Here is a 53,238-nt window from a genome sequence, read left to right as displayed (position 1 = left end):
TGCAAAAAAGCACTCACGACATTCAAGAATCTGCTGGTCATCTATCTAAAACAAAAGAGATTTTACTAAAAGTTATCAATGAAGTGCAAGGCAATGTAAATGTTGAACGTGATATTGCAGAACGTCTCGCACAAACCGCACAAGAGACTGATAAAATCAAAGATGTTTTAGCTATCATTGCGGATATTGCTGACCATACCAGTCTGCTCGCACTGAATGCGAATATAGAAGCGGCACGTGCAGGAGGGGCAGGAAGAGGGTTCGCTGTCGTGGCTGATGAGGTGCGCAAACTAGCAGAACGCACACAAAAAAGCTTAAGTGAAATTAATGCAGTAGTTAATACAATTATTCAATCTGTTTCTGATGCAAACAATGCGATGGGTGCAAATGTTTTAAATACAGTGCATATTGCAGATACTTCTATAGAAAGCACGGAAGATTTGGATACAAGTGTCCAATCATTAGAAGATGCTGTGGAGGCTTCCTCTCAATCTTTGCAGAAAACAAACGAGCTTTTTGCGGCAGTTAATGATATTTTAAAGCAAGTCAGCGAAGTGCAGAGGCTAACTGATGAAAATAGCAAAGCAGTGCATTTAATTGATGGAATTTCTAAAGAGATTTCTCAAAAAGCAAGTGCATTAAATAGCCAATTAGATTCTTTTAAAGTTTAATAACTGATACGGGAGTTTTGAAGTTTTGCAAGTAATTTTGATTTTGGAATCATTAAAATTTATCAATTATTATTTCAATTTGAGTTATAATAGCTGAAATTTGACAAGGAGAAATAAATAAATGCAGATTATGACAAATTCTTATTTTGGTTTGCAAAATTACTCCAATCATTTTAAAATACAAGATTCTCAAACAACTTCTCGTGATACAATAGAATCACAAAATACACAACCCGTAGGTGATGAGGAGGCATCACAGGTAACAGATGTGATTGCACCAGAATCTCCCACTGGAGAAAAGTTAGATGAGAGTGAGCAACAATATGTGCGTGAGTTAGCTGCAATTGATGCAAATGTGCGTGCGCACGAGGCAGCACACGTTGGAGCAGGAGCAGGTGTAGTTAGTGGGGGTGCCAGTTTTGGTTATACGCGAGGACCAGATGGTAAAATGTATGCTACATCGGGTGAAGTGCCAATTTCAATGAAAGAAGGTAGAACACCAGAAGAAACTATTCAAAATGCGCGTCAAATTATTTCAGCAGCAATGGCTCCCTCTGACCCAAGCCCACAAGATTATAAAGTTGCTGCAAATGCTGCGCAAATGGAAGTACAAGCTAGAAATGAACAGGCAAAAGAGCGAGCAGAAGAGATTGAAGAGAGAGCGAAAGACTCTAATGAGACAGAAAATTCTAAAGAGTTGAATTCCAATTCTCAAAGAACAGATGATTCTACTAATCAAAATTCTACTCCTAAAGAATCTCAAAATATCTCCAGCGAGCAAGAGGAAAAGCCATTTTTTGAAAACGAATTGATTGCGTATGCAATGAAAAGTTATATAGCTAGCGCCACAAGTAATTCTTATATTCCGAGATTAGATATTGCAGGTTAATTTAAAATACAGCATAAACTTTTGAAATTCTTATAAAATTCGTAGCATTATAAATGTTATAATATACATTTAGATTTTATCATTGGGTGGATATGTTTTTTAAAAGTTTTGTGCAGACATTACCGGTATTTATGGGTTATTTACCACTTGGTATTGCCTTTGGGATTTTGTTTTCTAAGTTGCATTTGGCTTGGTATTTTGGTATTTTAAGTGCAATCTTAATTTTTACAGGGGCAGGTCAGTTTTTACTTGTTTCTTTGCTTGCCATTCACGCAGGATTTTTTCAAATCGCAATTGCTTCTTTTTTGCTAAACATTCGTCATATGTTTTATTCTCTAGCTATTATAGATGAAATTAAGAGTTTTGGTATTGGTAAGTATTATATTCTCTTTGGACTGACAGATGAAACATTTGCTGTGTTGAAAACTAATAAGGAAACTTTAAATTTTACTCCAAAAGAAATGGAAAGAAATTATCTCTATATTACTCTTTTTGACCATATTTATTGGGTTTTGGGTTGTGCAATAGGAATCCTTTTGGGTGAGCAATTAGGGTTTCAACCACAAGGAGTAGAGTTTGCCCTTACGGCACTTTTTAGTGTCTTGACTTTAGCTTTATTGAAAAATTCCAAGAATAAAAAACCTTTTTATATTGCTTTAATACTTGGTATATTGGGTCTTTTGCTATTTCCGAGTGAGCAATTTTTAATCATAAGCTTAATTTGTGGAATTACTCTTTTATTGATTTTTAAAAAATGGATTGGAGTTAGCAATAAGGAGGCACAAAATTTTCCAAAGCCTGAACTGTCTAAAGGAAAATAATGGACATACAAGTAAGTGAAGATTTAAGTAATCTTTATGTTATTTGGGCAATTCTTGCTGCATCTATTGGAACTGCCTTAACAAGATTTTTACCTTTTTTTGTCTTTAAAGGAGCGACTAAATCTCCATTATTAAACTATTTACAAGAAACTATGCCTTTACTCATTATGACGCTTTTAGTATTTTTTAGCTTGAAAGATACAAATTGGAGTGAGACTTATGGGTTTTATGAAATTGGAGGGATTGCTTGTGCAATTATATGTTTTGTAGTTTCTAAAAACTCTGTATCAAGTATATTTGCAGGAATTATTTTCTATATTTTTGCATTAAAAATATTTTAAAGGGACATTATGGTAAAAGTTTATGGAATTAAAAATTGTGGAAGTGTTAGGAAGGCGTTAAAATTTTTGGATTCCAAAGGGATTGAATATAAATGGTGTGATTTTAAAATCACACCACCAACGCATAAGAATTTAGAATATTGGCTAGAGTCTGCCAGTTTGGAGGTATTATTAAATAAAAAAGGTACAACTTATAGGAAATTAGGATTAAAAGATTTAAACTTGACAGAGAAAGAGATAAAAGAATGGCTCATTAAAGAGCCAATGTTGATTAAACGACCAATTATTGAATATTCCAATGGCATTATAGTAGGTTTTGATGAGGATTCTTATCAAAATTATATATGGTAGATTGAAAAATAAAAAATGGAAAAATCTATGAAGATAAAAAATGGAAATTTAATATTTGCTATACTATATTTTGGGTTAATTTTTAGCGGTTGCGTGTCAAAACTAGAAAGTCCAAAAGATATTATAATAACCTTACCTATACAAGATTTACAGCCTTTTGTTGAAAAATCTCCAAGTTTAAATTCTGTAAAAAAACTTGCCTTAAAAAAGGAGTATTTAACGCATTTTTTCTCTCCTTTTGATAAACAACCGCAACATAGTGCAGAGGAATTGAAATGGGGCTTAGAAGCAGCCTATAAGAATTTAGGCTTTGGGGAAAATTTATTGCCTTATGGCAAAGAGGAAATTAAGTTGTTGGAGTTTGAAGCAAACTTAGACGCTTATCCAAGTGTAAAAAAACCCGCAATTATCACACGAAATTCTAATTTACGTGTTTTACCTACTAATAAACCAAGATTCTATGACCCAAGTCAAGCAGGAGAAGGATTCCCTTTTGATTATTGGCAAAATTCGTCTATTTACTTGGGAACACCCGTGTTAATTACGCATTATTCGCGTTCAGGTAAATGGGCATTTGTAGAGAGTGGGTTTGTCAGTGGATGGATTCTAACCCTAGATGTTGGAATCTTGAATGATAATCAAGTGGAAGAATTAAAGCAAATGCAAGATTTTTTAGTTGTTACTAAGGATTTAACGCCTATTAAAAATTACCATCAAGAATATTTGGAATCTGCGCGTATCGGAATGCTTCTACCTTTGCTTGGAAGCACAAAAGACAAATACGAAAGTCAAATTTTTTTACGCAATTCGCGTGGATATGCCTATTCACTTCAAGTGATATTAGACCAAGATTCTTTTGCAAAATTTCCAATGAGTTTTTCTAGTCAAAAGGTTGCTCATTTGACTCAAGGAATCGTGGGTGAGAAATATGGTTGGGGTGGAATGTTTGGCAATAGGGATTGTTCTATGTTTTTGCACGATGTTTTAGGCAATTTTGGATTCTATCTTCCTAGAAATTCACAGGCTCAAATGCGTCAGGATAGTGTTAAAGGAGAAAAAGATTCTACTTTGTATTTTGATTTAAGTCTATTAAACACGGAGCAAAAGCTTGAATCTATCCAGCAAAATGCGATTCCATTTGGCACATTACTTGGTATGAAAGGGCATATTATGCTTTATCTTGGGCAATTCAATGGACAAATTTACATTTTGCACGATATTTGGGGATTAAGAACGCTACAAAATGAAACACAAGAAGGTAGAAAAATTATTGGTAAAATTGCTATTACTCCTCTTGAAATTGGTAAAAATATACAAGGTATTAATCAAGAGAAATTACTAATTCATCGCATTTATGGTATGCGAAATTTGTTTTTAAAAAGTGAATTAAGTGATGCAAACCCAAAAAGATAAAAAAATTATTGAATGTAAAAACGTTAAATTTTATTTTACCAAAGAGCGAATTTTGTATAATGTGAATTGGACGATTTGTGAGGGTGATTTTTGGGCAATCATTGGACCAAATGGTGGTGGCAAAAGCACATTGGCGCGTCTTTTGGTTGGATTGTTGAAACCAACAAGTGGTGAAATTATAAAAGACAAAAATTTGCGCATTGGTTATGTGCCACAAAATACTTTTTTGAATCGTCATTTTCCTATTACAACACTTGAAGTTGTGATGATGGGATTTTTAAAACCTAAACTTTTTGGTGGGTTTTTATTTGCAAATGCTAAAGAAATTGCAATGGAGAGATTAAAGCAGTTTCATATGGAATCTTACGCATATAAGAAAATTGGCGAACTCTCTGGTGGGCAGCGTCAAAGAGTACTAATTGCGCGTGCATTGTGTGGAAATCCGAATCTTTTGATTTTAGATGAACCAACAGCAAGCATTGATCAAAAAAACCAAAAAGAGATTTACGATTTGTTAGGGCAAATCAACCAAGAAAAGACTATAATAATGATTAGTCATGATGTATCGGTTTTGCTAGATTGTGCAAAAAAAGTTTTATATGTTAATAAAGAAGTTACAGCACATAATTTACCAAGCAATCTTAATATTCCTTGTGATACAGGGGAAGAGCATTTTTGCGAAGTAGAACTTATGGGTTTGTGGCACTCTATATAGTTAGGAGATAAAAATGAATAATTCTTATGATGTGGCGATTATTGGGGCTGGGATTTCTGGAAGTGCATTATTTTATGCACTAACGCATTATACAGATTTAAAGAGAGTAGTTTTGTTGGAAAAATACGAAGCACCCGCTACACTTAGTTCTAGTGGCAACAATAACTCTCAAACAATTCACGCAGGTGATATTGAAACAAATTATACCTTTGAAAAAGCAAAAAAGGTTTCAAGGTCAGCGAAATTGTTAGTCTCGTATGCTTTGTTTCATCAGTTGCAGAATAAAAGTATTTTTGAATATCAAAAAATGGCGATTGGTGTAGGGGATAAAGAAGTGGAATTCATAGAAAAACGCCATCAAGAATTTAAAGAAATTTATCCAGAATTGGAATTTTTCACCAAAGAAGAGATTAAAGAGATTGAGCCTAATATCATCAAAATGAAAGATGGGAGTGATCGCGTAGAGAATGTTGTCGCTTCTGGAACACGCAAAAGTTTTTGTGCAATGGACTTTTGTTCTGTGGCTCATCATATGGTTGAGCAAAGTGTTTTTGATGAGCATCAAGTCCTCTTTAATTATCAAGTAAAAGATATTATTAAACAAGGAGATGGGAGATACACCATTCGCGCAAATGGTAAAGAGCCAATCACTGCTTCTTTTGTGTTGGTTAATGCAGGTGCGCATTCTTTGCTTTTGGCACAAAATATGGGATTTGGTTTAGAACTTGGTTGCCTTCCTGTAGCAGGGAGCTTTTTCTTTATTCCTGGTGATAAACTAAGAGGAAAAGTTTATACCGTGCAACACCCAAAACTGCCTTTTGCAGCAATTCACGGAGACCCAGATGTCGTAGCAGAAGGTAAAAACCGCTTAGGACCAACTGCACTTTCTCTTCCTAAGTTAGAACGTTTTAAAAGTGGCACTTATTTGGATTTTTTAAAAACTTCTGGCTTTGGAGAAATGGCTACAACTAAGATTATGTGGGATTTGTTTTCAGATAGTGAGATTCGCAATTATATTTTACGAAATTTCTTATATGAAGTGCCAAGTATTGGCAAAAAATTCTTTATCAAAGAAGCACAAAAAATCATTCCTTCTCTTACCTTGGAAGACTTAACTTATGCGAGTGGTTTTGGTGGAATCCGTCCGCAAGTGTTGGATAAAAAAGAAAAAAAACTTGTTTTAGGAGAAAAAAAGATTAAAAGTGGAGAAGGTATTACCTTTAATATGACGCCAAGTCCGGGTGCTACAAGCTGTATGCGTAATGCACTCATTGATATGCTTGAAATTACAGATTATTTAAATGCTACAATCAAAATGGATAGGATTAAGACTGAACTTAACGAAGAAAGTTTGGAGTGGCTTGTTGATTGATATTTTAGAATATACTTTTGTGCAAAATGCACTTTGTGGAGCGTTTTGCACAAGCATTATTTGTGGAATTATCGGCACACTTGTCGTAACAAATCGTATGGTGTTTGTTGCAGGTGGAATCGCACATAGCGTTTATGGGGGAGTTGGAATCGCAGCGTTTTTTGGTTTGCCGATTTTGGTTGGAGCTATGGGATTTAGTATATTTTGTGCAATTCTTCTTGCTTATATGTTGTTGTTTGCAAAAGAACGTTTAGATTCTCTTATTGGTTCATTATGGGCATTTGGTATGGCATTGGGTGTGATTTTAGTTGAATTGACGCCAGGTTATAATAAGGATTTTATGGGATATTTGTTTGGTAGTATTTTAAGTATCACAGAGAATGACCTTTATTTTATGCTATTTTTTGGTCTCTTTTTGATAGTTTTTGTGGGGTTAAATTATCGCATTATTTTAGGAATTTCTTATGATAGCGAATTTACACAACTTCAAGGAATTAATACAAGATTGTTTAGTGTGTTTTTAATGATTTTAATTGCTTTGGGGATTGTTATTTCTATGCGTTCGGTTGGGATTATTCTTATTGTCGCACTTTTAAGTATCCCAGCATATTGTAGCGAGATTTTTACTGCTTCGCTTGCTAAGATGATGTTTGGGGCAAGTTTGATTTCATTTGTCTGTATGTTGTGCGGAATTGTAATGGCTTATTTCTATGATTTGCAAGCAGGAGCTAGCATTGTAATGATTCTAGCTATTTTTTCATTTATTTTGGTTATATTTCATTATTTTTTTAAGCAAAAATATCAAATCATTTAAAGGAGTTCTATGCAAGAAAGTGAAATACAAAATGCACTAAAACTTACTCAAACTATGGCAACTAAAGCAATTAAAATTTCTTTGATTGCTTGTGTGATTATAGTTATCTTTGCTTCACTTAGTCTTTGGGTGTTGTTCAATCAAATCACAGCAACAGCTAATTTAGTTAAAATGCAAAAAGAATATGAAGTGCGTCTTGAAAAATTAGAAAAGAATCTTAAATAAAATATAAATAAATACTACCTTTCACCTTGTGATGAAATTTTTGCTAAGATTTTAAAAAGATTTCAAAAAGAGTAGCAATGAATAAGAACCTGTTGTTTTATCTATTGTTAGTTATAGCAATGGTGTTTTGGGGTGCTTCGTGGCCTAGTAGTAAAGTAATGGTCAGTTACATTGGAGCAGAAGTTATAACCTTTTGGCGTTTTTTCTTTGCCTTGCTTGCTTCTATTCCCATTGTCATTTTACTTAAGATTCCTTTGCGTCTTGATACACACACTTTTAAATTTTTAATCTTAGCTGCTTTGTGTAATTGTTTGTATTCTTTTATGTATTTTATCGGTTTAAACTATGGGAGTGCAGGAAAAGGGGGAGTGCTTGTAACAACACTCATACCAATCTTTGCATATCTTTTAACTTTTAGTCTTTATAAGTTGAAGAAAAATTCTAGTAAGAAAATGAAAAAAAATGAAATTTTAGGTTTATTTTTGGGTGTTGTTGCAGGAATTTGTTTGCTAAATTTGGGAAGTTGGCAAGAACTTTTTGGTAAATTTAATACACTTTTTGTATTTTGTGCGTTAGATTGGGCTATTTTAACGCTTATTTGTCGTAATATCGGAATCCACCCCGTGGCAATTAATCTTTATATTACCTTTTTTAGTCTATTGTTCTTTTCTCCTATTTTCTTCTTTCAACCCGCAATGTTTGAAGTTTTTTATTTTGATGCAAGATTTTGGTGGATGATGTTTATTGTTGCGGTGCTATCTACGGCAGTTGGGACAAGTATTTATTATATGGGTGTTGCCCGTGTAGGTGCAGCACAAGCAAGTTCCTTTAATTTATTAATTCCTGTAACAGCACTTTTGAGTAGCTTTGTAATTTTAGGTGAGATTCCAAGTGTTTTGACGTTCATTGGAGGAAGTATGGCAGTTTTTGCTGCTTACTTAATCAATCTTTATCAACCCAAGCATTTTGGATTTAAGTTGAAAAATAACCTCTCCAAATCATAATTTAGAATCTTAAAATTGTAAGCCCATTTACCCAATCTTTAATCACAACAATTTTCAATTTCTTTTAGGATTCTGTGGAGTTTATCTATCAATCTTGCAGTAATGATGAGTTGTTCGCCAGATTGAATTGCAATATCTTCACTTAAGTTAATGCTATCCTCTATGCTTTTGCGTCTTTCTTTGCTGATTTTTGCGTAGGTAAGCTTATGCAAAATCGCCTCACTAATATTTGTTATTTCTTCATTGATGAGTTCGCTTAAATGAATAACTTGTTTGGAGGTTTCTTTGGTGGATTCTATACGTTGTAAAAAATGCGAGAGATTTTGTGAAGCTTCAGATAACTCACTTTCTCCTTCTAGCTGAATGACTTCGGCAGGATTATTTTTAAGCTTACCGCTAGCAAGAAGTCGTGTTTTATGCAAGAAATGACCTAAATGCGCTCTAATATCCAAAAGATTATAAACAGAGTAGAGCGCAAGTAATATCATAATGAAACCCGCAACATACTGGAATTTTTCTAAATAGGTGCGCAGGTGGATTGAAAGGTCTGAATAAAGATTCACCGTCCAGTCAATTTCGTTTAAAATTGCTGTATTTTGTGATGTAATCTGCTTTAAATCTTCCACAACGCGTTCTTGTAGCTTTAATACATTATGAATATGCTCTGAATAAATTTGCCAAAATTCATAGGCTTCTTGAATAGAGTTTGCAAGTTTTGGAATGTGTTTATAGGTTGCATTTTGATAAAAATCGGTAATAATATTATTGTAGAGATTACAACTTTCTTTAAAGGCGTGATAAGATTTGTCGTCCCAAATGTGAGAATAACGCATCATAAGATATGCCATTTTCTGCGTGAGCATACGTTGGCGTCCAGAATCATCAATTAGCTTAGCAGGCATTTTGGATTCCACCATTGCTTTGACGATATTATCAGAGAGTATAAGCATTTTTGTGTTGTTTTCTTCTAAAAATTTTCTATCCTTATGTAGTTTGCTAGAGGTGTCCTTAAAGTCTTCTACTAATGCCTTAAAAGTTACCCATTGTGCGTAAATGGCTTCTAGTTTTGTTGTGATTGTTTTTTTTGAGGGAGGGTCAATGTTTTTTTGTGTATTACCAAAACGTAGGGTGTATAGGTTCGTTTCAAATTCTTCTAAAGCTAAATTCAATGCGGTGTAGTCTTGACTATTTTGAGAGTTGATAATAAAAATTTCTTTGGTGATTTTTTGTGTTAACATTCGTTCTTTGCCAGCAATATTGATAATATAGCCATCTTGGATTCCAAGTCGATTGATGAAAATTACAGATAAAATCATTGTAGAAATACAAAAGGTTGTGAGAATCCCAAGTATAATTAGGCGTGTTACAATTTTAGTCATTTTTAATCCTGTTTAAAAATATTATGAAGTTTTTGTGGATCTAGTATTTCTATTTTTCCTTGCTTATTAGTGGTTAAAATATTATCACGATGAAGTTTTTTAAGTGTCCTAGAAAGGGTTTCTGGCTGGATATTTAAAAAGCAAGCGTTTTCTTGCTTTTTGTGTGTATTGAAATTATCTAGATGAAAATAGAGAGTATAAGCAATTTTTGCAGTGCTATCAAAGATTAGATTTTTTTGGATTACTTCCTCAAAGAGTGCAATTTTCTTTTGAGTTTCTTTGAAAAATAATGCCAAAAGACGTGGATTGGATTCTAAAATTTGAGTTAATTTAACTCCATCAAAGCAAGCAACAATGGAATCTTGCACACATTCAATATTGGCAAAAGAAATCCATCGGTTCTCTAAATTGAAATCCACTAATAAACCATTGTCTAAAAGTCCTAAAAAAACTTCATTTTCAAAACGATTGACTTTATAAAGTTTTAATAAGCCTTGACATAAAAAATATAAATGGGGAATTTCCGTCTGCTCATAAAGCAATATTTCTTTAGGAGCAAAAGTTTTAAAGGTTGTGATTTGATTTAAGCTAATTAAATCTTCCTTGCAAAGTGCATTAAAAGGCGCAAAGGATTCCAAAGTCTCAAAAACTTGCAAAGAGAACCCCATCAATGCCATATTCTGCAATTTTTTCAATTTCTTCTTCTTTTTGAATGCAGAGCAAGATTTTTGCGTCAAAGAGATAAGTTTCTGCAAGTTTCTGCAAAGATTTGGCTAGGTTAATGTCAGTACAAAGTAAAAATTGCACATTTAAATTGACTAAAAGTAGAGATTCTTTAATGCTTGTAACAAGGCTCGCATAGGTAATTGTGTTACTGCTACAATAACGGGCGAGGGCTAAAGTTTGTATCAAAGAATCACAAGTTAAGACTAAGAAATCAGAGGGCAATGTGTTTGCAATTTCCTCTTTGGAGCGCACACGAGCAATCTTTAAAGATTCAATATAAGGGTGATTTAAAATAAGCATTCTTTTGTCCTTTAATGAAGCTTGGCACATTCTTTAGAGCAATAATATTTTCCATTTTTAATTATGACTTCTTCATTAGAAACATAAGTGCCACATTCTACACATTCTAGCATAATAGAATGTGGCTTTTGTTTTGAATGATTTGCGCTATCTGTCTTTTTACGAAACAACAAGTAATAGATGCCAACAATAAGCAAAATGAATAAGAAAAACTTTAGCATTTTAAATCTTCCCCTGAAATAATAAGATAGTGTAGTAAGCCGTGTTGAAAGTGCTTGTATCGCAAACCTTGTGGAATCTCATTTTTGAAATTTGAACCTTTATAGAGTAAAATAGTTGTGTCTTGCGCAATATGTGCAGAGCATTTTTCTAAAAACTCCTTCACATTAAAAGTTGCCCTAGAAGTAATGAGTTTTGGTTTGTAATCTAATTCCAGCAATTCTATCTTTTTGCGTTGAATTGTAAAGTTTTTTAGATTTAAATTGGCTTTAATATTTTGCAAAAAAGCCGACTTTTTGGTATTAGGTTCGCATAGAATTGTAGGAATGTTTAGAACAATTCCTAGAGGAATACTTGGGAAGCCATTGCCGCTGCCAACATCTAGTAGGCTAGTTTTAACCCATAGATTCAATGATTCTAAGTTCAAAGGATAGAGAGAATCTTGAATGTTTTTTTGAATACTTGGCAAATCTTTTGCTCCACTTAGATTATGAATAGTATTCCAGTGCAAGAGTAGGTTAGCATAGGATTCTAATAGCGTAATTTGTGAGGGTTGTAGAGTTTGTAGAATTTGTTTCATTATAGAATCAACATTCCATCACCATAAGAATAAAAGCGATAGTGTTGTGCAATCGCTTCTTTATAAAGCTGTTTTGTTTTATCTAGCCCGATAAAAGAAGCAACAAGTATTAAAAGGGTAGTTTTTGGCAGATGAAAATTTGTTAAAATGGCATTGGTTTTGCGTGGTTTATTGTGGGGGTGTAGAAATAAATCACATTCGCCTTTTAGCCTACCACTTCTAACAAATTCTTCAATCGTGCGCGTAGCAGTTGTGCCAATAGCAGTAATATGGGAAGCTTGTTTGATTTTATCTGCAGAATCTTGGGAGATACAAAAATATTCTTTGTGCATTTTATGTTCTAAGATATTTTCCGTTTGAACGCCAATAAAAGTTCCAGCACCGATATGAAGTGTTACTTCCGTGTTTTGGAAGTTTTGTCTTAAATCTTTATAAGATTCCTCGCTAAAATGTAAGGAAGCTGTCGGTGCGGCAATTGCGCCTAAATGTTTAGCAAAAACACTTTGGTAGTTGTTTTTATCCTCTTGTGTATCTTGTCGCTTAATGTAAGGAGGCAAGGGAATATGCCCAAAATGCTCTAAAAACTCAAAAAACTCTTCGCGACTTAAAGGAGATTCTAAGGATTGAATGGATTGAGTATGCAAGGCACTTTGTGGAATCTTAAAAAATTCTGCTTCCTTAAACCCCACCCCCAGTGCATTTTCTTGAATATCTTTTAAGATTCTAGCAAAAATCCCTCCTTCAAATTCCACCAAATGCCCGACTTTTAAACGCCCTTTAAATTGCATTAGATAGATATTAGGGGCAATTTCTTTATGAAAGAGTGTTTCAATGTTTGCGCCTTTTGTTTTAGAATCTTTGGAATCTTGTGTAATCTTTGTGCCATAAAGTCTTGCAGGTAGGACTTTCGTATTATTGAAAACCAATAGCGTCTCTTGCGGAAGAAATGTGGCAAAATCCTTAAAAGTCGTATGAGTGATTTTATCGCTTGCACGTTCATAAACGAGCAATTTTGCAGATTCTTTGGGGAAAATAGGGGAAGTGGCAATGCATTCTTTAGGTAACAGATAATCATAGCTACAAAGCTGTAATTCACTCATTTGTTTTTTCTGCCTCATTCTCATTTACTTTTTCTTGGGGCTTGTAAGGGTTGATGATTTTGGCAATCATAATGGATAATCCATAGAGTAAAACAAGTGGAATTGCCATTAAAAATTGCGAAAGCACATCAGGGGGTGTAAGAATTGCTGCAAGAATAAAAATAAACACAATGGCATATTTAAAATATTCTTTCAAGGTTCTATCTGTAATAAGTCCAATTTTGGCTAAAAAGAATGTAATAACAGGCAATTCAAAAGAAATTCCAAATCCAACCATAAGTTTAGCAAAGAAACTCACATATTCCCCAATACTAGGAAGTGCGGTAAAAAGCTGTGAGCCGAAGTTTATTAGATAACCAAAGCCAATAGGAAAAGCAATATAATAAGCAAAAGCACAACCACATAAAAAGAAAAAAGTCCCAAAGATAACAAAAGGAATCACGAGTTTTTTTTCATTATCATATAAACCAGGTGCAACAAAAACCCAAATTTGCCAAAAAATAATTGGTAAAGCAAAAATAAATCCGCTAAAAAACGCTACCTTAATCGCAGTAAAAAATGCCTCTCCAACTTGTGTGAAAATTACGCTTTCACGTCCATTTGGAAGTGCAGTGCTAAGCGGAGCAACCATCCAATCTAGGATAAATTCCCAAAAATAAAAAGAAATAAGAAAAGTAATCAATAGTGAAAGAGTAATACGAATTAGACATTTACGCAAATCTTGAATATGGGGCTTTAAATCTTCAAACATTCTCATTCCTTGTCGTTTGGGATTCTATATTCTCTTGGTTTGGCGATGGTGCTAAATTTGTGCCAAAATTCAAAGCGGTTGGTTTGGATTTGTTGGGTATAATTTCCCTTTTTAGCAAAGGATTGGAATGTGGATTCTGTGATGTAGAATCTTTTAAATCTTGAGTGGTAGGGGTTTGGGGAGTCTTAGGATGGTGTATTGGTGTCGTGGAATCTTGAGAGAGCAAATCGTCCTTATTAAAATCCAAATTGAGTTCTTTTAATTCTAAATCTTTGCTTAGAGTTTGAACATCTTGTGTGAGGCTGTTTTTATAAGCTAGAGCTTCTTCTTTGATTTTATTTAGATTCACTTCGCGTTCAATGCTGTCTTTGGCTTCATCCATTGTTTTTTTGACAGCTTTAAAGAATTTTGCTACATCGACTAATGCTTTAGGCAGTTTCTCTGGTCCTAAAAAAATAATTGCCACAACCGCAATCATTAAAATTTCAAAAAATCCCATTCCAAACATTGTTAAACCTTGCCCTAATTATTAGTTTTTGCTTGAAATTTGCGATTCTATCCAATTTTGGAATAAAGTGTGCTTAGAGAAAATTAGAATTCTATTTACAAAAGGGCAAACAATGGAACAAAAAAATATTACAAAAATGCTAATCTTTGGCTATTTTGCGTGTGTGGCAGTTTTCTTTAGCGGGTGTATTTCACCTAAAACAGACGCATTTTTGTTGGGGGCTGGAATAGGTGCTGGAGTAACGGCATATTTTATGAAAGGTGGTAGTATCGCAGGATATAGTGCGCGTTCTTTTCAAAATATCGGAGAGAGTGGAAACTCGCAAACTTTGTTAGATTCTTCTATTCCAGCAGATCTAGAATGGCATTATTTAGAAAAAGAGATTTTCTCTGATATACAATTATCTAAACAAAGCGAAAATGCTAGTTTGTTTTAATATCAAGTTCTAAGATTGATTTTTTGATTTAATTTTGTTATAATTTTCTCATTGTAATTCATTAGCTTAGCTACTGCAATAGCTAGGCTTTTTTCTACTTTCATTTGGTCCCCTTAGCTTTATTAATTCGTGCAATTAAACTTGTGTTTGTATCTTTTTGGATTCTAATGGCTTCTTTGATTTTATTGTTTGATTGTCTTTTAGATTTTTGTGCTGATATTCTTCTATGGCGGTGTAATAATAGAATCTCACTGAAGATTAAAAGATAATTGTTTTATTATTATAAACAAAAATTTTTTCTTCTAGGGCAAGATTGAGTGCTTTGGCTAACACAATTTTTTCTACATCACGTCCGCTTTTTTGCATATCTTTCCAGCTCATTGCGTGATTGACTTTAGTAGTATCTTGATAAATAATAGGACCTTCATCTAATGCATTGTTTACAAAGTGTGCAGTAGCCCCGATGATTTTCACTCCCCTTTCGTAAGCTTGTTTGTAGGGGTTTGCACCGATGAATGCCGGAAGAAAGCTGTGGTGAATATTGATAATTTTACCTTCAAATTGTTGGACAAATTTTGGGCTTAAAATTCTCATATATTTTGCAAGCACGATATAATCACTTGGGAATTTTTCTAATGTTTCTAAGACTTTGGCTTCGTGTTCCTCGCGGGTAAGATGTTCGCTAGGAATGCAAATAAAAGGCAAATTAAACTTTTGGCATAATGGCTCTAAAAGCGTGTAATTAGATAGAATTGCTAAAATATCTGCATTTAACTCACCGCTATCATAGCGAATCAGTAAATCTCCTAAGCAATGATTTTCTTTCGTGCATAAAATCACGATTTTTTTTCGCTTCGCTTCAAAGATTTCTACACAAGCCTGCGTAGAAAGCAAAGAACAGATTTCATTTCTTAGTGATTCTATCTTACAATCACCTTCCATTTCAGAGCGCATAAAAAAGAGATTGTTTTCTGTATCTACAAATTCATCATTTTTTAAAATATTTAAATTAAAATCAAACATTACACGTGTAATGTTTGCAATTAAGCCCTTTTGGTCGGGTGTTTGGATTTTTAATATCATTTGCATTAGTTGCCTTTTAGCCAAATTTTAAAAAATTGTTCTAATGCTAAAGCGATTCCATTTTGAACACTAAGTGAAAGATTATCCCCAAAGATTTTTTCTAAGTAAATTTCAATTTTATCTTTCTCTTCTTTATACCATTTTGGATTCTTGATATTTGCTTTTTGAAAGAGTAGGTTTTGCGCATCATAAAGGTTTCCAACTTGGTCAATCAATCCAAGTTCTAGCGCACTTTTAGCATTTAGGATCCTACCTTGTGCAAAGTTTGGTTCATTTTGCATTGCAATATTTCTTGCAGTTGCAACTTCTTTGACAAACATTTGATATTGTTCATTAATCAAACTTTTTAACATTGTTTCTTCTTCAGGAGTCCAAGTGCGCATAAAAGTTCCAGCTTCTTTGTAGATTCCAGCCTTGAGTGTTTGTGGTTTGATTCCTAGTTTCTCTACTAATTCGCTAATATCTGCCCCATTAATCACAACACCAATAGAGCCCAAAAGCGCCCCACGATTTGCCACGATAGAATTTGCCCAAACCCCTGCTAAGTAACTCCCACTTGCCATTGCACCTTGTGCATACGCAATGATAGGAATTTTGAGATTAACACGTTTGATAGCTTCAGAAATTTCTATACTTGGAGCAATCGCCCCACCAGGAGAATCAATCACAAGTAAGATTCCTTGAATATTTGGATTTTTTTCTAGTTTTTCTAATTCTTCTAAAAAGTTATCACTTTGCAAAATCGCACCATACAAATTGATTCTAGCAACATTTGCATCTTGCTCAGGCACATTATTCTTAGGTATGAAAATTAATACGACAATTAACAAAAAGATAAGTGTTTTTAAATATTTAGTAATAAAATCTAAAGGTTTTGTAAAGAAATGAAGTATTTTCATAAAACACCTTGCAAGGAAAAATCAAAGTTTAAATTATAGCATAGCCAAAAATATTAAGTGTAAATTTGCTAAGATTTTAGCTTAAAATTGATAAGCAAGGTTTAATTTTTATGGATAGAATGCAAAAGATTCGTAATTTCTCTATCATTGCACATATAGACCACGGCAAATCTACTCTAGCGGATTGCCTCATTCAAGCTTGTGGAGCAATTAGTGCGCGTGAGATGAGCGCACAAGTTATGGATACTATGGAAATAGAAAAAGAAAGAGGAATCACGATAAAAGCTCAAAGTGTGCGGTTAAATTATAATTATAAAGGTGAAAATTATATCTTAAATTTGATTGATACCCCAGGACATGTGGATTTCAGTTATGAAGTTTCTCGTTCCCTTGCTTCAAGTGATGGAGCATTGCTTGTAGTAGATGCAAGTCAAGGCGTGGAAGCACAAACGATTGCAAATGTTTATATCGCCTTAGGGAATAACCTTGAAATAATCCCTGTTTTAAATAAAATTGATTTGCCTGCTGCAAATGTTGAACGTGTAACAAATGAGATTGAGCAGACAATTGGGCTAGATTGTTCTAATGCTTTACAAGTCAGCGCGAAAGCAAAGATTGGAATTACAGAATTATTAAATAGCATTGTAGAAAGAATCCCCGCTCCAAGTGGCAATCCAAATGCTCCAACAAAAGCATTGATTTATGATTCGTGGTTTGATAATTATCTTGGCGCATTAGCACTTGTGCGTGTATTTGATGGAAGTATTAAAGTAGGACAGAATCTCTATATTATGGGGAGTGGTAAAAATCACGAAGTTTTAGAGTTAATGTATCCACATCCTTTGCGTCAAACGAAAACCAATGTGATTCAAAATGGAGAAATTGGAATCGTGGTTTTGGGGCTTAAAAATGTAACAGATATCGCAGTTGGCGATACAATGACAGATTTTAAAGTGCGCACAAAGGAGCCTGTGGCTGGATTTGAACCTGCAAAGCCATTTGTATTTGCAGGGATTTATCCGATTGACACAGATAAATTTGAGGATTTACGTGATGCGCTAGATAAATTAAAATTGAATGATTCTAGCTTGATTTATGAACCTGAAACTTCTGTGGCATTGGGTTTTGGATTCCGCATAGGGTTTTTAGGGTTATTACATATGGAAGTGGTTAAAGAAAGGTTGGAGCGTGAGTTTGGGTTAGATTTAATTGCTACTGCGCCAACGGTTGTTTATGAGGTCAGTAAAACAGATGGAGAGATTGTTTATATCCAAAACCCAAGCGAATTACCGCCAGAGCAGAAAATCGGACAGATTAAAGAACCTTATGTGCGCGCAACTATCATTGTTCCTAGTGAGTTTTTGGGTAATATTATCACACTTTTAAATAAGCGGCGTGGAATTCAAAAGAAAATGGAATATTTACAGGAAACTAGAGTTTTACTAGAATATTACATTCCAACCAATGAAATTGTAATGGATTTTTATGACAAATTAAAATCTTGCACAAAGGGTTATGCAAGCTTTGATTATGAACCATTAGATTATCAAGAGGGTGATTTAGTGAAGCTTGATATTCGTGTAGCAAATGAGGTAATAGATGCGTTAAGCATCATTGTCCCGAAATCTAAAGCTTATGAGCGTGGCAAAGAATTGGTGGAGGCGATGAAAGAAATTATCCCAAGACAACTTTTTGAAGTTGCAATTCAAGCAAGTGTAGGCAATAAAATTATTGCACGCGAAACCATTAAATCAATGGGCAAAAATGTTACGGCTAAATGTTATGGTGGAGATATTACGCGTAAGCGCAAATTGCTTGAAAAACAAAAAGAAGGTAAAAAGCGTATGAAAGCTATTGGTAAAGTTGCGTTACCACAAGAAGCTTTTTTAGCAGTGTTAAAGATTGATTAAAAGGTTTTTTAAACAAATCTTATATTAATCTTTTGGGAGAGGAGATTCTAGTGATTCGGTTTGTGAATATTCTTCAGGCTCTTCTTCTTTTTTAACCGCGACAAAAATCATCACGTAAAGAGAGCGTTTGGTATATTCTGTAAAAGCACTTTGGGTAGGATTACAAACTTCACTACAAATAAGATAATGCTTTTGTCCAATTTGAACAATTTTTTTGAAACTACTTAAGCTTTTTAAATCAAATGTTTCAGTTAAATTATAATCTTCAAAATTGAAATCTTCTTTTGTCGTAGCTAGGATATTTTTTTGACTATCAAATGCAACACTGAAAATTTCACTTTTGTCCGATAGAATTGCAGAATCTTTTGGTAGGGCGTTGCTTAAAAACTCTTGAATTTTCTTTAAATCTAAGACATAAAGTAAGCCACCCAATAAACGATTATTTTCCCCTTTGATTGTATTATAAAAGAGAATAGTTTTTTTATCCTCATAGAATAATGTTGGCTCATAGTTTGAAACAATGAGATTATCAATATTACTACCATTAAAGCGGTCCATCACTCCAAGCTTTTTTGCATTACAATGAATATTGTCTAGAGAATTTTGTAAGGTATAACCTTCTTTATCAAATAAAACGATATTGTAAAAACTTCTAAAATTTTCTTTTAGGCGACTCAAAAGAGATTTAGTATTTGCAAGTGTTTCAGGGGTAAGATTGCCCTCCGTGTGCTCTTTTAAGTAGAGCTTAAATTCCATTGCATTTTTTAGCCAACTAGCATCTTTCACACATTCTCTAAAAAGGCTATCCGTAATAAGTGTGGAGTATTTAGAATAGTAGCCAATTACATTAAAAAGAGCATTATAGATGCCTCTTTGTAATTCTTCTGTGGATTGGACGCAAAGAGTATTCATTTCTTCACTTAATATTCTAATGTTGTTTAAAATCGGATTGAGTGCATAAGAATGGCTTTTGGAGGCAATAATTTCACCATTAATCACAACATCTCCCAATTCTTCATTAATATTTTCACTTTCTGCAATGACAATATCTAGGTCTTTTGTAATTAATAAAGAATTTTCTAGTAAAAAGTGGTCAATCTTATAATCTGTTTGTTTTTTGATATCAAATGCAACATAAAGTGGCACAATCCTACATATACGCCATTGTTCAGCAATACTTGAAAAGCCGTGTATGTTTCCAATTTGCTGTAGTGCTACCATACAGACCTTGGTTCGATATTCTAGAAATGTATAGTCTTTATGCTCACTTAAATTAAGTAATTGTCCATTAGGAAACATTCGTGTATTGTCAGATAGTAGAATGTGATTTTTTGGGTTGATAACAACAAGATTAGATTGTGGCAAACGATATGGAAAACGTTCAAGAATGCTTTTAAATTCTTCTTGAATCTTGATGACAAAAACCATCACAATGCTAGGTGCTTGTTCTTTGCTTTGACGCAGTGGCACTACAAAGAAAAATTCTGTTCTATCTTCTTGCTCTTTTTCTTTGGTATTGTAAAAATCAACTTTTTGATAAAATTCCCCATAAGACTCTATATTATGTGCTTCAAGGATAGATGCTAGTTTAGTCTGATAAGCAATAGCATAATTCTGTCCTAAATCAATTGCTTGCAAGAGTGTGCCATTATTTGTATAGAGTATAATATCTTTATAAACGGCACTACTAGAGCCGAACCTCTTCAGGTAAGCAATAATTTTCTCTAATGCAATTTTGGATTTTTCTTGATTAGTATTTTTATTTGATTCAAAGTCTAAGCATTGTTCCAACAAATATTTGCTTTTTGCAAGTGTTGAGATGTCTTCGTGGCGATTATGGAGATAAAGGTTAAAAATTTCAGAAATAATTTTCACGGAAGTATCTGCTTCTTCATAAGAGTTTAAAAAGTTCTGTTCCAAAATAGTTTCAATGAGTTTATCTTGAAGATTCTCAAACTTTTCTTGTGTCGTTTCCATATAGTCAAAAAGATTTTCTGCAATATCAAGTGAGCTAATTTTACCTGTTAGTGTTGTTTTGCTAAGTAAAGTATTAAATGACGCAAATTGTGATTTATAACGTTGCACCATAGGCATAAAGTTACTTAAAAGATTTGCTGTTGAGGATTCCATATTAAAACCTAATATTTTAGAATAAAAATTTATATATTGTAGCACATATTTGGAAATTTTTAAATAAATTTAGTCTTTTGAATGCAAGAATTATACAAAGTCACAAAAACTATTAGATTTAAGTTCCAAGATTTGTGATTTGTAACATCTATGAGACCTTAACAACTATAAGTTGTAATAAATTCAAACGGGTGTGGGCGAGCCTCCCAAGGCCAAATTTCAGTTTCAAATTTATATTGTTTATAAGTTTGAATGAATTCTTCACTAAAAACCCCACCAACTTTAAAGAATTCTTTATCTAAAAGCATTTCTTCAATTGCGCTTCTTAGTGTATGAGGAAGTTGTTTAATACCCTTTTCACGTATTTCATCTAAGGTGAGTTCAAACAGATTGACTTCCATAGGAGCTCCTGGGTTTGTTTTGTGAATAATGCCATCTAAACCACCCATTAAGAGTGCAGCAAAAGCTAGATAAGGATTGCTTGAGCTATCGGGAAAGCGAAACTCCATTCTTTTTGCTTTTTCCCCACTATTATAAGGAATCCTAATGCTAGCACTGCGATTTTGTGCCGAATAAGTTAAAATACTAGGTGCTTCAAAGCCCGGAATTAGACGCTTATATGAATTTGTAGAAGCATTAGTGAAAGCCGCAATACTTCTAGCGTGTTTAAGTACACCACCTAAGAAGTGCATTGCCATTTCACTTAGACCCTCATAAGCATTTCCTGCAAAAAGATTTCTGTTATTTTTCCAAATGCTAATGTGTGTGTGCATTCCACTTCCATTGTCTCCATAGAGAGGTTTTGGCATAAAAGTTGCAGTTTTTCCATTGAGATGAGCAACCATTTTGACAACATATTTGAGCTTTTGAACATTATCTGCGGCTTCTAGCATATCACCAAACTTGATCCCAACTTCTCCTTGTCCTTGTGCTACTTCGTGATGCACGATAAAAGTTTCTAAACCCACTTGGTTTAGCACTTTAACAATTTCTGCACGCAAATCCACCATAGAATCTACCGGTGCGACAGGGAAATAACCACCCTTTGTGCCGGGGCGATGTCCGAGATTAACTCCTTCGTATTCTTTAGAGCGATTCCATTCGCCTTCTTCCGTGTCAATTTCATAATATTGGCAATTTACAGAATCTTGCATTTTAATAGAATCAAAGATAAAAAATTCATTTTCTGGTCCAAAATACGCAACATCACCTATTCCACTATCATTTAAATATTTCATAGCACGTTTAACAATACTGCGCGGACATTTCTCATAAGGTTCATCATTGTAAATATCCCATACATCGCAAAACACAACCGCAGTTGTATCTGCAGTAAATGGGTCTATAAAGTATCGCACGGGGTCGGGGATTAAAATCATATCCGATTTATTAACAGGTTGCCACGCAGGAAAAGAACTACCATCAAACGGAATCCCTTCAAAACTATCCTCATCAATAGAGCTAGCACTGAAAGAAAAGTGATGCCAAACCCCCTTTATATCCGTAACTCGGAAGTCAATAAACTCTACTTCATTTTCTTTGCAAAAGTTAAAAAATTGCTTAATTGCCTCTTTATTAACCACCGGCTTTTCCATAAAAAATCCTTAAAATTTGATTTGCGCAATTCTACAAAGTTTTTGTTTAATTATGTTTGAAAAACTTTTAAGTTTTCAGGTGAATAAAAGCTTGGAAATCATTTGATATTTTATTGTTTTTTAATAGAGAGAGTGCGCTATTTTTGGATTTTTATATAATTTAGCAGAATTTATCATAAAAACGAGAAGTTTTCGCTAAAGTTCTATTTTTAAATTTAGCAGAATCTTTAAGGGAAAATATGCAAGAAACGATAGATTTAATAGCAAAATATGGCTATGCGATTTTATTTTTATATTCTCTTGGTGGCGGATTTATCGCTCTTGTGGGTGCAAGTATTTTGAGTTTTGCCGGCAAAATGGATTTGAGTCTTAGTATTTTAGTGGCTTGTGTGGCAAATTTTTTGGGCGATTGGTTGCTTTTTTATCTTGCGCGTTATCAAAAGATGATGATGCAACCTTATCTCGCATCGCATCGACGCAAACTTGCTTTGGTGCATTTGCTTATGCGTAAATATGGCTCGGTGATTTTGGTGGTTAAAAAATATATTTATGGATTCAAAACACTTGTGCCACTTGCAATTGCTCTTACGCCTTATTCTTTATTGAAATTTAATCTTTATAATGCGGTTGGTGCAGTGATTTGGAGTGTGAGTATTGGAATGGCTGGATATTTTTCAGGCGGAATTTTGGTAGAAGGTTTTGAACTAATAGGAGATTATCCTGCAATTGCTCCTTTTTTTGTAATTGTTTTGTTGGGTGGAATTTGGTTTTGGTTAAGTCGTGCAACAAAAAGGCATTAAAATGAGCATTCAAGAGTTATTAAGCAAACGCGTATTAATCCTTGATGGCGCAATGGGAACGGAAATCCAAAAGAGAAATATTCCCACTTGGGGAGAAAATTCCAAAGGCGAGAAGCTAGAGGGTTGTTCTGAAGCTTTAAATCTTTTTGCTAAAGATGTGATTAAAAGTATCCATATGAGTTATTTGCAAGCAGGGGCAAATATTTTAAAAACCAATACTTTTGGAGTAATGCCTTGGGTGTTAGCAGAATATGGGTTAGAATCGTATTGCAGGGAAATTGCAAAGCTTGGGGTGCAACTTGCAAAGCAAAGTATAGAATCGCATAACGCGTTAGAGAATCAACACAACGCACTTTTTGTCGCAGCTTCTTTAGGACCTGGCACGAAATTGCCGAGTTTAGGACATATTGATTATCAAAGTATGTTTGAAGGATATTGTGAATGCGTAGAGGGGTTTAAAGAAGCGGGTGCAGATATAATCTTGCTAGAAACAGCACAAGATCCGTTGCAAATTAAAGCTGCATTACACGCTTGTGAAGCAGTTGAACCTACGATTCCTGTAATGGTATCTGTTACGATTGAAACGAATGGAGCAATGCTAATTGGCACAGATATTACAACGCTTTTTCATATTTTAGAACCTTTTTCGCTTTTGTCGCTAGGAATGAATTGTGGGCTTGGACCAGATTTAGCGCATAAACATTTATTGCATTTAAGCGAAGTGTGTAAATTTCCTATTTCCATCCATACTAATGCAGGTTTGCCAAGCAATCGTGGTGGGGTAACCTTTTATCCTATGGGAGCAGAGGAATTTAGCGAAATACAAAAGAGTTTTTTAGAGATTCCTGGAGTCGCTCTACTTGGAGGTTGTTGTGGGACAACACCCAAGCATATTCAATTCCTTGTTCAGAAAACAAAAAATGCGATTCCACTTCCTCCAAAGGGAAATTATCAGCCAAGTATTGCCTCACTCTTTAGCTCACTAGAGCTTAAACAAACCCCAGCACCGCTACTCATTGGAGAACGTTCTAACGCCACAGGTTCTAAAGTGTTTCGTGAATTGTTACTTACAGAGGATTATGAGGGGGCATTAGGAGTAGGAAGTGCGCAAGTGCAAAGTGGAGCGCATTGTTTAGATGTGAGTGTTGCTTTTGCAGGAAGAGAAGAAAGTCGTGATATGCAAGAGCTCATTGCACGCTATGCAACGAAGATTCCACTTCCACTAATGCCGGATTCTACACAAGTGGGTGCATTAGAAATTGCATTAAAGTTAATCGGCGGACGCCCAATTATTAATTCTGCTAATTTAGAAGAGGGCGTAGAAAAGTTTGACAAAGTGGCAAGATTGGCAAAAAAGTTTGGCGCAGTCCTTATATGCTTAACGATTGATGAGAAGGGAATGTGTAAGACATTTGAGCGCAAAATTGAATGTGCTAAAATAATGATGGAACGCGCAAAAAATTTACACCATTTGCGCGAAGAGGATATTATTTTTGACCCTCTTACCTTTACAATTGGAAGTGGAGATGAGGAATATTGGACTGCGGGAATAGAGACATTAAATGCGATTCAAGAGCTAAGGCGACTTTATCCAAAGTCTGGAAGTACGTTAGGGCTTTCTAATATTTCATTTGGTTTAAGTAAAGAGGGGAGGATTTGTCTAAACTCTGTCTTTTTGCATCACGCAATTTTAAAGGGATTAAGCACTGCAATTGTGAATGTTGCTCATCTGATTCCTTATGCACAAATAGAGAAAGAGGATATTAAAGTTTGTGAGGATTTGATTTTTAATAACACAAAAACAAGTGAACCTTTATACGCATTTATTAAGCATTTTGAATCTAAACTGGGAATGTCTTTGAATAATGCCAAAGAAGAAGAGAATCTAAGTGAGGAAAAAAGGATTGAAAAATATCTTATTAATGGGGATTGGAGCGCTATGCAAAAACTTTTGCCTGAAGCGAAAGAAAATATCAACCCAGAGCGCATTATTAACGAGATTCTCATCAATGCAATGAAAATTGTAGGCGAGAAGTTTGGCAATGGAGAAATGCAACTGCCTTTTGTCTTGCAAAGTGCCGAAGTGATGAAAAAAAGCGTGGATTATCTCAATGAGTTTTTACCCAAAAAACAAAGCACACGCAAAACAACAATTGTAATTGGCACAGTAAGAGGAGATGTGCATGATGTGGGCAAGAATCTAGTGGATATTATTTTAACCAATAATGGCTTTGAAGTGATTAATATTGGAATTAAGGCAGAGTTGGAGCGGTTTTTAGAAGTTATAAAATCTCAAAAGGTAGATTGCATTGGAATGAGTGGGTTGCTAGTAAAATCCACATTAGTGATGAAAGAAAACCTACAAGAGCTTAAAAAGCTTGGAATCACGATTCCTATTATGCTTGGAGGTGCAGCATTGAATCGTAATTTTGTAGAGGAATATTGTAAGCCAAATTATGATGGAATCATCTTTTATTGTAAAGATGCTTTTGATAGTGTTGCGGCAATGCAGATAATCCAAAAGGGTGATTTTAGCGATTTAAGCTTACCAAGTGAAAGGGCGCACTCTAATGAAGATGAAGTAATATTTCGTAAGGAAGTGCGCTTAGGAAAAAAACTTGAAAAAGAACACACAAAAGAATCTAAAATTTTACCGATAAAATGTGCATTAGATTTTGAATATCCAAAGCACCAAGCACCCTTTTTTGGGCGTAAACATTTAAAATTAAATACAGAAGAAATAGAAGAGGTGTTTAATCTAGTGGATAAAGACCTACTCTTTAAACATCACTGGGGATATAATAAGCTAAAAAAAGAGGAGTATTTGGAATTTAAAAAGCGTGAGTTAGAGCCAATGTTTGAAAATCTCAAGCAAGAGTTGATAGAACAGAAAATCTTTGAGCCTATCGTGCTTTATGGGTATTTTAAAACACGCACAAAAGCACCATTAAATTTAGAAGAGGGTTTAATCTTGGAGTTAAGTGCAGATTCTAATTTCAGTGATTCTGAAGAGTTTTTATTCCCAAGAAGTGGCAAGAAGCCTTATTTGTGTCTTAGCGATTACTTTAATCCTAAAGGAGATATTTGCGCTTTGCATTTAGTCTCTAGCGGACATAAGCTTGCACCTTTTGAAAAGCAATTATATCAAGAATCACAATATCATAAATATTATTTAATTCACGCTTTGGGGATGGATTTAGCTGAAGCGTTAGCGGATTTTGTGCATTTAAGGGTTAGGGCAGAGCTTGGGCTAGATTCTCAATGTGGGCAGAGATATTCCTTTGGCTACCCTGCGTGTCCAAATTTGGCTTTAAGTCAGGGATTATTTAAGCTTTTAAATCCTGAAGAGTTTGACATTGATTTAAGTGAAACTTATCAGATGACACCAGAAGCTACGACTTCTGCTTTGATTGTGCCACACAAAGAAGCAAAATATTTTGCGCTTTAGATTTTACCACTTGTCCTTGCGAGGTGCTATGCACGTGTAGCGAAACAATCTATATTTAGCATAAAGAAATGCTTTAGTGCAATAAAATCTTGTGGGTTGCCAATTTTGAGATCTACAAACGGGGTAGACATAGAACTTGACAATAAACCTGCGCAATCTTACCTTATGCCAAGATTCTTTAAAAAGTCTTACAAAGGTGCAATTTATAGAATCGCAAGAGATATAATGCAGTTAAATTTTAAGTAAATTTTAAGTAAATTTTAAGTAAATTTTTACCCTTTTTAATATGAAAGGAGAAAAATGAAATTTCTAAAACTTAGTTTGGCGGCTTGTGTCGCAGTTTGTGGAATCGTAAGTTCTGCAAGTGCGCAGGATTTAGAGGAAGCTATTAGGGGAGTAGATGTAAGCGGTATGCTTCGTTATCGTTATAGAGACGATAGATATACGGATAGAAATTATGTGAAAGATAATGCAGATAAGGGGGTTGCTAGACATCAATGGCGTGCAGAAGCGTTGTTTAAAACTCCTGTAATGGACGCAGTGTCTATGAATTTAAGTGTGCGTTACCATAACCCAGAGCAAAATGTAAATCACGGAAATGGTTTGTATGATAATAATGGCAACCTTATTCCTGGAACTGAAGGTTCTAGTAAAGGGTTTGGTGCGGGTAAAGATAGTAGCTTTGGTGTGGGAGAATTTAATGTTGTCATCACTCCAGACTTTACAAACACTACGATTAAAGCAGGGAAAATGATTCTTACCACTCCTCTAAATGACCCATTAGATGATAGAGGAACAGGGATTTTGGCGATGAATTCAGATTTAAGCCATTGGACATTTGTCGGTGGGGCGTTTGATTCTTGGAGTATTGATGATTTTCAGCCGGGTTATGTGGATCCTTTTACAGGCAATAATACCGGAGGTTCTATCACAAAGCCTCTTTATACAATTGCAGCATTAGCGAATTATGAAACAAGCGCAGGAAACATTGGAGCGCAGATTTGGGGATTTAAAATTGATGATATTTTAGATAGTGGAATGTTTTTGCAGCTTGGATTTAGCAATAGTTTATTCCATATCACAGGACAATATGCGTTTGCAAACCTAGACAATGACCCACAACATTTACTTGCACAAGCAGCATATAATGGAGAAAGAGTGCGTGGAGGAGCAGACCTTTATACTTTAGAGGCAGGAGTGCGATTCCACGATTACAATGTGCCACTTGCATTAAAGCTAGGCTATATGGGTAATACACAAGATTCTTATGCAGTGTCTTTAGATAATGAGGGGAGCTTTAACAAAGTAGGGCAAATTTGGTTTGAAAACAATGCTACGGGTGTGAGTATTTCTACGCTTCCAATTGAGGGACAATCTATGTCAAATGTTCATCAAGGTAACTCACTTAGCGTTTTCTATGGTAGCTTGAATTATGATATTTTGGATAATCTCAATGTTGGCATTGAATATGTTAATGGAACCAATGAATTAAAATATGGAGTTGGTAGTAATGGAGATATTGATTTCCAAGAAATTACACCTATTATTAGATGGCAATATACAAAAAATCTAGCATTTAGCACTTATTATGCGATGCTTACTACGGATAGAGATAAGAATATATCTCCTAAAAATGTAGGTGTATTACCTGCGAATTCTACAGATTCTGAAGATAGAAATCGCTTACAAGTAGAAGTGCGCTATACTTTCTAATTTTTATTTTAAGGATTCCAAGTTACTTTCGTAGCTTGGAATTTTCCTCTTATATTTTTGTGATGAAAAGCTAAAACACTTACCTGCACCTGCAAAACCATAACATAGAATCTTATCTTTAATAATCTGCTTTATTATAATAGATTGGCACAATTTGATAAATCAAGTCTCGCAATGATGAGAAAATAGAATTATAAGTGAGATTTTGAATTATGGATTACTTAGGATTCAAAGAATCCTTGCAAGAACGAGGTAAGCAAGAGAATAGATTTGCAAGTTTTAGATTTTCTATGCTAAAATGCAAAAATTTTTAATGAATAAAAAAGGTATTATTAAATTTATGATTATGAGCTTCCTAAAGATTTTTTTAAGAATCCTAATGATTTTTGGGGTTGTTTTTGCAGTGGGAATTGGGATTTTTATCGTGCAAATTTACTCTGAAATTCGCAATGACACAGATAAAATCGTGAATTATAAACCGCCGATTGCAACACAAATTTTTGATAGGCAAGAACGTTTGGTTGCAAATATTTTTGATGAAGAATTTAGATTTTATACAACTTTTGAAGAGATTCCACCACGTTTGATTGAAGCCCTTTTAGCAATTGAGGATACTTTGTATTTTGAGCATCCTGGTGTAAATATAGATGCGATTATTCGGGCAATGTTTAAAAATATCAAAAATGCTCGCTATGCAGAGGGTGGAAGCACAATTACGCAGCAATTGATTAAAAATATCGCCCTAACGCGCGAAAAAACGATTGAACGTAAAATCAAGGAATTCCTTTTAGCGTTGCGATTAGAGACGATTTTGACGAAAGAAAAGATTTTAGAAGTTTATTTGAATCATACTTATTTTGGACACGGATTTTATGGAATTAAAACCGCAGCACTTGGATACTTTCGCAAAGAAATGGAGGATTTAACTTTAAAAGAAATTGCGATGTTGGTTTCCTTGCCACGTGCCCCAAGTTTTTATGACCCAACAAAAAACTATGATTTTTCTTTAGGAAGAGCCAATAATGTTTTGCAAAGAATGTATGAAGTAGGCTGGATTTCCCAAGAAGTGCTAGAAGCAGGTCTAAATGAGCAGCCTAAAGTCTATAATGACACTTTGACAAAAAATGTTGCTCCTTATGTTGTAGATGAGGTGCAAAGGCAATTAATGGGTATAGAAGACCTTAAAACTGCGGGTTATAAAATTTATTTGAATATTGATTTGGATTATCAAGAGATTGCACAAGAAGCATTGTATTTTGGCTATGAGCAGATTCTATCACGACACAAAGAAGACGAATCTTTGAAGGAAAAATTAAATGGTGCTTTTGTCGTGTTAGAGAATAAAACAGGTAAAATTCTAGCACTTGTTGGGGGTGTGGATTATCAAAAGAGTAATTTTTCTCGTGCGACACAAAGCAAACGACAAATTGGCAGTAGTGTAAAGCCATTTTTATATTTAAGTGCTATTAATTCAGGATTAGCGCAAAATTATCAGATTCCAGATATTGCACGCACTTATGAATATAGAGTGGGTAATGTGCGTAAAAAATGGCAGCCAAAGAATTATGGAAGCTCATTAAGTGGCTTTATCTCACTTAAAACTGCATTAACTAAATCGCTCAATCTTGCAACAATTAATCTTGTAGAGGAAGTGGGATTTGATAGAATTTATAATGAGATTTTAAGTTATGGATTTGAAAATGTACCAAAAGACTTGACTATCTCGTTAGGAAGTTTTGGGGCGTCTCCCTTAGAAATGGCAAAAAACTTTATGGTATTTTCAAATTATGGCAAGGTTATTTCTCCAATGCTTGTAGATAGAATCATAGATATGCGTGGAGATATAGCCTATTTTAGCGGGGAAGAGCGTGAAGTAAGTAAACCAAAGCAGAGTTTTTTGATTGTAGATATTTTGCAAAATGCTATTAATGTTGGCACAGGTAAGCGTGCAAGGGTAGAGGGTATTGAACTAGCAGGAAAAACGGGCACGACAAATGATAATGTTGATGCGTGGTTTTGTGGATTTTCGCCTAGTATTGAAGCGATTGTTTGGTATGGCAAAGATGATAATACACCAATGGGTTATAGTGAAACAGGTGGAATTGCACCCGCACCCGCTTTTTCATATTTCTTTGATAAAATACTACAAATTGACCCAGGATTAGAGCGTAAATTTCAGATTCCAGCGGGTGTGCAAAGTCGCATAGTAGAGGGGGAGAGGATTTATTATACGGATGAATCCCCAATTAAATACCAGCCAAAAGTTAATCAGGATACAATTATTTTTTGATTTCAATCTGTGATTGAAGTAGAGAAGTGAGTAACAATGAAAAGGAAAACGATTTGAAACAATTTTTTATCCGTTTATCTCCTTATGTTAAAGAGTATAAATTATATTTATTCTATTCCATTATTGGCACGATTTTAGTTGCAGGCGCAAGTTCTGCAAGTGCTTATCTCGTCAAACCTGTGTTGGATGAGATTTTTATCAAAAAAGACGCGACTATGCTTCAAATTTTACCATTTTTTGTAGTATTAGCTTACTTTTCTAAAGGATTTGGTGCATGGATTCAAACTTATTTTATGAGTTTTGTAGGACAGGATATTGTGCGTAGAATTAAGGAAATTCTTTTGGAGAAAATTTTAACTTTTGAAATGGAATTTTTCAATCGTTATCGGAATGGAGAATTAGTTTCGCGTGTTACAAGTGATGTCAGTGTTATACAAAATGCAGTTTCTAACTATCTAATTGAAGCAATTAAGAATAGCTTAGTTGTGATTGGGCTTGTAGTGGTAGTGATTTATCAAAGTCCGGAATTGGCATTTTATGGGCTTGTTGTAATGCCTTTAGCTCTTTATCCTATTTCAAGAATTGCAAAAAGTATGAGGAAAAATTCAAAAAAGCTGCAAGAAAAAAATGCGGATTTATCTTCTAAATTGATTGAAATTTTTAATAATATGGAACTCATCAAAGCAAGTGCAAGCGAAAAAATAGAATGTAATCAATTTTCAAATTATAATAAAGAAATATTTAAGATTTCTATGAAGACGGTGCGTGTATCAGAATTAACTTCTCCTTTAATGGAGACTTTAGGTGCTATTGCCATTGCGGTTGTCATTGTGATTGGCGGACAGAAAGTTATTAATGATGAGATTTCAGCAGGTTCCTTTTTTTCTTTTGTAACTGCACTTTTTATGCTCTATACACCTTTTAAGAGTTTAAATAACTTATATAGTAAATTTCAAATTGCTTTTGCCGCAAGTGATAGAATCTTTGAAATGCTAGATAGACGTGCAAGAATCCAAGATGGAGAAAAGGAGCTTAATGAGTCAATACAAAAAGTTGTTTTTAAAAATGTGGATCTATTTTATCAACAAAAACAAGCATTAAGCGATATAAATTTGGAAGTTAAACGTGGAGAAAGCATAGCATTAGTCGGTAGTAGCGGGGGAGGAAAAAGCTCTCTTGTTAATTTACTTTTGCGCCTTTATGCCCCAAATAACGGAAAAATTATCATTAATGATACAAATATTCAAGATTTTACGCAAGGAAGTTTGCGTTCTAAAATCGCTATTGTAACGCAAAAAATTTTTATTTTTAATGATAGTATTGCACAAAATATTGCTTATAACAGAGAAATAGACGAGGAGAAAGTTAAATTAGCCTTGCAACAAGCAAGGATTCTAGAATATGTAGAATCTCTCCCTAATGGAATTCATACGATATTAGATGAGTTTGGCGTAAATTTAAGTGGGGGTCAGAGACAGAGAATCGCTATTGCGCGCGCACTTTATAAAAATCCAGAAATTTTGATTTTAGATGAGGCAACAAGTGCGCTAGATAATAAGACAGAACAAGAATTCAGGGATACGCTTAGTGGTTTGTTGCAAGATAGAATTGTCATTATTATTACACATAGACTTTCCACCGTTTCCTTAGCGCAAAAAATTTATTTTTTCCAAAAAGGTAAAATTATAGCCAATGGCACACAAGCCGAGTTGCTTGAAAAATGTGAATCCTTTAGAGAATATTACAAAAGTATTTAAAACTTTAATTTGCTTTATGTTATAATAGCGGAAATTTTTATTTAAGGCTTCGGAAATGTCAAATTTATCTAATGTTGATCAGATAACGAATCTACACAAAAATAATGAATTGCAGCTTTTATGTTTTAGGCTTGAAAAAGATAAAGATTTATACGCAGTGAATGTGTTTAAAATCCGTGAAGTTGTCAAATATCGCGGTGAAATTACGGTGGTTTCTCACGAAGGAAGCTCTTTGGTGGATGGATTGATTACGATTCGTGAGCTTACAATTCCCCTCATTGATTTGCGTAAGTGGTTTTATTATAATGTTGCGGATAAAACAAAAAATCTTGACCCTTATGCTATTGTCCGTGCTCCGGGTGATGATGAAGTCATTATGATTTGTGAATTTTCCAAATGGACTGTGGGTGTGAAAATCTACGAAGCAGATAGAATTTTAAATAAGAAATGGACAGAAATTGAGCAGAGTGCTGGGATTGGAAACTCTGGACTAAATAGTAAGCTAGTTAGTAGAACGCGTTATTTTGATGGACGCTTGGTGCAAGTTGTAGATATTGAAAAAATGCTTGTAGATGTTTTTCCTTGGATTGAAGATGAAAAGAATGATGAAATGAATAAGATTAAGCAAATTATGACTGATAAAGAAGTCTTACTTGCAGATGATTCACCAAGTGTGATTAAAACAATGAAGAATATTCTTAAAAAAATAGGCTTAGAGCATAAAGCGTTTGTTAATGGACAGAAATTATTAGATTATGTATTTGCTAATGGAACAGATATTTCTAAGATAGGAATTATTATTACAGACTTAGAAATGCCAGAAGCAAGTGGATTTGAGGTGATTAAACAAATCAAAGCGAACCCACTTACTTCAAAAATCCCTGTTGTAGTGAATTCTTCTATGAGTGGCAGTAGTAATGAGGATATGGCGCGTTCCTTGAACGCAGATGAGTTTATCTCTAAATCTAATCCTATTGAAGTAGAAGATGCGCTAAGACGCTTTATGCTAAAATAATTATTCAAAGATTTTCTTAAGGTGGGTTATTACAATTTCTAAAGCTATACAAAGAAATTGGGAACCTACCTATATCTATATTATTCACAAATTAAGAATCTAAAATTATCATTACAATTTTTAAGTTAAAGTTGTCTGTAGAGAATCTTTTAAAGCAAATTCTCTAAAGGGTAGAATTTGGTAAGGTGTGCCTAAATTTTCGCCCGATTCTTTATCGTTAAGTGATAGAATTAAAAAGGAATCGCAAAATTCGCGCTCTTTTGTAATTTTGTGCAAACGCGCTTCAAGGATATTTTTTTGAATAAAGGGCATACAAAAAATCCCTAAAGATAAAGTTGGTAGATAAAAATCAAGTTTATCTGTATAAAATATTATTTCTTTGAAATGATAAAGTAATTCTAAGAAAACCATATTTTCAAATAATAATGTGAAATTTCGCTCATAAGAAATAGAATTTTTAAGTGTAAAATCCCAAAAATATAGCTTTTTGGGTGCAGATTTGTGTTCAAATTTTGTAAGCCAAAACAAAATTTTGCTTTCATTTAAAGTTTTACAATATTCATAGAATCTATCTTTTGATAATTTTCTCTCTTTTTTGAGTTTAGTAAAAATTTGATGAATAGAAACTTTTTGCCCTAGATGTAAAATAAGATTTTGCAAAATCCAAAAGTTGGTAGAATCTCCCGCAAGCATTTTTAAAAATTCCCCTTTTTTGTATTCATTAAAGCTTTCAGATTCTAGTAAATTGCCAAATTTTAAATAGAGATTCAAACTATCATCAACAGGAATTTTGCGCATTTGTGTGAATTCTTGGAAAGTAATGGGTGAAATCTCTATAAGAGAATAATTTTTGTCTATGAAAGGAGATTGTGTAATGAGAATGATTTGTGGTGTATTAGCAATACGAGTTAAGAGAGTAGAGGGAAAAAGAGAAAGATTGAAATGGTCTATAATTAAAATTTCAATTTTTTCTTTTTGAATAAAATCAGGCAAATAATCTAAGTATTTATGATGATTAAGATGGGAATCGCTCAAGTTTAAATACATTTTTTTTAGTGGATTAAATTCCTCTTTAGCATAGTGATTTAAGATAATTTCTGTTTTACCAATCCCCTTAGCACCATAGACACAAGTTTTTTTATTCAAGTTTAATGGTAAATGGCGATGGATTTTACTCAAATTTTTAGGGTAAGATTCCAATATTTTTGTCAATTCCATACTATACCTCATTTTAATTTATTCATCAAATTATAGCGCAACCCAAGTTGAAGTTTATATACTTTGCTTGTGGTATAATCTTATCCACAAAACAAAAGAGATAAAAGAGATGAAAGCAAAAATTTTGTTACTTGAAGATGACGTGGCATTACAAGAAATTATTACCGAATGTTTAGAAGAGGAGGGCTATGCGGTAGTATGTTGTAGTAATGGAATAGAAGCAACCAATCAAGCGTATGAAGAACATTTTGATGTTTTATTGCTTGATGTGATGGTAGAAGGACAAAATGGCTTTGAGTCTTTGCGTTCCATTCGTAAAAGTGGCAAAGAGACCCCAGCAATTTTCATTACTGCCTTAAACTCACTTAGAGACCTTGAAATAGGCTTTAGGAGTGGCTGTGATGATTATTTGCGAAAACCTTTTGAACTATCCGAATTACTTCTTAGAATTGAGGCACAATTAAAACGAAGTAAGAAACTAGAAGTCTTTGAGTTTGAAAATGGATATTGTTTTGATTGCGCAGAAGAAATTTTGTATTATCAAGGGGCAATTGCAAAGATTCCAACCAAAGAAAGAGAATTGCTAAAGATTTTATTGCAAAATGAGGGGCACTTTGTGAATTTAGAGCAAATCTACTCTTCGCTTTGGTGTTATAATGAGGAGCCAAGTGAGCTTAGTTTGCGTGTGTATATTAAAAATCTGCGTCAAATTATCGGTAAAGACAATATCATCACAAGGCGCGGTGAAGGGTATTGCTATAAGCCAAATATGAGGAAATAATGGAAGTAAGACAAACTGCTTTAAAAATTTTAACACTTTACATTTTGACAAGTTGTATTTTTTTAGGCATTGTTTTTTATGGTTGGTATCAAAAAGAAAAAATGGCAATTTTAGAATCTAAAGCTACAATGTTGAGTGAAAGCACAAATACCCTAGTCATCAGTCTTTATGAAAGATTGCAAGTAGAGACAGAAGAGAATATTCAAAAGCTATTTGAAGAGGTTTTAAAAGATTTCCAAATCCCTTTTATGATAGTAACAAATACTGGAGAAGTTATTTTTAGCTCTTTATCTAATCCAAAAAATCAAGAGGAAATGAATGCAATTTTATCTATGCAAGGAAAAAACTTAAGATTAATGAGAAATAGCAATCCTCATCGGCATAATAGGATTGTAATTTTAGAGGACACAATGTATTTGATTACACAACGAATAGGGGGAAAATTTTGGCATTTGCTTAATCAAAGGTTGGAATACAATGAGGAATTAAATCAAAAGCTGTATCAAAATTTCAACCCAAAAATGAAAGGGAAATTTTCTTTAGTGCTTGTTGCTAATGGCATTCAAGCAGAAATTTATAGGCTTTTGGGTCTGATGTTTGGAAGTTTTTTGGTGGTATTTGTTGCAATCAGTCTTGTAGCTTATTTTTTGGTGCTGTTTAGTTTAAAGCCTCTGCGTAAAAGAATCCAGTCGCTTGATGTTTTTATCAAAGATTCTACACACGAAATTAATACGCCTTTGAGCGTGATTTTAATGAGTATTGAACGAATAAAATCTAATGAACTTCCACCCCAAGTAATGCCAAAATTTGAACGCATTAAGTTTGCTGCACAGACACTAGGACAAATCTATCAAGATTTATTGTTTTATAATTTTGATGCAGCAAAGGAATTGAAGCTTGAAACTATTGTAATGACGCAATTAGTAGAGGAACGTATCGCATATTTTCAGCCATTTTTTAGGAAAAAAAATATTGAAATTATCATTAAGAGTGTATTAGAAGGTAATCAAGAAAGCTTATTGCAGGCAAATCGTAGTCGGATTGCTAGGGTGATTGATAACCTATTAGATAATGCGTTAAAATATACTTCTAATGGAGGTTTAGTTGAAGTAAAGATTGGCAAAGATTTTTTAAGCATTCAAGATAATGGTTGCGGGATTAAAAAGCAAGATTTAGAAAAAATCTTTGAAAGGTATTATCGTAGTGATTCCCAACAAGGAGGGTTTGGTATTGGGCTTGCACTCGCAAAGCAGATTTGTCAAATGTATAGAATCCAAATCCTCTTGACTAGCCAAGAGGGTGAGGGAAGCGAATTTGTATTAAAGTGGCAGTGAATGAAGTTATTATAATAAAATTTTACCATAATAATTTTTATTTAAGGAATTTGAATATTTAAGCATTATGAACACACATAATCTGTGCGTGATCTATATCTTTGGAATCCTACTTTTATTTTGCATATAGGTGCTTATAGGACTTCTTTTATAGAGTCTTAAAATTGCTTGAATGTCTTTTGTGCATTCTTTGTAGTAATGCAGATTAGCAAAGTGAGCAATAAAAGACAAATTAGTAGTTTTAAGTGCGGGGGTCAGCAATTTTACCCATAATAGCACTTTTTGCTGCGACAGCAGAGTTTGCGAGATAGACTTCAGAGTTTCGCGCTCCCATTCTACCTACGAAATTACGATTTGTCGTAGAGACGCAACGCTCACCATTTCCTAAGATTCCCATATACCCGCCTAAACAAGCACCACAGGTAGGATTTGAAATGAGCGCACCTGCTTCTAATAATGTATCAATATAACCTAGTCCATATGCTTCTTTATAGATTTGCTGTGTGCCAGGTGTGATAATGAGACGAACATCAGAATGGACTTTTTTGCCTTTTAAGATTTCACTAGCGATTTTTAAATCACTCAATCTTCCATTAGTGCAACTTCCAATAAAAACTTGGTCAATTTTCAAATCATCACGCACTGCTTGGGAAATACTTTTACCATTGCTTGGAAGATAAGGATAAGCAATGATGGGTTCTAGATTGCTAGTATCAATCGTAATAGTGCGTGTATAATGTGCATCAGGGTCGGAGAAAAATTCTTTTGGTTTTGCACGTAGGCTTGAACGATTTGCTAAGAATTCACGTGTAATGGAATCTGGAGCAATGATTCCGTTTTTTGCTCCCGCTTCAATGACCATATTGCAGAGAGAAAACCTATCGTCCATACTCAAAAATGCAATCGCATCACCGCAAAATTCAAGCGTTTGATAGAGTGCGCCATCTACACCTAATTGACGAATTAATTCTAAGATTAAGTCTTTGCCATAAATATGCTGTGCAGGTTTGCCAAGTAATTCAACCTTAATAGCACTTGGGACTTTAAACCAATTTTTTCCTGTAATCATTGTATAGGCTAAATCTGTGCTTCCCATACCTGTGCTAAAGGCTCCTAAAGCACCGTGTGTGCAAGTATGAGAATCTGCACCGATAATAACATCTCCACTGACAACTAAACCTTTTTCAGGAAGTAAAGCGTGTTCAATCCCCATATCTTTTTCATCAAAAAAATATTTGAGTTTGTGTTTTTTGGCAAAATCACGACTAATACGTGCTTGATTTGCACTTGCGATGTCTTTTGCAGGGATAAAATGGTCCATAACAATACAGAATCCATCAGGATTTGCGAGTTTTTGTGCTCCACTTTGTTCATAAGCTTTAATAGAAAGCGGTGTAGTAATATCATTACCAATTACCATATCAATAGGAGAATCTACAATTTCTCCTGCATAGACGGCTTTGCCAATATGGTCTGAAAAGATTTTTTCTGTGATGGTTTGCCCCATTTTAACTCCTTTTAGATTTGATTTGCGTTTTAAAATGATTTTGAATTTCAAGAATTTCTAGCTTTTGCATATAAAAGCTATTAGGATTTGCGACTAGATAAGCACTGATTTCCATAATGATTTCGTCAATTTTAAGATTATTTTGACGCATCGTGTCTCCTGTTTCTACTAAATCCACAATTGCATCTGCCATACCCACAAGAGGGGCTAATTCAATAGAACCATAAAGTTTAATGATTTCTACACTCATTGCTTTTTGCGCAAAAAATCTTTTGGTAATATTAATCATTTTAGTTGCGATTTTTAAATTTGGATTAGAAAAATCCATTTTATAATGATTGGGTGAACCAACGGCAATTTTACATTTGCCAAACTCTAAATCAAGTAAGCGCACAAGTGAGTTTTGCTGTTCTTCTAGCACATCTAATCCTACTACCCCGATGTCCGCTGCTCCTCTTTCAACATAGATTGGAACATCTTGGTTACGCACAAGCATAAATTGAAACTTATCTTTTATTAAGATAAGTTTGCGGTCTTCAAAATGAAGTGGTTCGCCTATGAATGTTTCAAAAATTTGCAATGTTTTATCTGCGATTCTGCCTTTTGGTAATGCAACTTTTATCATACATAAATTCCTTGTGAGGTAAAGTTTTCATTAATTGCTTTCTGCATTCCTTTAAATACAAGTAAGTCATCATAAAAACAATCTTTGAAGAATCTTGAGAGGAACTTACCATCACCACCTGTAAAATGAATTTTTTTATTTTTAGAAGTTTGTTTAAGCACTAAGACGATAGAATTTAACATACCATAACTTACAGCATCTCGTGTATTTTGTGGAAAGGTATCTAAACCTACTGCTAAGTTTATTTCGCAATCTAACACGGAGATGCTACTAAACATTTTACGATATTGTGTAATGCCAGGCATAATAAAGCCTCCTAAATGGATACCTTGATGCATAACATCCACGGTGATAGCACTTCCTGCATCTACAATGACCCCATCACTAATTGCTTTACAGGCTGCGATTCTATCAATGCCTAATCCTTTGTAAGTTGTATCAATATTCACATAAGGCGTTAAATCAAAACAGCGAGGATGAGTGCAAAGTAAGGCGTTTGTAGAATCCTCATTCACGCTAATATACATAACAAGTTCTTTAGAATCTTTAGGAGTGAGTTTATTTTTTTCTTCTTTCCAGATTCTGCCGCGATAGTAAAAATGCAAAAAGGTATTACCAATATCACAGAGAATCATTATGCCTCTATTCTACTTTTAAAATTTTATTGCCAATGAATATTTTACGCATACTAGAAAATGTAGGTTCATCAATTTCATTTGGAAGCGCGAAAATCGCACTATTTTGCAATTCGTCATCTAATGCGATAAGATAACCTTGTGTCTCTAAAATAACAATATTTCTTCCGTGATTAGCTGCAGTAAAATGCGCAAAAGGAAATTTAACTCGGCGTTTTTCGTTTAAATCTTGGTCTGTTAAAATAACTTCCCCTTCACTGGTAAAAATAAAGATTCTATCCTCAAAAAATAAAACATCTTTAATGTTGGCATTAAAAGTATTAATTACGCTTGGACTAACAGAAATAATACGCTTAGGTGTGGCGGCAACCATACGATTTCCAATAGCTTCTAAAAAAATAACATTATTAAAGTATTTATCGCCATTAACGACAATATTACGAATCATCTGCATATTGTTTCTATCCACAATGACAAGTTTTCCATCTAGGGTTGGCACAATGACAATATCACTTAAAAAATAAGGTGCTGCAATCAGTGTATTGTTAGTAGGCGCTAATGTGCTGTCTTGTTTATAGGTAATTTGACCTCTGTTTAAATCATATAGGACAAAAGTATTATTATCAAAAATGACTGCAATGAGTGGTCCATTCATGGAGGCACTAATAGGGGTATTATCAAATGCAATGGAGATTTGCTCATTGGTTTGTTTATCAATTAGCAATAAAGATCGGTATGTGCCAGCTAAATAATAATCTTCTGTTTGGTTGAGATATTGTGTGTCTTGCGGTAAATAAACATTTGGAATCTCGGAATATTTTGTAATGAATTGCCCATTTTTTAATGTTGCGCCATCACGCACGATTGAAATAATAGGTGATGGAATAGAATCATTAAAGGAAACTTTACCTTTAATTTCTTCCTCTTTGGGTTCAAAATAATATTTAGAGCCACAACCGCTAAAAATAAATGATAGTGCGATGATAGAGAAAGCAGATAGAATTAAACTCTTAAAAGAATTATTTAGCATTAGCATCCCCTTGAATACTTAAATGTTCTAGCGCATTAGCAAAATCCCTAACAGGAGAATCATTTTGGATTTTAGATAAAATTTCTTTAGCCTCTTGGTTCTTGTTTGCTTGAATTTGTAAAAATGCAGCTTGTAAATAGCCAAAATCTCCAGAATCTTTGGAATCAAGTGTATCTAAATTTTGTGTTAAAGATGCATTTTGTAATTTTGCAAATTGTGCAATAATTGGGTCTTGACAAGATTCTAATGTTTTTAAAGTTTCTTTATCATTAGATTTTAATGCTTTTTGAAAAAGATATAAGTCATAAAGCCTACTTTGAGAGTTTTTAAGCGAAGTGATAGCCTTTTCATCACCTTTTAATGCTTCTTGGTAAAGATTAGAGAGTTTTTGTTGTCTGCTTTCTTGATAGTAATTGTTGCCCATATAAGCAAAGGTAAGTACAATAGCAAGAATAGCAAGTGCAATAAGCGCAGTTTTATATCGCTTAAACCAGCCTTCAAAACGAATAAGACTTTCTAGCATTTTTTCATCATTATTCATTTCTTCTTTGATAAAATCTACATTTTGTTTTAAACTCAAATTTTCTCCTTAAATTTAGTGATTTGTAATTTTATTTTCCTGTGCTTCCAAATCCACCTTTACCGCGTTTGGTTTCATCTAACTCTTGAATAACTTTAATATTAGCTTTTTTAACCTTACAAAACACGGCTTGTGCGATTCTATCGCCTTTATTTATTTTGAATGCTTCTTCGCCCAAATTAATCACAATCACTTTGATTTCACCACGATAATCTGAATCAATCGTTCCGGGTGAATTTAAAATCGTGATTCCATATTTTAATGCTAATCCACTTCTTGGACGAATTTGTATTTCATAGTTTTTTGGGAAACTAAAGCTAAGTCCTGTTGGAATTAAAGCCCACTTACCTCTTTCTAAGGTCAGATTTTCGCTTGCACAAAGGTCAAATCCCGCAGCTTCTTCGCTTTGATAGTTTGGAATAATAGCGTTTGGGGTCAATTTTTTAATTTTTAGTATTGCCACAAGAAAACCTTAAAATTGAATTGGTTTATAGGATATTTCCAAGATTTCATAATCTACGCGTCCTTTTGGTAGATTCATACTGACTTCCTCTCCCGCAACTTTTCCTAAAAGTTGTTTTGCTAGAGGAGAATGGTAAGAAATTAAACCTTTTTCCGGATTACTTTCTGTTGCTCCAACAATTGTATAAGTGAAAGTTTTTTCTGTATCCAAATCTTCTAATTTAATCGTTGAACCAAAGCTAATTTTGTTGTGTTCCAAGCTTGATGGGTCAATCACTCTCGCGTCCGCAACAAGTTGTGTTAGTTCATTAATACGAGCGTCCAAAAAGAGCTGACGCTCCCTCGCTGCGTGATATTCCGCGTTTTCCTTGAGGTCGCCGTGTTCTCTTGCAGTGTCAATTTCAATAATATTTTTTGGTCGTTCAACTTCCTTGAGATTTTTAAGTTCAGTGATTAACTTGTCATAACCATATTTGGTCATAGGCTCCATATTTGATTCCCTTTATAGATAAAATACTTTTGGATATAGTAGAAAAAAGAGTGTTAAAAAGCCCTTTATTTTTACAAATTTTTCATAAAATTTTGTATTTTTTTTACACAAGATTCTGCACTTCCGTGAGCTAAATAGCTAAATAAAATCTTTTTCTGTTCAAAAAAATGTTTGTAATTAAAAGAATCATAAGCTTTTTTGAGATTTTCTATGCTCACTTGCTCTTGTAAAAATTCTGGGTGGATTGGAAAAATGGTAGGATTTGGATTATTTTTGGGCGCTTTAAAATAATAAAATTCTAAAAAAATATTTGCTAGACCTATGTAATTGAGCTTCACTAAAGCTCTAGCAATGCAATAATCTAAAGGTTTTGCTTTATAAGTTAAAATAGTTGGAATCCCAAGCAGAGTAGATTCTAGGGTTGCTGTGCCACTACATACAAAAGCAAATTCGCTTGTTTGTAATCCTAGATAAGTATCAAAAGAGAGTTCAAATGCACTTATATCGCCATAAATTTTGCTTAAATCATCATTTTTAAAGGCTTTTGGGATAATTAAAATTGGATTTTTACCTTGAGATTTTAGGTATTTAGCAAGTTGGTTGAAGATTGGGAAAAGTGAGCGAATCTCACTCTTACGAGAACCAGGCATAAAAGCAATATTGTGTGTGTTTTGTGGTGTATCAAAAGAGTAAGGAATTGCATCAAGAAGTGGGTGTCCCATATAGGTAATAAGAGCGGAGTTTGGATAAAAATCTTTTTCAAAAGGCAAGATACCCCACAACTCATCGCAAATTTCACTCAAGATTTGCGCACGTTTAGGTTTCCAAGCCCAAACTTGTGGCAAGATATAATAAATAATACGAGGTTTTTTTTGGGATTTTGTTTTATCAAGAAGCTTACGAATCGTTTGAATAAGCGGAATATTAAAAGAGGAGGAATCCATAAAAAGTGCAATGTCGCATTTAAGGGAAATTTGAGCTAGTTCTTGTTTGAGTTGGAAAAACTTTGGAATTCGTTTGAGGACATCAACAAAGCCCATAATGCGGAAATATTCAGGGTTATAAGTGCTTTGAAAGTTGTTTATAGTGTTGGAATTAAGTTGTTTTGAATCTGTCTGATTATTATTTGTCTTGTAAGCATTTTGCGATTCTATTAGGATTTGATTTAATAATGTGCTATCAAAGATTCCATAAAGAGTAAAAGAAATTTGTAATTTTTGTAGGGATTTTAATAGATTAGCTAAGTGGAGATTGGCAGAATATTCTATGGCAGAGACAAAAAGGTTTAATGTTTTCATAGAACTACTTTCAAATAAATGTTAAAATTTAGGAGCTTTATATTTTTTCATTAGACGTTTTAGAATCATTGGGTGATTTTCGTAAATTTTGAATCTTTGAATCTAGTTTTGAAATTTCTAGGTTCATCTCTTTAATCTTAGATTTTATTTTGATGAGCAAGTCAAAAAGTGTGTGAGCGGATTCTAAAGTTACATATTCTTTGGCAGGATTGGCTAGTAAGCGTTGGTGTTTTTGGTAAGAAACTTCTAGTTTTTGTAAAGCTTTTGGGGGCGAAAGCTGGTCTTTTTGAAATAATTCTTCTATGGATTTTAAAATCTTTTTTAAAGTTTGATATTGTGTTGTTAGAGATTTAGAATCTAGAATGTCTGAAAGATAGGATTGATTGTCATTGAGTTTTAAGGATTCAAGTTCTTGCTTTTTGATTGTAATTTCTTCTTCTAACGTCTTATTGTTTTGTTCTAAATCTTTGTTTTCTGCTAGCAATAGTGCGTTTCTAGCGGAGATGTCATTAAAGGATTCCATTAAAGAAGCTTTATCTTTTTTGAGGGCATCAAATTCTTCATTAAAACGTTTTTTTTCTTCTTCAAAAATCGTGTAAATTTGCCAAGATTCTTTAATTTCGTCTAGTTTTTTAGTGAGTTCTTGAAGTGTAGAATAATTTTGCATTAACAATCCTTGAAATTTTCAAAAAACCAAAGAAAAGCAAACATAATGCCTGAAGTTTTTGGATAAGATTCATCTAAGATAAAGTTATGCGCTTTTTTTCTAGGGATAAACATAACTTCAATATTTTCATCTTCTATACCACCTCCTTCATTTTGGCGACAAGATTCATCAATGGTGGCGAAAAAAAGCGTTTGTTTGCTGCCTGCAAAACCAACAGAACTATAAAATTCAGTGATTTTATTAATATTTTCTAATGGAATTGCATAGCCACATTCTTCTAGGATTTCTTCTTGTGCGATTTCTTTAAGAGACTTCCCTTTTTTGTCTGTAATGCCTGCGCAAAGCTCAAAAGTGTAGCCTAATTCAACTTTTAGATTGGGAGTTTTACGGATGCTTTCTTTGAGATAAACTGCAGGGCGGAATTGCTTAACTACCACGAAAGATTCTTTTGGTTTATGGTAGAGCAAAATTGCTACACTATCGTGTGCTTCAATAATATCCCAACTACGTTCTTTGCCATTTTCGCGAAAAAGCATACGCTTGGGTTTAATATACTTAGAATCGTGGCAACTACAAAAGCGAATATTAGAAATATCTTTAGGTTGCATTAGTTTAAATTCTTATTCTCTACGCTAAGATAAACAATATAACCGCCTTGTAGTTTTTTAAATGGTGTTTGGTTATCTACCCCTTCTGCTAAAGCGGTATTTAAAATTTTTTGATAGACTTTTGCGGTGGCTAAAAACCCTTCTTTTTCTTTGCCTTTAAGTATTGAATGAGCAATTTTTAAGTGTTTTACAGGATTAACTGCACTACCATTTTTATAAAGTCCGAAGTGTAAATGTGGTCCTGTGCTAAGACCTGTGCTACCCACAGTGCCAATTTGTTTTCCTTGTGCAACATTGACTCCTGTGCGGATTCTGCGGTCAATTTTTTGCATATGCGCATAGAGTGTTTTGTAGCCATTTTCGTGCTGGATAATTACGGTTTTGCCATAGCCACCTTTTGTTCCTGCAAAGATTACTCTGCCTTTTCCTGCTGCACGAATAGGCGTATGGCGCGGCGCGGCATAATCTGTTCCTAAATGCGGGCGTTTATACCCTAGAATCGGGTGTTTGCGTCCCATAGAAAAGTGAGAAGAGATGCGCTTATAGTGTAATGGGATAGTTAGTAAATATTTACTTAAATTATTTCCTTTTAAATCGTAAAATTGCCCATCTTCGTGGCGGACAACGTATTTGGAGCGTTTGCCAACATTTAAAATAGAAGCTTTAATGTTAGGAGAACCAAAGTTTTTTCCTAAACGATATTTGCGTTCATAAATAATTGCTAGTTTATCGTTCTTTCGCACTTCACGGCGAAAATTTACACTTCCCTTATAAGCGTGGGTAAAATCACTTGCTAAAAATTTATCCCCTGTTAATTTGACAATATCATTATAGGGTGAATTTTCAACCGAGAGAGTGATTGTGCGTTCTTCTGTAAAATAAGATACAGGAATTGCTCGCATACTATAAGAGTCGTCTTGTTTAAAGATATGAAGTTGAGAGTTTTCATTAATAGGAATAAGTGCTTGAAGAAGTTTGGAATCCTCATAAAGTGTGTAAAAAGTGCTACCACTGATAATTTCATCTGCCAACTCTTTATCTTCAGGAACTAAATCGTAATAAACTTTTAAAGGAATCTTGTTTTTTTCAAAAAAAGTGAGAAGAGTTTGTCCTTGTTCCCATTGGGACTCTTGAACTTCGGCGGCACTAGCACTTAATAAGCCCAAAGTAAAGATATAAAAAGTTTTTAAAGAATTTTTAAGAAATGCTTGCTTAATGAGTTGAATAAATTGCATAAATTTGTCCCCCTATTTTATATAGTTTAAGTGGATTAATTGTTTTAGAGAAAAAGGATTATAGCACAAAAGGTGCATTTTGCTATAAAAAATACGAATTTTTTTAAATTTTATTAAAAATAAAATTTTGCTATACTTGTAAATATATTTTTGCATTTTAAATAAAAAGCATTCTTTGAATTAAAATTAATAAGGAGTAAGGAATGAAAGATTGGTTTGTGCCGTCAATGGGATTTGGACTCTTTGTTTATTTTATGCTGTTTGTGATTTTATATGCAATTAAAATCGGAGGTCCTGATGTCCCATTATATGGTGATGGTCAGCAAATTGCTCCGCCAAAGTCTGATACAGAGAAGTTTTTACAAGATGTTTCAAAAAGTGTCCGTGAGTCATTTTAGTTTTTTAAAAAATAGCCGATATAATAGAAACATTTTTTAGAAAGGAGAATTTATGATTAGTCATTTGATGAATAATTCGGTTTTTTCAAGTGCAATTAATCAAGCAAACAATAAAAATACTTCGCAGATTAATAATGCTAAAAATGAATCAATCAATGAAAAAACCCAAACAGATAAAAGTGGCAAGACTTCTAATAGCTCTAGATTAGAAGAAATTAAATCTGCAATTCAAAATAGGACTTATAAATTAGATTTAAAGGAGAGTGCTGAAAAGTTGGCACAAGAATTGCTTAGATAAGAGATAAGTCTAATTTTAGGAGTTATCTCATGTCCTTGCAGTTTTTAAAAGATGCTTTAGAGGATATTAAAGCACTCATTGCAATCACGGAACAAGATATTGCAGATATTAAAATCGCAAATAATGAAGCTATTTTTTCAAGAGTTCCACAAAAAGAAGAATTAGTTGCATCTTTTATACGAAAAAAAGAAGCCTATGCTAAAAGCATTGAAGAACGTTTGCACACAGAGTATCCCAATGCAAGTTTAGAGGATTTAACCTATGAAGATAAGCAAAAGCTATTAGGAGAAGGTGCTAGCGAATGCACTGCGGAACTCCACGACCAACTAGAAATCTTAAAAAATCTTAACTATCGTTTTGGCAAAATGTCTTTAGCCGTTTCTGAATTTTATACCTCACTTTTAGGAAAAATTATCCCTATTGAAGAGCGTGGTTATAAAAAGCAATCTTTGGGCAATGCGTCCTTTTTGCATACTGAAGTTTAAAGGAGTAGGCTATGGGCGGATTACTTTCATCACTTAATACTCCATATACAGGTTTAACCGGACACCAAGTTATGGTGGATACCACTAGCAACAACATTGCAAATGCAAATAATGAATTCTATTCAAGACAAGTGGTTAGAAGTTCAGCACAAACTCCACTTTGGAAGCAAAATTATGCTTTAGGACAAGGGCTAAATATTATGACGGTAGAGCGTGTGCATGACGAATACACTTATATGCGCTATAAAAAAGCAACTTCAGAGAAAACTTATTATGATACAAGTTTTGCTGGACTTAGGGAAGCTTCCTCTTATTATCCCGAAATTGATGGAGTAGGAATTTACAATGATTTGCAAAATTATTTCAATGCGTGGAAAGATTTATCCACTAAAGCAGGCGACCCAGCGCAAAAAATCGCATTAGCAGAACAAGCCAATACGCTTTCTAAAAATATTCAAGAAACACGAAAATCGTTGGTTTATTTACAACAACGATTAAATGATGAAGTCAAAGTTGCAGTTGAGGAAGTGAATCGTCTAGCAGAGCAAATATCAATTATTAATAAACAAATCAATGAATATGAAAATCAAGATTTGTTTAGGAAAGCAAACGATTTACGTGATTTACGAGACCAATATGAGTTTGAAATTAATAATTTAATTGGTTGTAGCGTGTTTAAAGAAGAAGTTAAAGGTAGTGCGTGTGTGAATAAAAATATCGCAGATTTTGATGAGGATTATACTCTAACCATTGGAGGTAGATCTATTGTTGATGGCGATTCTTTCCACCCATTAACATTAGATAATTCTCAAAATGCAAGTGGAATTTATACGATTAAGTATTTGCGTAGAGACCACAAAGAATATAATTTGACAAACACTCTCAATGAAGGAAAGGTGGGAGCTCTCTTGGATTTGATTCGCACAGAAGATGTGCTAAATTGCAACGGAACTTTAGGAAAGTTGCAAGTTTATATTAACGATCTGGATACCTTTGCAAATGGAATTATTGAAGCAACCAATAATATTTATGCTCAATGCTCTCAATTAGGCGCACGTAGTGATAAACTTTATATTAATACGCAAGATGCTCTAACAACTAGCGGTTATAATGTGCGTGAAGGAAGTTTTAAAGTTGTAATGTATGATAAGCAAGGTAATGAATTAGGCGCACGTGAAGTCAAAATAGATAATCTTACTAATATGCAGAGCATTATTGACCAACTCAATGCTAATAATGATGATAATTTAGATGGCAATGCTTTAAACGACTTTGATGATAGATTCCAAGCAACTTATAATAATGATACACAAACTTTTGCTATTGTTTCTAAAAATCCATCAGAAGAAATTTATATTTCTATTCAAGATAATGGCACAAACTTTGCTGGTGCATTTGGTATTAATCGTTTCTTTGATGGCAATGATGCGAGTAATATAGAGTTGGCTAGAGCTTATCGTGATGACCCAACTTTGATTCGTGCTTATCGTGAGGCGGTAAATGGTAACTTTGAAGTGGCAAATATGATGCAGCAACTTCAATACGATAAAATTACTTTCACGGATTATTACGGAGAAGAACGTTCCGAAACCATTAGTGATTATTTTCGCTATATTGCTGGTAAGGTTGCCTCTCAAACAGAAGGGACTCAAGTAACGCAAGAAACTAAAGAGGCAGTGTATAATTCCACTAAGAAAGAATATAAAGCAATTTCAGAAGTTTCCGTAGATGATGAATTAGTGAATCTTATTAAATTCCAAACAGGTTATAGTGCTAATGCTAAAATGATTTCAGCCATTGATGAGATGATTACGACACTTTTAGGGATTAAACAATAGATTTTACTAAGGATTTCTTGTTGCCCAAGTTACCTTATTTGGATTCTAGTAAGATTGCAGAAATTAGTGTAGGTGGAGAGTCTAGGTTGAATGCTAGAGTGTGTGATTTTGCTTGGGTAGTTTCTTTGCAAGAGCAAGCAAAACTTGCGGGGATTAGGTTTCATTTTCATCAAACAGGTGCAAATTTCTTAAAAGATTCTAAATTTTATCGGATTCCAAAAAAGCAAATCTTGATTGGATTGTGCCAAGTTAAATTGAAAATTTATTTTAAATATTAAGCATTATTTTATTCTGACAAAACACGATTTAATTTATAGCCTAGTCGGGAATGATTACGGATAAGGTCGTGATAGGTTTTGCGACGAATGCTATTTACGTGCATACGCAAAGAATCCATTGTCATTTGCTGACCTTTCCAAATTTTTTGATGAAATTCTTCATAAGTTACGGGATAATTATCTGCATTAATAAGCAAATCTAAAATGCGACATTCCCTATCGGTTAGTTCAAAAACTGCAAAACCTTTTAAAATAGACTTATCTCGCCTACGATAAAAGATTCCTTGCCCCAAGTCCACTGTTTGTTCCTTGTGTAATTGCTTATTGATTCCAAGTAATAACACAAATAATTCTTCTAAATCCACTGCTTTTTTAATGAGTGAGCAGGCGTTAAGTTTAATCATCTCATTAATTTTTTCCTCATCACTATAAGCAGTCATAAAGATAACAGGAACATTCGGATTAGTTTTTCGCATTGTTTTTACCATCGTGATTCCATCTATTTTACCTTCTAAATTTATATCTGTAATTACAATATCAATGACATTATTTTTAAAATGTTTTAAGCCAATTTCACCCTTTTTGGCAGTTAGAATCTTGCGACAACGTCTTTCTAGTGGAATCCTTAGCAAATCTAATGCGATAGGGTCATCTTCTACAATAAGAATCGTTAGATTACCAAGGGGTTCAAGCAGAGTAGATAACATTCTTATCCTTAAATTAATATAAAATATAATTTTTAGGATAATTCTATAAAAATAAAAGTAAAACAACAATAAAAACTATTGACAAGGACAATTTTTATTATCAAATGTTTTCATAAATTCACAATATAAGCAACTTACACTTCGTTTTGCACAAACAACAGGAATTGTTTTCTTTTTTGCTTCTGTGCGAAACTTTTTCATTGTGTTGTGGTTTAAAAAATTAGTAAGCATAACCAAGCAATCAATATTTTGAGGTAAAACTTTGTGATTGATACTTTCTTTTCTGCAATCCCAATGTGTTATGGATTGACAACCCAAGTTTTTTAATACCGCTTTAATTGGTGTAATTTCATCTCCACCGATTACTAAAACAGACATTCCAACTCCTTATAAAATATTTAAGTTTTATTGATAAAATGATAATTAATATCAACTTAATATAATATAAAAATGATTCTTATTTTATATTTGATTTATTTTATAATATTTTGCTACAATTAGCTTAATTTTACTGCATAAACTACACAAAGGATCCCATAATGAAAAAATACAAAGAATCTCTTAAGACTATTTTAGATAGATTGCATTTGTCTATTAAAAAAAATAATCTTAAAAATTCTAAACAACGAGAGTTTATACTCAAAGCACTTTATGAAGATGGCGGACATTTGAGTCCCGAAGATATTTTTGGAATCATTCGTAAAACTTGTGCTAATACAAGTATTTCCTCTATTTATCGCATTCTTTCATTTCTTGAAAAAGAGGGATTTATCAGTTCTATTGAAGTGGATAAAAGTGGAAAACGTTATGAAATTGCAAGTGGTTTGCATCATGACCATATCATTTGTGTGGAGTGTGGCAAAATTGAAGAATTTTGCAATAATGAGATTGAAAACCTTCAAATAGAAGTTACGAATTCTTATAATGCTAAACCCGTAGGACACGATATGTTGCTTTATGTTGTATGTCAAAAATGTCTTCAATATGTCATCTAAAGAGGGTTTAAAGTTTTGAAATTTCTCTAGCATAGCATAAAATTTCTGGGCGATATTCAAAATGCATTGTGTCATAGTGCCACCAACGCCCACCCCAAATAAAATTCTCCCTTTCAAAAGATTCAATAATCTCCAATGGAATCATAGCAATAGACTTGGAATCGCTTTCCAAGTGATTTTTTAAATCCCATAGCCAATAACGCGAATTTGAGACATTAATATCTATTGCGATTCCAAAACTATGCGCACTTAGATTGGGAGAATTAGCAATTTTGCGCCATTTGAAAGTGCCTCCAATATTATTTAAGTAAATTTTGAGATTCGGATTAGATTTAATGTGTTTTGCTAAGTGATTTCGGACGCGCTCTAATGCGTCATAAGCACCATTTTGTGTGTTAAATAATATTTCTGTGCCATCTAACCATACAAGAGATTTTAAATGTTGTTTGACTTCTGCTTCATTTGCTCCATAGATGCTAAAAAAAAGTGAAATATCACGAATCCTAGAACTATCTTGATAGGGCATTTTGGCAAAATTCCCAAGTGGATAAGGAAAAGCAAAGGAATCTGCTAAATTTGGATTCTTTAGGGCATTTTGATAAGCAAGTTTAGTGGATAGATTGGTATCTTTTGGCTCAAGATCCCAACTCAAAGCCTGGTTGTTATGGAATCTTAAGATATTTTGTGAATCAATTTCTAGTCCATTATAGTGTTTTAGTAAGCAGTGTGTAGCAATTTGTGGATTAAATTTTGGAATCTCAAGATTTTGCGATTCTGCATTAAGGAAAACTTGAGTAATCAAAAGGCTTGAAAAAATAGCTTTAAAGGACAAATTTTATCCTTGAATCGTGATAAAGTTTTGCAAAGATTGTATCACGTTCTTCTTGGCTAGACACAACTATTTCTATGTTAATACTATGATATTTGCCTTTACTGCTTTCTTTGGCGGGCGAATGGATAAATTCTTTGTCTATAAGCTCTAGTGCAGCGAGATATAATTCTTCTTTGCTGTTACCGATAATGCGATAATGCCAAGTGCAAGGATATTGGATTTTTTGTTTTTGTTCCATTTAATAGCCTTTTAAGGTATCAAAAATTGTTTGTGCCCATTGTGGGATTTTAGTGATTTTTTTGGTTTTTGAATCCATACAAACGAGTGTAATTGTAGCAGAAAAAATTTTTTTAGGAATTTCAAAATTGGTTAAATAAATCGTTTGTAAAAGTTGTAAAGAAGCTGATTTTTGTCCTATGATTTGTGTTTGAACTTCCAATAAATCACCAAGTTTTGCTGGATAATCAAAGCAAATTTGCATTTCTTTAACCACAAATCCGATTCCATTTTGCAAAGGCGCAATTCCAGATTTAAAAAATGCCTCACTACGAGCACGTTCGCAGTATTTTAGATAGTTTGAATGATAAACGATTCCTCCACAATCTGTATCTTCATAATACACTCTAATTCGCATACAATTTTCCTTTAATTTGTTTTGTCTTCAATAATTTATTGTAAATTTATTTTTTTAAAATCGTGTTGAATCCTGTTAGGAAAATCAACAAATTTTCAAAATAATCCAAAGAATTGGCAGAGAATCACACAAATAAATCCAAAAAACAAAAAAGGAACAAAAGGAATCTGAAGTGCTTGATAATCTCTAAATTTTAAGAATAATAAAGTCAAAAGTGCTGTGGTTGAACCAAAAAAGATTGCTAGAATACCTCCAAATCCTCCAAGTCCTGCACCAAGCGTGCCAAAAACAATAATATCCCCTTCACCTAAGACTTCTTTGTTTGTAATGCTTCCTAAAAATAGTCTTAAGAAACTTGCAAACCCCATAAAGCAAGTGGCAAATAATAGGGATTCCGCCCAAGAGATACCAAGCAAATTTGGAGGCAATGTTGCCGCACCATAGCTTATGCCAAATGCCAAATTTAAGAAATTTAAACTATTTGGAATCGCTAGAAATTCCCAATCAATCACGCTTAAGACATAAAAACACAGCAGAAGCCCAAAAAGAAGAATGCCAAAAATCCCAAGCCACGCGTAGCAAGAAACTGCCAAGATTCCGCCTAAAACTTCACTTAAGAAATAATAAAATGGAATCTTAAGATTGCAATAGCGACACTTTGCTAAATACAAAAGATAAGAAAGTAGAGGAATCTTGTCTCTCCATTTGAGTCTTGTTTGACAATGTGGGCAGAAAGAATCAGGAAATACTAGATTTAAAGAGCGTGGAATACGGTAGATTAAGACATTTGCAAAAGAGCCAAAACTAAGCCCAAAACAAAAAATCAAAACCCCTTCAAGCCATCCCATAAATCATACTCTTTTTACTACAATTTTACCTAAATTTCATAAGATTTTTGCAGATTCTCTCAACTTTGTAAAGAAGTGGTAGGGGAAAAATAAAGCAAAAACTTCTAATGTTTTCTATGAAAAAAGTAAATCAATTTTTATCTTGAAAGGAGGAGACTTAAGAGCAGATTAAAATTAAATTTCTTAAAATGCAATTAAAC

At 33.7% G+C, this 53,238-nt stretch carries 57 protein-coding genes; 27 read left to right on the top strand and 30 right to left on the bottom strand.

Going from position 1 to position 53,238, the window contains the following annotated elements; genetic code table 11:
• The 11 genes from Q0Y61_RS05855 to Q0Y61_RS05805 form a co-directional block, all read left to right on the top strand.
• Positions 1-671: methyl-accepting chemotaxis protein (locus Q0Y61_RS05855; RefSeq protein ID WP_297812818.1), on the top strand; the 671-nt coding region annotated here is incomplete at its 5' end.
• Positions 672-792: 121 nt separating this feature from the next.
• Positions 793-1,560, top strand: a complete 768-nt coding sequence (locus Q0Y61_RS05850) for a putative metalloprotease CJM1_0395 family protein (RefSeq protein ID WP_297812814.1) — start codon at positions 793-795, stop codon at positions 1,558-1,560.
• 92 nt (positions 1,561-1,652) lie between these two features.
• The gene (locus tag Q0Y61_RS05845; protein WP_297812811.1) at positions 1,653-2,381 is read left to right on the top strand and encodes an AzlC family ABC transporter permease; all 729 of its coding nucleotides are present in this window, start codon (positions 1,653-1,655) and stop codon (positions 2,379-2,381) included.
• Entirely contained in the window at positions 2,381-2,722 is a 342-nt protein-coding gene (locus tag Q0Y61_RS05840; RefSeq protein WP_297812808.1) for an AzlD domain-containing protein, read from the top strand. Before Q0Y61_RS05845 ends, Q0Y61_RS05840 begins: the two co-directional genes overlap by 1 nt.
• Positions 2,723-2,731: 9 nt before the next feature.
• Positions 2,732-3,073: an arsenate reductase family protein gene (locus tag Q0Y61_RS05835; RefSeq protein ID WP_297812804.1), complete on the top strand. Its 342-nt coding sequence runs from the start codon at positions 2,732-2,734 to the stop codon at positions 3,071-3,073.
• A gap of 27 nt (positions 3,074-3,100) precedes the next feature.
• Positions 3,101-4,486, top strand: coding sequence for an SH3 domain-containing C40 family peptidase (locus Q0Y61_RS05830; protein ID WP_297812800.1), 1,386 nt, complete (start codon positions 3,101-3,103; stop codon positions 4,484-4,486).
• Positions 4,467-5,201, top strand: coding sequence for a metal ABC transporter ATP-binding protein (locus tag Q0Y61_RS05825; protein WP_297812797.1), 735 nt, complete (start codon positions 4,467-4,469; stop codon positions 5,199-5,201). The genes Q0Y61_RS05830 and Q0Y61_RS05825 overlap by 20 nt, the downstream gene beginning before the upstream one ends.
• A gap of 13 nt (positions 5,202-5,214) precedes the next feature.
• Entirely contained in the window at positions 5,215-6,573 is a 1,359-nt protein-coding gene (locus Q0Y61_RS05820) for an FAD-dependent oxidoreductase (protein ID WP_297812794.1), read from the top strand.
• Entirely contained in the window at positions 6,566-7,387 is an 822-nt protein-coding gene (locus Q0Y61_RS05815; RefSeq protein ID WP_297812791.1) for a metal ABC transporter permease, read from the top strand. Before Q0Y61_RS05820 ends, Q0Y61_RS05815 begins: the two co-directional genes overlap by 8 nt.
• Positions 7,388-7,396: 9 nt before the next feature.
• Complete coding sequence (locus tag Q0Y61_RS05810; RefSeq protein ID WP_297812788.1) at positions 7,397-7,612, top strand: DUF5408 family protein; 216 nt, start codon at positions 7,397-7,399, stop codon at positions 7,610-7,612.
• A gap of 77 nt (positions 7,613-7,689) precedes the next feature.
• Positions 7,690-8,616 (top strand): DMT family transporter, encoded by a 927-nt coding sequence (locus Q0Y61_RS05805; RefSeq protein ID WP_297812785.1) that lies wholly within the window; start codon positions 7,690-7,692, stop codon positions 8,614-8,616.
• A gap of 38 nt (positions 8,617-8,654) precedes the next feature.
• Here the strand turns inward: Q0Y61_RS05805 and Q0Y61_RS05800 are convergent, their stop codons facing one another.
• From Q0Y61_RS05800 to tatB, 8 genes are read right to left on the bottom strand one after another with little or no spacing between them, the layout of a single operon-like run.
• On the bottom strand, positions 8,655-9,995 hold the full coding sequence (locus tag Q0Y61_RS05800; RefSeq protein WP_297812782.1) for a type IV pili methyl-accepting chemotaxis transducer N-terminal domain-containing protein: 1,341 nt from the start codon (positions 9,993-9,995) through the stop codon (positions 8,655-8,657).
• Positions 9,996-9,997: 2 nt separating this feature from the next.
• Entirely contained in the window at positions 9,998-10,690 is a 693-nt protein-coding gene (locus tag Q0Y61_RS05795) for a Crp/Fnr family transcriptional regulator (RefSeq protein ID WP_297812778.1), read from the bottom strand.
• Positions 10,638-11,021: a hypothetical protein gene (locus Q0Y61_RS05790; RefSeq protein WP_297812775.1), complete on the bottom strand. Its 384-nt coding sequence runs from the start codon at positions 11,019-11,021 to the stop codon at positions 10,638-10,640. Before Q0Y61_RS05790 ends, Q0Y61_RS05795 begins: the two co-directional genes overlap by 53 nt.
• An 11-nt stretch (positions 11,022-11,032) precedes the next feature.
• Positions 11,033-11,242, bottom strand: a complete 210-nt coding sequence (locus tag Q0Y61_RS05785; RefSeq protein ID WP_297812771.1) for a PP0621 family protein — start codon at positions 11,240-11,242, stop codon at positions 11,033-11,035.
• On the bottom strand, positions 11,236-11,820 hold the full coding sequence (gene rsmG / locus Q0Y61_RS05780; RefSeq protein WP_297812768.1) for a 16S rRNA (guanine(527)-N(7))-methyltransferase RsmG: 585 nt from the start codon (positions 11,818-11,820) through the stop codon (positions 11,236-11,238). The genes Q0Y61_RS05785 and rsmG overlap by 7 nt, the downstream gene beginning before the upstream one ends.
• Positions 11,820-12,938 carry a tRNA preQ1(34) S-adenosylmethionine ribosyltransferase-isomerase QueA gene (gene queA, locus Q0Y61_RS05775; protein ID WP_297812765.1) on the bottom strand — a complete coding sequence of 373 codons (1,119 nt, stop codon included), beginning with the start codon at positions 12,936-12,938 and terminating at the stop codon, positions 11,820-11,822. The genes rsmG and queA overlap by 1 nt, the downstream gene beginning before the upstream one ends.
• On the bottom strand, positions 12,913-13,671 hold the full coding sequence (gene tatC, locus Q0Y61_RS05770; RefSeq protein WP_297812762.1) for a twin-arginine translocase subunit TatC: 759 nt from the start codon (positions 13,669-13,671) through the stop codon (positions 12,913-12,915). The genes queA and tatC overlap by 26 nt, the downstream gene beginning before the upstream one ends.
• Complete coding sequence (gene tatB / locus Q0Y61_RS05765; protein WP_297812760.1) at positions 13,664-14,179, bottom strand: Sec-independent protein translocase protein TatB; 516 nt, start codon at positions 14,177-14,179, stop codon at positions 13,664-13,666. The genes tatC and tatB overlap by 8 nt, the downstream gene beginning before the upstream one ends.
• Before the next feature lie 112 nt (positions 14,180-14,291).
• On the opposite strand from tatB, the gene Q0Y61_RS05760 reads away from it, so the two are divergent.
• A complete protein-coding gene (locus Q0Y61_RS05760) occupies positions 14,292-14,615 on the top strand; it encodes a hypothetical protein (protein WP_297812757.1) in 324 nt (107 codons plus the stop codon).
• A 258-nt stretch (positions 14,616-14,873) separates the two neighbouring features.
• Here the strand turns inward: Q0Y61_RS05760 and purU are convergent, their stop codons facing one another.
• The gene (gene purU / locus Q0Y61_RS05755) at positions 14,874-15,704 is read right to left on the bottom strand and encodes a formyltetrahydrofolate deformylase (protein ID WP_297812755.1); all 831 of its coding nucleotides are present in this window, start codon (positions 15,702-15,704) and stop codon (positions 14,874-14,876) included.
• Positions 15,704-16,597 (bottom strand): signal peptide peptidase SppA, encoded by an 894-nt coding sequence (sppA, locus tag Q0Y61_RS05750; protein ID WP_297812752.1) that lies wholly within the window; start codon positions 16,595-16,597, stop codon positions 15,704-15,706. The genes purU and sppA overlap by 1 nt, the downstream gene beginning before the upstream one ends.
• A 119-nt stretch (positions 16,598-16,716) precedes the next feature.
• Here sppA and lepA point away from each other — a divergent pair, with 119 nt between their 5' ends.
• Entirely contained in the window at positions 16,717-18,507 is a 1,791-nt protein-coding gene (gene lepA / locus Q0Y61_RS05745; protein ID WP_297812821.1) for a translation elongation factor 4, read from the top strand.
• A 24-nt stretch (positions 18,508-18,531) separates the two neighbouring features.
• Here lepA and Q0Y61_RS05740 read toward each other — a convergent pair whose 3' ends face one another.
• Together Q0Y61_RS05740 and glnA are read right to left on the bottom strand one after the other, a co-directional pair.
• A complete protein-coding gene (locus Q0Y61_RS05740) occupies positions 18,532-20,637 on the bottom strand; it encodes a hypothetical protein (protein WP_297812749.1) in 2,106 nt (701 codons plus the stop codon).
• A 158-nt stretch (positions 20,638-20,795) separates the two neighbouring features.
• Positions 20,796-22,232 (bottom strand): type I glutamate--ammonia ligase, encoded by a 1,437-nt coding sequence (gene glnA / locus Q0Y61_RS05735; protein WP_297812747.1) that lies wholly within the window; start codon positions 22,230-22,232, stop codon positions 20,796-20,798.
• A 239-nt stretch (positions 22,233-22,471) separates the two neighbouring features.
• Between glnA and Q0Y61_RS05730 the strand changes: the two genes are divergently transcribed.
• The 6 genes from Q0Y61_RS05730 (at position 22,472) to Q0Y61_RS05705 (ending at position 33,255) form a co-directional block, all read left to right on the top strand.
• Positions 22,472-23,032, top strand: a complete 561-nt coding sequence (locus Q0Y61_RS05730) for a DedA family protein (protein ID WP_297812744.1) — start codon at positions 22,472-22,474, stop codon at positions 23,030-23,032.
• Position 23,033: 1 nt separating this feature from the next.
• Positions 23,034-26,480 (top strand): homocysteine S-methyltransferase family protein, encoded by a 3,447-nt coding sequence (locus Q0Y61_RS05725; RefSeq protein ID WP_297812741.1) that lies wholly within the window; start codon positions 23,034-23,036, stop codon positions 26,478-26,480.
• 300 nt (positions 26,481-26,780) lie between these two features.
• Positions 26,781-28,193, top strand: a complete 1,413-nt coding sequence (locus Q0Y61_RS05720) for a major outer membrane protein (RefSeq protein WP_297812738.1) — start codon at positions 26,781-26,783, stop codon at positions 28,191-28,193.
• Between the two features lie 340 nt (positions 28,194-28,533).
• On the top strand, positions 28,534-30,483 hold the full coding sequence (locus Q0Y61_RS05715; RefSeq protein ID WP_297812735.1) for a PBP1A family penicillin-binding protein: 1,950 nt from the start codon (positions 28,534-28,536) through the stop codon (positions 30,481-30,483).
• A gap of 53 nt (positions 30,484-30,536) precedes the next feature.
• Positions 30,537-32,240 carry an ABC transporter ATP-binding protein gene (locus Q0Y61_RS05710; RefSeq protein ID WP_297812732.1) on the top strand — a complete coding sequence of 568 codons (1,704 nt, stop codon included), beginning with the start codon at positions 30,537-30,539 and terminating at the stop codon, positions 32,238-32,240.
• Between the two features lie 55 nt (positions 32,241-32,295).
• Complete coding sequence (locus tag Q0Y61_RS05705) at positions 32,296-33,255, top strand: chemotaxis protein (protein WP_297812729.1); 960 nt, start codon at positions 32,296-32,298, stop codon at positions 33,253-33,255.
• Positions 33,256-33,375: 120 nt separating this feature from the next.
• Here Q0Y61_RS05705 and Q0Y61_RS05700 read toward each other — a convergent pair whose 3' ends face one another.
• The gene (locus Q0Y61_RS05700) at positions 33,376-34,473 is read right to left on the bottom strand and encodes an ATP-binding protein (protein ID WP_297812725.1); all 1,098 of its coding nucleotides are present in this window, start codon (positions 34,471-34,473) and stop codon (positions 33,376-33,378) included.
• 109 nt (positions 34,474-34,582) lie between these two features.
• Between Q0Y61_RS05700 and Q0Y61_RS05695 the strand changes: the two genes are divergently transcribed.
• Positions 34,583-35,254 (top strand): response regulator transcription factor, encoded by a 672-nt coding sequence (locus Q0Y61_RS05695; RefSeq protein ID WP_297812723.1) that lies wholly within the window; start codon positions 34,583-34,585, stop codon positions 35,252-35,254.
• The gene (locus Q0Y61_RS05690; RefSeq protein WP_297812721.1) at positions 35,254-36,588 is read left to right on the top strand and encodes a HAMP domain-containing sensor histidine kinase; all 1,335 of its coding nucleotides are present in this window, start codon (positions 35,254-35,256) and stop codon (positions 36,586-36,588) included. Before Q0Y61_RS05695 ends, Q0Y61_RS05690 begins: the two co-directional genes overlap by 1 nt.
• Positions 36,589-36,829: 241 nt before the next feature.
• Here Q0Y61_RS05690 and Q0Y61_RS05685 read toward each other — a convergent pair whose 3' ends face one another.
• The 11 genes from Q0Y61_RS05685 to Q0Y61_RS05635 all read right to left on the bottom strand — a co-directional run bounded on the left by Q0Y61_RS05685 (position 36,830) and on the right by Q0Y61_RS05635 (position 45,725).
• A complete protein-coding gene (locus Q0Y61_RS05685) occupies positions 36,830-38,095 on the bottom strand; it encodes a 3-isopropylmalate dehydratase large subunit (RefSeq protein WP_297812717.1) in 1,266 nt (421 codons plus the stop codon).
• A gap of 1 nt (position 38,096) precedes the next feature.
• The gene (hisG, locus tag Q0Y61_RS05680; RefSeq protein WP_297812714.1) at positions 38,097-38,720 is read right to left on the bottom strand and encodes an ATP phosphoribosyltransferase; all 624 of its coding nucleotides are present in this window, start codon (positions 38,718-38,720) and stop codon (positions 38,097-38,099) included.
• Positions 38,717-39,355 (bottom strand): type III pantothenate kinase, encoded by a 639-nt coding sequence (locus Q0Y61_RS05675; protein ID WP_297812711.1) that lies wholly within the window; start codon positions 39,353-39,355, stop codon positions 38,717-38,719. The genes hisG and Q0Y61_RS05675 overlap by 4 nt, the downstream gene beginning before the upstream one ends.
• Before the next feature lie 7 nt (positions 39,356-39,362).
• Positions 39,363-40,385, bottom strand: a complete 1,023-nt coding sequence (locus Q0Y61_RS05670) for a hypothetical protein (RefSeq protein WP_297812709.1) — start codon at positions 40,383-40,385, stop codon at positions 39,363-39,365.
• Complete coding sequence (locus Q0Y61_RS05665; protein ID WP_297812706.1) at positions 40,375-40,965, bottom strand: tetratricopeptide repeat protein; 591 nt, start codon at positions 40,963-40,965, stop codon at positions 40,375-40,377. Before Q0Y61_RS05665 ends, Q0Y61_RS05670 begins: the two co-directional genes overlap by 11 nt.
• 31 nt (positions 40,966-40,996) lie before the next feature.
• Positions 40,997-41,428: a dUTP diphosphatase gene (gene dut, locus Q0Y61_RS05660; protein WP_297812703.1), complete on the bottom strand. Its 432-nt coding sequence runs from the start codon at positions 41,426-41,428 to the stop codon at positions 40,997-40,999.
• Positions 41,429-41,437: 9 nt separating this feature from the next.
• Complete coding sequence (gene greA, locus Q0Y61_RS05655) at positions 41,438-41,917, bottom strand: transcription elongation factor GreA (RefSeq protein ID WP_297812700.1); 480 nt, start codon at positions 41,915-41,917, stop codon at positions 41,438-41,440.
• Between the two features lie 71 nt (positions 41,918-41,988).
• Positions 41,989-43,215, bottom strand: a complete 1,227-nt coding sequence (gene lpxB, locus Q0Y61_RS05650) for a lipid-A-disaccharide synthase (RefSeq protein ID WP_297812697.1) — start codon at positions 43,213-43,215, stop codon at positions 41,989-41,991.
• 37 nt (positions 43,216-43,252) lie between these two features.
• Positions 43,253-43,882 carry a hypothetical protein gene (locus tag Q0Y61_RS05645; protein WP_297812694.1) on the bottom strand — a complete coding sequence of 210 codons (630 nt, stop codon included), beginning with the start codon at positions 43,880-43,882 and terminating at the stop codon, positions 43,253-43,255.
• Positions 43,882-44,490 carry an NUDIX hydrolase gene (locus Q0Y61_RS05640; RefSeq protein ID WP_297812689.1) on the bottom strand — a complete coding sequence of 203 codons (609 nt, stop codon included), beginning with the start codon at positions 44,488-44,490 and terminating at the stop codon, positions 43,882-43,884. The genes Q0Y61_RS05645 and Q0Y61_RS05640 overlap by 1 nt, the downstream gene beginning before the upstream one ends.
• Positions 44,490-45,725 carry a peptidoglycan DD-metalloendopeptidase family protein gene (locus Q0Y61_RS05635; protein ID WP_297812686.1) on the bottom strand — a complete coding sequence of 412 codons (1,236 nt, stop codon included), beginning with the start codon at positions 45,723-45,725 and terminating at the stop codon, positions 44,490-44,492. Before Q0Y61_RS05635 ends, Q0Y61_RS05640 begins: the two co-directional genes overlap by 1 nt.
• Before the next feature lie 203 nt (positions 45,726-45,928).
• Here Q0Y61_RS05635 and Q0Y61_RS05630 point away from each other — a divergent pair, with 203 nt between their 5' ends.
• From Q0Y61_RS05630 to Q0Y61_RS05610, 5 genes are read left to right on the top strand one after another with little or no spacing between them, the layout of a single operon-like run.
• Positions 45,929-46,123, top strand: a complete 195-nt coding sequence (locus Q0Y61_RS05630) for a hypothetical protein (protein WP_297812683.1) — start codon at positions 45,929-45,931, stop codon at positions 46,121-46,123.
• 52 nt (positions 46,124-46,175) lie between these two features.
• Complete coding sequence (locus Q0Y61_RS05625) at positions 46,176-46,421, top strand: flagellar biosynthesis anti-sigma factor FlgM (protein ID WP_297812680.1); 246 nt, start codon at positions 46,176-46,178, stop codon at positions 46,419-46,421.
• A gap of 29 nt (positions 46,422-46,450) precedes the next feature.
• Positions 46,451-46,906 carry a hypothetical protein gene (locus Q0Y61_RS05620; RefSeq protein WP_297812677.1) on the top strand — a complete coding sequence of 152 codons (456 nt, stop codon included), beginning with the start codon at positions 46,451-46,453 and terminating at the stop codon, positions 46,904-46,906.
• Between the two features lie 11 nt (positions 46,907-46,917).
• The gene (flgK, locus tag Q0Y61_RS05615) at positions 46,918-48,744 is read left to right on the top strand and encodes a flagellar hook-associated protein FlgK (protein ID WP_297812674.1); all 1,827 of its coding nucleotides are present in this window, start codon (positions 46,918-46,920) and stop codon (positions 48,742-48,744) included.
• 20 nt (positions 48,745-48,764) lie between these two features.
• Complete coding sequence (locus Q0Y61_RS05610; protein ID WP_297812671.1) at positions 48,765-49,022, top strand: DUF5131 family protein; 258 nt, start codon at positions 48,765-48,767, stop codon at positions 49,020-49,022.
• A gap of 8 nt (positions 49,023-49,030) precedes the next feature.
• Here the strand turns inward: Q0Y61_RS05610 and Q0Y61_RS05605 are convergent, their stop codons facing one another.
• Entirely contained in the window at positions 49,031-49,729 is a 699-nt protein-coding gene (locus tag Q0Y61_RS05605) for a response regulator (RefSeq protein ID WP_297812668.1), read from the bottom strand.
• A gap of 75 nt (positions 49,730-49,804) precedes the next feature.
• Positions 49,805-50,107 (bottom strand): DUF2325 domain-containing protein, encoded by a 303-nt coding sequence (locus Q0Y61_RS05600; protein ID WP_297812665.1) that lies wholly within the window; start codon positions 50,105-50,107, stop codon positions 49,805-49,807.
• A gap of 161 nt (positions 50,108-50,268) precedes the next feature.
• Between Q0Y61_RS05600 and Q0Y61_RS05595 the strand changes: the two genes are divergently transcribed.
• Positions 50,269-50,724, top strand: a complete 456-nt coding sequence (locus tag Q0Y61_RS05595) for a Fur family transcriptional regulator (RefSeq protein WP_297812661.1) — start codon at positions 50,269-50,271, stop codon at positions 50,722-50,724.
• A 7-nt stretch (positions 50,725-50,731) separates the two neighbouring features.
• On the opposite strand, the gene Q0Y61_RS05590 is transcribed toward Q0Y61_RS05595, so the two are convergent.
• From Q0Y61_RS05590 to Q0Y61_RS05575, 4 genes are all read right to left on the bottom strand, one after another.
• A complete protein-coding gene (locus Q0Y61_RS05590; protein ID WP_297812658.1) occupies positions 50,732-51,556 on the bottom strand; it encodes a M15 family metallopeptidase in 825 nt (274 codons plus the stop codon).
• Positions 51,546-51,794, bottom strand: a complete 249-nt coding sequence (locus tag Q0Y61_RS05585) for a DUF493 domain-containing protein (RefSeq protein ID WP_297812655.1) — start codon at positions 51,792-51,794, stop codon at positions 51,546-51,548. Before Q0Y61_RS05585 ends, Q0Y61_RS05590 begins: the two co-directional genes overlap by 11 nt.
• Positions 51,795-52,190 carry a YbgC/FadM family acyl-CoA thioesterase gene (locus Q0Y61_RS05580; protein ID WP_297812652.1) on the bottom strand — a complete coding sequence of 132 codons (396 nt, stop codon included), beginning with the start codon at positions 52,188-52,190 and terminating at the stop codon, positions 51,795-51,797. It lies immediately after the preceding gene.
• A 95-nt stretch (positions 52,191-52,285) separates the two neighbouring features.
• Positions 52,286-53,038 (bottom strand): A24 family peptidase, encoded by a 753-nt coding sequence (locus tag Q0Y61_RS05575; protein WP_297812649.1) that lies wholly within the window; start codon positions 53,036-53,038, stop codon positions 52,286-52,288.
• Positions 53,039-53,238 lie beyond the last annotated feature (200 nt).

The organism is uncultured Helicobacter sp. (assembly GCF_947367035.1).
Lineage (GTDB): Bacteria > Campylobacterota > Campylobacteria > Campylobacterales > Helicobacteraceae > Helicobacter_D.
This window is presented reverse-complemented; position numbering and strand designations above follow the sequence as displayed.

Coding starts and splice junctions, on each gene's coding strand:
- Q0Y61_RS05720 (WP_297812738.1), top strand. CDS start 26,781: ATGAAATTTCTAAAACTTAGTTTGGCGGCTTGTGTCGCAGTTTGTGGA.
- Q0Y61_RS05790 (WP_297812775.1), bottom strand. CDS start 11,021: ATGCTTATTTTAAATCACCCTTATATTGAATCTTTAAAGATTGCTCGT.
- Q0Y61_RS05585 (WP_297812655.1), bottom strand. CDS start 51,794: ATGGAACAAAAACAAAAAATCCAATATCCTTGCACTTGGCATTATCGC.
- Q0Y61_RS05695 (WP_297812723.1), top strand. CDS start 34,583: ATGAAAGCAAAAATTTTGTTACTTGAAGATGACGTGGCATTACAAGAA.
- Q0Y61_RS05575 (WP_297812649.1), bottom strand. CDS start 53,038: ATGGGATGGCTTGAAGGGGTTTTGATTTTTTGTTTTGGGCTTAGTTTT.
- Q0Y61_RS05705 (WP_297812729.1), top strand. CDS start 32,296: ATGTCAAATTTATCTAATGTTGATCAGATAACGAATCTACACAAAAAT.
- Q0Y61_RS05845 (WP_297812811.1), top strand. CDS start 1,653: ATGTTTTTTAAAAGTTTTGTGCAGACATTACCGGTATTTATGGGTTAT.
- purU (WP_297812755.1), bottom strand. CDS start 15,704: ATGCAAATGATATTAAAAATCCAAACACCCGACCAAAAGGGCTTAATT.
- lepA (WP_297812821.1), top strand. CDS start 16,717: ATGCAAAAGATTCGTAATTTCTCTATCATTGCACATATAGACCACGGC.
- Q0Y61_RS05740 (WP_297812749.1), bottom strand. CDS start 20,637: ATGGAATCCTCAACAGCAAATCTTTTAAGTAACTTTATGCCTATGGTG.
- Q0Y61_RS05595 (WP_297812661.1), top strand. CDS start 50,269: ATGAAAAAATACAAAGAATCTCTTAAGACTATTTTAGATAGATTGCAT.
- Q0Y61_RS05630 (WP_297812683.1), top strand. CDS start 45,929: ATGAAAGATTGGTTTGTGCCGTCAATGGGATTTGGACTCTTTGTTTAT.
- sppA (WP_297812752.1), bottom strand. CDS start 16,597: ATGAAAATACTTCATTTCTTTACAAAACCTTTAGATTTTATTACTAAA.
- hisG (WP_297812714.1), bottom strand. CDS start 38,720: ATGATAAAAGTTGCATTACCAAAAGGCAGAATCGCAGATAAAACATTG.
- Q0Y61_RS05580 (WP_297812652.1), bottom strand. CDS start 52,190: ATGCGAATTAGAGTGTATTATGAAGATACAGATTGTGGAGGAATCGTT.
- Q0Y61_RS05840 (WP_297812808.1), top strand. CDS start 2,381: ATGGACATACAAGTAAGTGAAGATTTAAGTAATCTTTATGTTATTTGG.
- Q0Y61_RS05675 (WP_297812711.1), bottom strand. CDS start 39,355: ATGATTCTCTGTGATATTGGTAATACCTTTTTGCATTTTTACTATCGC.
- rsmG (WP_297812768.1), bottom strand. CDS start 11,820: ATGAAACAAATTCTACAAACTCTACAACCCTCACAAATTACGCTATTA.
- Q0Y61_RS05835 (WP_297812804.1), top strand. CDS start 2,732: ATGGTAAAAGTTTATGGAATTAAAAATTGTGGAAGTGTTAGGAAGGCG.
- Q0Y61_RS05645 (WP_297812694.1), bottom strand. CDS start 43,882: ATGCAAAATTATTCTACACTTCAAGAACTCACTAAAAAACTAGACGAA.
- Q0Y61_RS05690 (WP_297812721.1), top strand. CDS start 35,254: ATGGAAGTAAGACAAACTGCTTTAAAAATTTTAACACTTTACATTTTG.
- Q0Y61_RS05700 (WP_297812725.1), bottom strand. CDS start 34,473: ATGGAATTGACAAAAATATTGGAATCTTACCCTAAAAATTTGAGTAAA.
- queA (WP_297812765.1), bottom strand. CDS start 12,938: ATGAGGCAGAAAAAACAAATGAGTGAATTACAGCTTTGTAGCTATGAT.
- tatC (WP_297812762.1), bottom strand. CDS start 13,671: ATGTTTGAAGATTTAAAGCCCCATATTCAAGATTTGCGTAAATGTCTA.
- Q0Y61_RS05670 (WP_297812709.1), bottom strand. CDS start 40,385: ATGCTAAATAATTCTTTTAAGAGTTTAATTCTATCTGCTTTCTCTATC.
- Q0Y61_RS05730 (WP_297812744.1), top strand. CDS start 22,472: ATGCAAGAAACGATAGATTTAATAGCAAAATATGGCTATGCGATTTTA.
- lpxB (WP_297812697.1), bottom strand. CDS start 43,215: ATGAAAACATTAAACCTTTTTGTCTCTGCCATAGAATATTCTGCCAAT.
- Q0Y61_RS05600 (WP_297812665.1), bottom strand. CDS start 50,107: ATGTCTGTTTTAGTAATCGGTGGAGATGAAATTACACCAATTAAAGCG.
- Q0Y61_RS05725 (WP_297812741.1), top strand. CDS start 23,034: ATGAGCATTCAAGAGTTATTAAGCAAACGCGTATTAATCCTTGATGGC.
- Q0Y61_RS05850 (WP_297812814.1), top strand. CDS start 793: ATGCAGATTATGACAAATTCTTATTTTGGTTTGCAAAATTACTCCAAT.
- Q0Y61_RS05715 (WP_297812735.1), top strand. CDS start 28,534: ATGATTATGAGCTTCCTAAAGATTTTTTTAAGAATCCTAATGATTTTT.
- tatB (WP_297812760.1), bottom strand. CDS start 14,179: ATGTTTGGAATGGGATTTTTTGAAATTTTAATGATTGCGGTTGTGGCA.
- Q0Y61_RS05640 (WP_297812689.1), bottom strand. CDS start 44,490: ATGCAACCTAAAGATATTTCTAATATTCGCTTTTGTAGTTGCCACGAT.
- Q0Y61_RS05760 (WP_297812757.1), top strand. CDS start 14,292: ATGGAACAAAAAAATATTACAAAAATGCTAATCTTTGGCTATTTTGCG.
- Q0Y61_RS05605 (WP_297812668.1), bottom strand. CDS start 49,729: ATGTTATCTACTCTGCTTGAACCCCTTGGTAATCTAACGATTCTTATT.
- Q0Y61_RS05635 (WP_297812686.1), bottom strand. CDS start 45,725: ATGCAATTTATTCAACTCATTAAGCAAGCATTTCTTAAAAATTCTTTA.
- Q0Y61_RS05800 (WP_297812782.1), bottom strand. CDS start 9,995: ATGACTAAAATTGTAACACGCCTAATTATACTTGGGATTCTCACAACC.
- Q0Y61_RS05785 (WP_297812771.1), bottom strand. CDS start 11,242: ATGCTAAAGTTTTTCTTATTCATTTTGCTTATTGTTGGCATCTATTAC.
- Q0Y61_RS05830 (WP_297812800.1), top strand. CDS start 3,101: ATGAAGATAAAAAATGGAAATTTAATATTTGCTATACTATATTTTGGG.
- Q0Y61_RS05820 (WP_297812794.1), top strand. CDS start 5,215: ATGAATAATTCTTATGATGTGGCGATTATTGGGGCTGGGATTTCTGGA.
- greA (WP_297812700.1), bottom strand. CDS start 41,917: ATGGAGCCTATGACCAAATATGGTTATGACAAGTTAATCACTGAACTT.
- Q0Y61_RS05825 (WP_297812797.1), top strand. CDS start 4,467: ATGCAAACCCAAAAAGATAAAAAAATTATTGAATGTAAAAACGTTAAA.
- Q0Y61_RS05810 (WP_297812788.1), top strand. CDS start 7,397: ATGCAAGAAAGTGAAATACAAAATGCACTAAAACTTACTCAAACTATG.
- Q0Y61_RS05685 (WP_297812717.1), bottom strand. CDS start 38,095: ATGGGGCAAACCATCACAGAAAAAATCTTTTCAGACCATATTGGCAAA.
- flgK (WP_297812674.1), top strand. CDS start 46,918: ATGGGCGGATTACTTTCATCACTTAATACTCCATATACAGGTTTAACC.
- Q0Y61_RS05625 (WP_297812680.1), top strand. CDS start 46,176: ATGATTAGTCATTTGATGAATAATTCGGTTTTTTCAAGTGCAATTAAT.
- Q0Y61_RS05620 (WP_297812677.1), top strand. CDS start 46,451: ATGTCCTTGCAGTTTTTAAAAGATGCTTTAGAGGATATTAAAGCACTC.
- Q0Y61_RS05805 (WP_297812785.1), top strand. CDS start 7,690: ATGAATAAGAACCTGTTGTTTTATCTATTGTTAGTTATAGCAATGGTG.
- glnA (WP_297812747.1), bottom strand. CDS start 22,232: ATGGAAAAGCCGGTGGTTAATAAAGAGGCAATTAAGCAATTTTTTAAC.